A 57,671-nucleotide genomic window follows, 5' to 3' on the forward strand; every position below is an offset into this window, starting at 1 on the left:
GTTCAAGTCAAACCTAATGACGAAAAACCAATGTTTATTGGTAATAAAGTCAGTAACACTAGCTTTGATTTAAAAGGCATTCGTCAATATCAAATTGACGCCGACCACCTTGAACATTTCAACGTCAGTGGTATCACGACGTTTACCAAACCCGTATTGTGGGTGTTTAAACAAGGCCAAAATGCAGAATGGCGAGTAAGCGCTAACACCGCCAAGCTAGAACAAGATAAAATCTTACATTTACAAGGTAATGTACGTATTTTTAACTTATTACCGGATTCTGATATTCAGGTTATCAAAACCGATAATCTACGCTTAAATTTAGTCAATAAAGACTTTGATACCAAAGATCATGTCACTATCAACGGCCCTGTTTTTCAAAATGAAGGCGATGGTATGAAAGGTAATATGAATCGTAATGTGGCTACTCTTCTAAAAAATGTAAAAGGTAGATATGAACCGACTAAAAATTAGTACTCTACTATGCTTGTTGTGTATCAGTGCACCAACATGGGCGATGAAAAGTGATACTAAGCAACCCATTTATATTGATTCAGACAGTCAACAAGTTGATATGCCGAACAATATTGTCACTTTTATCGGTAATGTTAAGTTACGCCAAGGTACGATTGATATTCGCGCTAATAAAGTCGTTGTCACGCGACCAAACGCGAAATCACAGCAACAAACCATTATGGCCTATGGAAAACCAGCCACATTCCATCAAATAATGGAAGACGGTAAACCACTTGACGGTGAAGCGCTTAAAATGCGTTATGAAACCTCGACTGAACGCCTAAAAATGACCGGTAAAGCTGAACTTAATCAAGATGGTAGCAATATTAAAGGTAATATTATTACTTACAATATTCGTGACCAACGTTTGGTAGCAGAAAGCGGTAACCAAGAGCGAGTCACCACCGTGATCTTACCAAGTCAATTAAACAATAATAAGAAATAAACACTATTTATGGCTATTCTAAAAGCTGAACACCTTGCAAAAAGTTACAACGGACGCAAAGTCGTTTCCGATGTCAGCCTTGAGGTAGAATCAGGGAAAATTGTTGGTTTACTTGGTCCAAATGGTGCTGGTAAAACCACGTCGTTTTATATGATCGTTGGCTTAGTCAGCCGTGATGAAGGCACAATCACCATTGATGATGAAGATATTAGCCTCCAGCCGATGCATAACCGTTCACGCATGGGTATTGGTTATCTACCTCAAGAGGCTTCAATTTTTCGTCGTTTAACCGTCTATGATAATTTAATGGCGGTATTAGAAACACGCAAAGAACTCACTAAAGAAGGCCGCCAAGACAAAGCGGAAGAATTATTAGATGAGTTTAATATTCAACACATTCGCGATAGTTTAGGGCAAGCACTATCAGGTGGTGAGCGCCGTCGAGTTGAAATTGCGCGCGCACTAGCGGCTAATCCTAAGTTTATTTTACTGGATGAACCGTTTGCAGGTGTTGACCCTATATCAGTGATTGATATCAAGAAAATCATTAAGCATTTGCGAGATCGTGGATTAGGAGTATTAATTACCGACCACAACGTTCGTGAAACACTGGATGTCTGTGAACATGCTTATATTGTAAGCCAAGGGCACCTTATTGCTAATGGTACACCAGATCATGTTCTTAACCATGAGCATGTAAAACGGGTTTATCTTGGTGATCAGTTCCGTCTCTAGCATTCACCATTGGCTATTGATTACAGATAATAACTACAATAACAATAAGGTGTATCAACGTTAATGAAAACTTCGCTCCAACTTAAGCTCGGTCAACAGTTAGCAATGACGCCTCAGCTACAACAAGCTATTCGCTTGTTGCAGTTATCTACGTTGGAACTTAAACAAGAAATCCAAGAAGCGCTTGATGGTAACCCTCTTCTAGAGCTCGATGAAACAGTTGATGCAGATGAAGTAAGTACTAACAATGAAACCTCAACTGTAGAACTCACTACTAACGACACCAGCGAAAATCTTGATGACATTGAGAGCTTTGATACCGCAGAAGCACTCGAAACCCGTGAACTGCCAACAGAGCTTCCTGTCGATAGCACCTGGGATGACGTTTACAGTGCAGGCACAGGCAGCGCTGGCATTGCCCTTGATGACGACATACCGGTTTATCAAGGGGAAACCACCGAGTCATTACAAGACTACTTAATGTGGCAAGTTCACCTCACTCCATTTAGTGAAACTGATTTAGCCATTGCGACCGCTATCATTGACGCAGTGAATGAAAAAGGTTATCTCAGCTGTAGCACCACTGAAATTTTAGAAAATTTCGAGAATGAAGATCTAGAAGTTGAACTTGATGAAGTCGAAGCCGTTCTAAAACGCGTACAGCAATTTGATCCTCTCGGAGTAGCATCTCGCAATTTACAAGAATGTTTATTGCTACAACTTGCCACTTATCCTGAGCAGACTCAATGGCTTGCTGAAGCTAAGCTGCTATTGCGCGACCACATTAATTTATTAGGTAATCGTGATTACCGTCAGCTAATGCGAGAAACTAAACTTAAAGAGCCTGAGCTTAAAGCAGTAATGGAACTGATTCATAGCTTAGATCCTCGCCCAGGTAACCGCGTCGTTTCAACTGAAACTGAATACGTTATTCCTGACGTATCAGTCTTTAAAGAGCACGGTAAATGGGTCGTTAGTATTAACCCTGATAGTATTCCACGCATCAAAGTTAATCAGCAATATGCTGCATTAAGTAATAACACTCGCAATAGTGCTGATGGCCAGTTTATTCGTACTCACCTCCAAGATGCCAAATGGCTAATTAAAAGTCTTGAAAGTCGTAATGAAACCTTATTGAAGGTTGCTCGTTGTATTGTTGAACAACAACAAGACTTTTTTGAGTTTGGTGAAGAAGCCATGAAGCCAATGGTGCTTAACGATATTGCTCTTGCGGTTGAAATGCACGAATCCACCATATCCCGAGTCACAACCCAAAAATATATGCATACGCCTCGGGGTATTTTTGAATTGAAATACTTCTTCTCAAGTCATGTCAGTACGGATAACGGCGGTGAATGTTCATCGACGGCTATTCGCGCACTGGTGAAGAAACTTGTTGCTGCTGAAAATCAGGCTAAACCCCTGAGTGACAGCAAAATTGCGACTTTATTGGCAGAACAAGGGATCATGGTAGCAAGGCGAACTATCGCTAAATACCGTGAATCGCTTGGAATTCCGCCATCAAATCAGCGAAAATGTCTGATCTAACTCAGATCAGCGCCAACAAAAGGAAGACGTCTATGCAAATCAATATTACCGGACACCATGTTGATGTAACCGATTCTTTGCGCGAATATGTCAGTACCAAGTTTGAAAAGTTAGAGCGTTTTTTCGACAAAATCAATAACGTTCAAGTGATCTTAAATGTCGAAAAAATGCAACAAATTGCAGAAGCAACATTACATATAAATTCAGGAGAAATCCACGCTAAGGCCGATTCTGAAAATATGTATGCCGCGATTGACGAATTGACTGATAAACTGGTCCGTCAATTAAACAAACACAAAGATAAACTCAATAGTCACTAATCATGCAACTGAGTAACGTATTGAGCTTGGACTGTACTAAAAGTGCAGTCCCTTGCTCCAGTAAAAAACGCGCGCTAGAGCTCATCAGTGAGATCGCGGCAACACATCTTGATCAAAATCCACAACCATTATTTGAATGTATGCTCAATCGTGAAAAATTGGGTACCACAGGTATTGGTAATGGCATTGCGATCCCTCATGGTCGAATCAGTAACAGCGATCACGCGATTGCGGTACTTATTCAATGCCAAGAACCCATAGACTTTGATGCCATTGATGGTCAACCAATTGATCTGTTATTTGCCCTTTTAGTTCCTGAAGAGCAATGTAAAGAACACTTATCGACCCTTGCAAGCATGGCTGAAAAATTGGGTAATAAGAAAATTTGCAAGCAATTACGCAATGCAACAACCGATCAAGAATTATATGACATACTGATTGATGAACAATAAATCAGCCCCTACAAACCCAAAGAAGGTAGCTAAACCATGCGGTTAATGGTTGTTAGTGGCCGTTCAGGTTCGGGAAAATCGGTCGCGCTACGCGTACTAGAAGATTTAGGATATTACTGTGTTGATAACCTTCCCGTACACCTACTGCCACAATTTGTAAATGATATTGCCAATAACGAACAAGACATTGCGGTTAGTATCGATATTCGTAATATGCCACCCCATCAAGGTGAGCTTGAAGCCATTTTTAAAAATTTAGCCAGTGATGTAGATATCAACGTTATTTTTCTTGATGCTGATGATAAAGAACTGGTCAAACGCTACAGTGAAACACGCCGCTTACATCCCCTATCTCGTCATAATATGAGCTTAGAACAAGCGATCCAATCTGAAAGCGTGTTACTGAGCGATCTTAAAGAACATGCCGATCTGGTTATTGATACCACCAACCGTTCGATTCACGATTTAAGTGAAACAGTCCGCGCACGAGTGCTTGGCCGTGAAGCGCGTGAATTGATTTTAGTTTTTGAATCTTTCGGCTTTAAACATGGTCTTCCTTCAGATGCTGACTACGTATTTGATGTCCGTTTCTTACCAAACCCACATTGGGTGCCTGAGCTCAAACCACAAACAGGGCTTGATCAAGGCGTAAAAGATTTCTTAGCCGCTCACGCTGAAGTCAATAAACTTAATTACCAATTGCGTAATTTCATTGAAACTTGGTTACCGATGCTAGAAAAGAATAACCGTAGTTATGTTACGGTTGCTATCGGCTGCACCGGTGGACAACATCGTTCAGTTTATATCGCCCAGCAACTTGCTGAGTATTTTACCCAGCAAGGCCAACAAGTGCAGGTACGTCATCGCACGCTGGAAAATTATAAATGACCATCAGTCGTGAATTATTTATACGCAATCGGCTCGGGCTTCATGCTCGAGCTGCAATTAAGTTAGTTGAGTTAGCCCAAAGCTTTGAAGCAGTTATTACTATCACCAATGGTGCTAACAGTGCCACTGCCGATAGTGTAATGGGACTATTGATGCTTGATTCTGCTCAAGGCCAAAAAATCATGGTTAGTGCTGAAGGTCAAGATGCTCAATCAGCCCTGATTGCGGTTGCAAACCTCATTGAAGCTGGATTTGACGAAGATAATTAATAGCCTATCTCACTAACAATCAATCATTGATGATAAATTGTGGTTTGTTTTTTAAGTTAATGACTTTTTTTTGCGTGTGGTACATTATCGTCAAATACGCCTTTTAGTGCGTTATTGGTAGAGAAAAAGCATGAAAAGTAGCTATCTCGCCATGATTATCATACGTATGAGCTATACTTTGCCATTTTATGGCGAATTAAATATCAATCAGCACAAGACAAAAGCTAACTGATTACGTTAAAATTCAGCTTATTGCGCCATCAAATATAAGTGGGCCTAATACCTATGGCGGATGTATTAGAACAAGATCAAACCCATCACACACTCCAAGAAGTCAACAAAGCGCTTGAAAATGGTATGTTTGTCCATGTTCGACGGTTACTCCAAGATATGGAGCCGGAGGATATTGCTCATCTGTTAGAAGCCTCACCACCGAAAGAACGTCAAGTCTTATGGCAATTGACGGATCCGGAAGAGCAAGGTGAAATTCTTGATGAACTTTCTGAAGATGTAAAAGATGGTATCGTCTCGCAAATGGAGCCAGAAAAGCTGGCTGCCGTTACCGAGGGGATGGAAAGCGATGATGTCGCATACGTACTTCGTAGCCTCTCTGATGAGCGTTACCAAGAAGTATTGGCACAAATGGATGCCACCGATCGTCATCGTATTGAAGCAGCACTCGCCTATCCGGAAGATACAGCCGGTGGCATGATGAGTACTGACTTTATCACGATTCGTGGTGATGTAACTGCCGATGTGGTATTACGTTACTTACGTATGCGTGGTGAACTTCCAGAAGCAACTGATTCACTATATGTTGTTGATGAAAAAGAAATTTTAATTGGTCACTTGTCACTATCAACCTTGATCACGACTCAACCTGACATCGAAATTAAAAATGTGATGGAAGATGCTGATGAAGCGATTGCAGTTGATATGGCAGACAGTGAAATCGCCAATATCTTTGAGCGTCGAAATTGGATATCAGCGCCTGTTGTTGATGCCAATAATCACCTTGTCGGTCGTATTACTATCGATGACGTGGTTGACTTGATCCGTGAAGAAGCAGAACACTCGATGATGTCCATGGCTGGTATGGATGACGACGAAGATACCTTTGCACCAGTATTAAAATCGGCTAAAAGTCGTAGTATTTGGTTAGGCGTGAATGTACTCACAGCCTTAGCAGCAGCCTCTGTTTCCAATATGTTTGAAAACACTTTACAACAGATGGCGACTGTAGCGGTATTGATGACAATCGTACCATCAATGGGTGGTGTGGCCGGTAACCAAACCGTAGCACTGGTTATTCGTGGCCTTGCTGTTGGTCATATCGGTGATACCAACACCCGCTGGCTACTAAGTAAAGAAGCACGCGTAGGATTAATTAATGGTTTTGTATGGGCATTAATTATCGGATTCGTGGTTTTTGTTTGGAAAGGCAGCTTGATACTGGGTGCGATCATGGCTGGAGCAATGCTAGCAAACTTATTTGTTGCTGGTGTGGCAGGGGTATTAATTCCTATTGGGCTTAAAAAACTCAAAATTGACCCCGCTCTTGCAGGCGGTATGGCACTGACAACTTGTACTGATATTGTTGGTTTAATGGTGTTTTTAGGTTTAGCAACCGTCTTTATTACGCCTTAATCCGTGATCATTCATGAATAAAAAAAAGTCCAAATCAAGTGCTTGATTTGGACTTTTTTATTGGCTATAAATCACGTCATTTACAACGATTATTCACCAGCAATTTTCATTGAGTCTAATAACATTGATCCGGTCAGGATCTGGCTGCGCATTTCAGTATCACTGCCAATAGCAACAATATTTTGCATCATGTCTTTAAGATTACCAGCAATGGTAATTTCAGAAACCGGATATTGAATCTGACCATTCTCAACCCAGAAGCCAGCAGCACCACGCGAGTAATCGCCAGTGATAATGTTAACCCCTTGGCCCATCAATTCTGTCACCAACAAACCACGATCCATCTTCTTTAGCATTTGCTCAAAGCTTTCACCAGTTGATGATACTAACCAGTTATGGATACCACCCGCATGGCCTGTTGGCTGCATCTTCATTTTACGCGCCGCATAGCTGGTCAATAAATATGTCTGCAGTGCACCATCGGTGATGATTTCACGATCATAAGTTGCCAAGCCTTCACTATCAAACGGGGTACTTGCCATGCCACGTAGAATATGAGGACGCTCACTGATATTTAACCACTCAGGGAAAATCTGCTCGCCAAGTTTATCAAGTAAAAATGATGATTTACGGTATAAATTCGCGCCGCTAATCCCCATCACTAAATGACCAAATAATCCTGTCGCAATATCAGCGGCAAACATCACTGGTGCTTCACGGGTGGTCAGTTTTTGTGGATCAATTCGGCTTACAGTGCGCTCTGCTGCATGACGACCAACACGTTCAGGCGTCCACATATCAGAAGCTAAACGTGAGGTGGTGTAACTGTAATCACGTTCCATATTGCCGTTTTTACCTTCACCGATCACACAGCAACTAATGCTATGACGACTCGAAGCATAACTGGCTAGCATGCCGTGGCTATTGCCGTAAACACGCACACCATAGTGACTGTCATAGCTTGCACCATCACTTTGTTTTACGCGTGGATCAAATGCCAATGCCGCTTCTTCGGCAGCAATTGCAACCGCGGCGGCATGATCAGGTTCAGGCTCGTCAGGGTGAAACAAGTCTAAATCAGGAATATTACGCGCCATTAATTCCGCAGGGCCAGGGCCTGCAAATGGATCTTCAGAAGTATAATTTGCAATATCTAATGCAGCCGCTACAGTTTGAGCAATAGCCGCTTCACTTAAATCAGATGTTGAGGCGCTGCCTTTACGGTTACCGCGATAAACGGTAATGCCTAGCGCACCATCGCTATTAAATTCAACATTTTCAACTTCACACATGCGAGTTGAAACACTGATACCTGTTGTTTTGTTAATGGCTACTTCGGCTGCATCAGCCTGTTTACCAGCAACTTCAAGCGCTTTTGCTACCGCAGCTTCAAGTTCAACACGCTGATGAGCAACCTGTTCTCTTACGTCCATACAATCACTTAAGGTTAGGGTTTAGCTTATTAGTTATAGAATAATGTAATTTACGCCCAAAATCGTTATTAAACTGATAAAATAGAACTATTGATACAATGAGTGAGCCCATTTATGAGCCGTAAAAACAAAAAAGCCCCTTGGGATGAAGAAGAAGAAATCATCTGGGTAAGTAAGTCTGAGATGAAACGCGACATGGAAGAGTTGCAAAAAATTGGTGAAGCATTAGTTGAGCTAACACCTAACGCGTTAGCAAAAGTGCCATTAGATGACGAAATGATGGCCGCAATTAAAGATGCCCAACGCTTTAGTAAAGAAGCGCGTCGTCGTCAATTGCAATTTATTGGTAAGCAGATGCGCCACATGGATCTCGAACCAATTCAAGCTGCACTTGATAAACTAAACAATAAACACTCACAACACACTGTTGCCCTTAAAAAGCTTGAAATCAAACGTGATAAGTTGGTTGAGAATGGTGACAGCATGTTGAATGCGATTATGGTTGATCATCCCGATGCTGATCGCCAACACCTACGCCAATTGATGCGTCAAGCAGCCAAAGAAAAGGCACAGGAAAAACCTGGCAAAGCATATCGTGAGATATTTCAATGCCTAAAAGCACTTTACCTTGCTGACTAATTAGCACGATTAGCAGTAATGAATAACAAAAATGCCAGCATTACTGTTGGCATTTTTATTAACACAATATTGTTGTTGCGACGATCAAATCACCGCAAGCCGTTATTCAGTGCCACCGACTGTCATTGAGTCAATCTTCAAGGTTGGCTGACCAACCCCCACAGGCACGCTCTGGCCAGCTTTACCACACACACCGACACCACGGTCAATATCAAGATCGTTACCGACCATAGACACCTGCTGCATCGCCTCAATACCACTACCAATTAAGGTCGCACCTTTAATTGGACGAGTAACCTTACCGTTTTCAATTAAGTAAGCTTCTGATGCCGAGAAGACAAATTTACCCGAAGTAATATCTACCTGACCACCACCAAAGTTGGGTGCGTAGATGCCATGTTTTACACTGGCAATGATTTCTTCTGGTGTATGTTCGCCAGGTAACATGTAAGTATTGGTCATGCGTGGCATTGGTAAATGGGCATAGGATTCACGACGACCATTACCAGTAGGTGCAACCCCCATTAAACGCGCGTTTAACTTATCTTGCATATAGCCTTTAAGTTTACCGCCTTCGATCAGTACATTATGTTGGGCAGGTGTACCTTCATCATCAATATTGATTGAGCCACGACGATCGACTAACGTACCATCATCGACAATCGTACATAATGGCGAAGTCACTTGCTGCCCCATTTGACCGGCAAACATTGACGAACCTTTACGGTTAAAATCACCTTCTAAACCGTGTCCAACCGCTTCATGTAATAACACCCCCGGCCAACCTGCACCAAGTACAATCGGCATGGTTCCAGCAGGCGCAGCATCAGCCTCAAGGTTAACCAATGCTTGACGAATTGCCTCATCAGCAAAAAAGATCGCTTGGCTTTTACCACTCGCATCTTCTGTTAAAAATGTCTCATAGCCATAACGACCACCACCACCAGCGCTACCACGTTCACGCTTATCGCCTTTTTCAACCAGAACACTGATCGATAACCGCACTAATGGACGAATGTCTGCTGCATAAGTGCCATCTAATGCTGCCACCAGCACTTCTTCATAAACACCGTTAATACTGGCAGAGACTTCAGTCACTAGCGGCTCTTTAGTACGAATATAACGATCAATTTCTTCAAGCAAGGCAATCTTTTGGTATTTATCAAAGCTACCTAGTGGATTAATCGGTGAGTAAATGCCCGACGATGCCATTGGTGCAAATGTCTGAACTTTACCATTACCACCTTGGCGTACAATACCACGCGCAGCTTTAGCACTTTGCGTTAAGGCTAATAAGTTAATTTGATCTGAGTAAGCAAAACCGGTTTTCTCACCCGCAACAGCACGTACACCAACACCACGATCAATGTTAAACGAGCCGTCTTTAATAATACTGTCTTCTAAAACTAACGATTCATGCCAGCATGACTGAAAATAAATATCAGCATAATCAACATCACGAGTAGCAATTAAGCCAAGAATGTTATGCAATTCATCACGACCAAGACCTGACTGGTCAAGCATGGTAGTTTCTACTGTGTTAAGGGTCATTAATTTGCTCTTAATTATTGAATATGACTGAACACCAAGCGAGCATGATCAGCCACTGGCATATTGGTACGGATCTTATTTGCTAATTGTAAATCAACATTTGCTGTCAGGACACCCGTTCCTTGTTGTTGACAAGCAACCACTTGTCCCCATGGATCAACAATCATTGAATGACCCCACGTTTCTCGAGTTTCATTGTGCTCACCCCACTGCGCTGCGGCAACCACCCAACACTGCGTTTCAATCGCTCGCGCTCGTACTAACACTTCCCAATGAGCACGCCCGGTTAACTTGGTAAATGCCGCTGGAATAACAATAATATCAGCACCTTGCTGACGTAATTCACTATAAAGTTGCGGAAAACGAATGTCATAACAAATCGATAGTCCCAGCTTACCAAACGGAGTATCGATAACTTTTATATCATCGCCGGCTTTAAAGGTATCAGATTCTCGATAACTCTGATGTTTATCAGCAACATTAACATCAAACATATGCATTTTATTATAATGCGCCTGAATTTTACCTTGATCATCAAACAGCACCGCGGTGGTGGTGATGCTACCATCAGGCTGTAAAATTGGCATTGAACCGATCAATAACCAAATTCCTAACTGATGCGCAAACTGAGATAATTGCTGTTGCAGCGGGCCATCACCAAGGGGTTCAGCCCAACGCTGATAATCTGCTTTGCTGCCAAAAACGACGGTATTTTCAGGGGTAACAACTAACTTAGCCCCTTGTAGTTGTAACCCTTGCATAAATTTCTTTAATTGGCTCAGGTTACCTTCAGGATCAGTGCCTGAGTTCATTTGTACTACACCAATCTTTGTCATGGCTATCTCCCTGAACGATAAATAAAATCAATCATATTCATTGCTACCATAGCCAAAGTAACAGCTTAAAACTTACTGTTCTCTGGTATTTTATATTCGCCTTCTAAGCGTGAGCGCTCAACCACTTTCGGCGCAGCTATCGGCCCGGTAACTTGGTAATTCACTTGCGTAATAACATCTAACACCGGTGATAATACGGTTGAGATCGCAAACACATATAATGCCACTTGGGGTGCGACAGCAAAGGCAGTCATTACCGGTAATCCTGAGGTGAAATCAGGAATAAATTTAACGTTAGCATTTACCTTTTCATCAATTAAGTTCACTTTACCATTGATATACATATCACCGGCTAACGCTTGCATCTTGATATTATTACTATCAAAAATACCATCTTTGATGGTGCCATTACCGCGAATATAGTTAAATGCTAAGCCGTTATCAAATACCCCTGAAAAATCGAGTTTCATTTTTCGAATAATTGAATCTAGACTAAATAACCCCAATAATCGCCCGGCACCACCGACACCGCTAACAATACCTTTACCAATATCAGTACTCACTTTGCCATTTAATGTACGTCGATCAATGCTCCACGGTGTACCTTGCCAGTTAACCATGACATGAGTATTAAATGGCGCATTCTGCACGCTGCCTGAAATACCAAACCTATCTAATAAGTCCGTACTATTACTGCCACTGATGACCACATCAAGTTTAGTGTGATTATGTTGCCTCGCAATACTCCAATCACCACTAGCCTTTAAACTCACATTACCGGATTTAATTTTAAGCTGTTGTAATTGCAACTGGTTATGCCGCTTAGTTAACGTCGCCGTCACCGCACCTAAGCGATAGCCTTGTAACCACGCATCAGCAATCGATAAGTCTATTTTTGGTATTGCTGCCATAATGCTACGGTCATTGGCTGTCACTACAGTTGAAGGTTGCTTAGTCGCTAATAGTGGCGTTAACAAGCCCGCTGGCGGCTGCTGATTTAATTGTGGCAAATTAAGATGTAACGATTTCAAAATCACGTTTAACGGCTGATTGTGAACCCACGAGATATAACCATCAGCTTCTCGTGACGCCAACTTTATCGACCACCCTTGACCACGTGTTGCTACGCTATTAACTTGATGCCAATCCAATCCGCCTAAGGTTAATTTAGCCACTTTTGCTGTTATTCGCGTTGGCAAAGGTAATGAAAATTCATTGCTGTGACTGATTGCTGAAGATTGAACCTTATTCGCGGGCGTGGTTTTTATTAAACTCAGCCATTGATCTGCATTAAATTGACGACTATTAAGCTGCACTAATTGCCCCTGCAATGGCTGGGTTAATAGGCTTCTTTTACCGACCGTTAGATTACTGGCAGTGATGTGAGGCACTGGGGTTAATAACGACATTTGAGCTTGATACGCCACATCGGGCAATAAGGCTTGCGCGTACAAATGAGATGCATCGCCATTAACGTGTACCGTCAGTGCTGCTGTAGCTTGAGGTTGCTGTAACGGATACGGTAATTGACTACGCACCTGCTTTAAAGGCAGGGTAGCCGCAACATTATAGCTAACATGTTTAGCGTTAATATTAACCCCAACTTGCGCTTGCCAATCACTACTACCTGTCACATTATCGGTCACAATTGACGGTAAATAGTCTTTTAATTTAGCAAGTTGCCATTGACCACCGACACTAACATTAACCTTATACTCAGGCGTATTGTTTACATGATCACCATGAAAACCAAACTGAATTGGTTGGTGATATAGCATTCCCGTCAGCCCTTGGGCTTTAATCGCGCTATTCTTAAAGCTCAAACTGCCATTGACATCGTCTATCGCTAAATGAGGCGTCGTTAGTGTGATTGGGTTATTTTTAAAATACACCTTACCGCTAGCATCTACGTCGGTACTATTAAACGGTATATTTAAATTCAATTTAGCGGTCACAGGCCCTGCAACCTCAATGGTTGTTAACGCACTCCCCACCGAGTCTGCTAACGGACTTTTGAGCATATATTGCTGAACTTGCGGTCCTGTTGCAGCCAGATCTATGGCTAACTTCAGCGCACCGTTTGGAGTGAGATCAGCCTCACCTACAACCTTAGGACTATAAGCAGCCAATGTTTTGACCTGATGAGAGTCAATGTACATTTTGTCATTTTCAAATAACAAATTAAGCTGCATATCGCGCAACAATGGCCATTGTGGATCAAAACTAAATTTGGCCTGCGTTAATGGTACAAATGCTTGAAACACACCATCATGATGCTGGTAAGGGAAATCATTCAAAGCGCCATACCACAGAATACGGGCTGATTTCACTTGTCCGCCTTTAATTGCCTTTGATAAATAATCAGTAAGATCATTACCAAGCGCGGGGCGTGGTAAATAACGCCACGTTTGACCCGCATCGACCACATTAGCCTCGCCATATAACGACAACCAGGTTGGCGCATTGGCAGGCATATCAACACGAACTTGACCTGCAAAGGTTAAATCAGGCGTCGCTATAGCCAGATGATCACTCCAAAAAGTGGTTACTTGCGCACTTCGATGCCAATAAGCTTCAATTTGCGCTTGATTGACTTTGAGTGGTTTGGCAAACACGCGCTCATAAGCAAAACTATCTGCGGTAGTATTGATGATCACTTTACCTTGCTGGCCATCGCCAGCAATAGTGGCATTTAAGTGATTAATACCAGGGATCCATTGCCACGGTTTAACACTTAATTGCTGCACCTTAAATGAGAATCGCGGCACGTTATTAGCTTGCCCTGCCACACGAATTTGGGTTAATAATCCACTCGGTTGCAGTTGCTGCAGCGTCTTAACCATCGAATTAGTCGAAGGCAGAAAATTGATTAAAGGTAATAATCGCTGTAAGGCAATATTACTTAACGCCAACTTCCACTGCTGGAGTTGGTTTTGATCACCAAACCGTAGTTGGCCTGCAATATCAAACGTTGGCCATGCAACATCATCGGTATAAATAGCAAATTTTTCAGTATCAATTCGCCAACTTCTTGAGCCATCAGCTAAGCGAATCGGCCTTAATGCTACCAACCCGCGCTTAATATTAATTTGATGTTGTTGGTCACCCGCTTGCCAATCAATAGTACTGTTATTGATCTTGGCTTGGCTGCTTTCAATCTGGCCGTCCTTTAACGCTAACCACGCCTCAACCCCAATTTCACTGTGAGTAATATTTGCCACTCCAGCTAACTGTTTATTAAGCCATGGCGTCACCGAAACATGCTCACCTTTGATATATAAACGGCCAGATAAGCTATTCAGCCCCCCCTGTTCTGAGAGGTTGGCTTTAATCGCTAACTGACCAAGATTGGTATTAGTAAAATTAATACTGCCTTGCGCTAAATGACGTCCACCAACATTAGCCCAATCAAGCTGCTTAATATTAAGTTGCTGCGAAGCGCCAGAAGGTGCCACAAATGATACTGATGAATCGAGCAGTTGAAACTCACCTAAGCGGGTAAAAAACAGTTGCTCTACCCGTTGCGCTAAACTGGTGCTAGCAACGCTAGGTGCAGCTGAAGACGGCTTTATTTTAGTTAGATCAACATTCACCTGACTGATGGTGACTTGTTTAAAAATAGGTCGTAAATGCAGGGCTGAATGCCAAATATCGAAATAAAACCCAACCTTGCCAATGGTTGCTAACGGCTGGGTATCATTTGGCGAAGATATCGAAATACCACTTACCGTTAAAGCTGGGCCAGCAGTTTGCCAGCGGCCTTTGATATGAGTTAATTTTAACGAAATATCCGCCTGCTGAGATACCCATTGGGCGATCGGCTGGCGGTAATCATTGAGGTGAGGAAGCAGTAACCTTAAACCGGTGATGAACGACGCTAATAGTAATGATGTGATCACTATTAACCATAAACCACCCCGTACAAGGCGTACGAGAATCTTGGGCACTGTTACTTCCTCATTGAGTACATTACATCATCACAACATCAAACTGCTCTTGAGTATAAAGAGGCTCTGGTTTGATTTTTACTTGCTTACCGATAAACACTTCTAACTCTGCTAGCGCATGATATTCATCACCCGCTAATGCATCACCGACGGCTGAGGATACATAAACCACAAATCGATCGGCATCATAAGCACGGTTTACGCGAGTAATTTCTCGTAAAAGTTCATAACACACGCTTTCAACCGTTTTAACCGTACCGCGACCTTCGCAAGACGGACAAGTATTACACAACACATGCTCAATACTTTCACGCGTACGTTTACGGGTCATTTCAACCAAACCTAGCTGAGTAAAACCATTGATATTGGTTTTTACGCGATCAAACGATAAGGCTTGCTCTAATGCCTGTAATACTCGCCGTTGATGCTCTTCCAATGCCATATCAATAAAGTCGATAATAATAATACCGCCAAGGTTACGTAAGCGTAATTGACGAGCAATAGCTTTAGTGGCTTCAATATTAGTATTAAAAATAGTTTCATCGAGATTACGACGGCCAACAAAGGCACCAGTATTAATATCAATGGTGGTCATGGCTTCGGTTTGATCAATAATTAAATAGCCACCAGATTTCATCTCTACTTTACGATCAAGCGAGCGTTGAATTTCAGCTTCAGTATCATAAAGATCAAAAATAGGCTGATCACCAGAATAATATTCAATATTTTCGGTAACTTCAGGCACGAATTCATCAGTAAACTCTTTAAGCTTATCAAACGCAACTCGTGAATCGACCTGAATGTGGTTAATTTCAGTACCGACAAAATCACGTAAAATACGCTGTGCCAATCCTAGCTCACCATAAAGCATTGAGCGCGGTTTGTATTTTGCACGACGCTCGATGACCTTACGCCATAAATGCTTTAAAAATGCTGCATCTTGAGCAACTTCATCAGGATCGGCGCCTTCAGCAGCAGTACGAATAATAAAACCACCAAGATGATCACAATGCTGCGCCACCGCTTTTTTCAAACGATCGCGTTCTTTTTCACAAGCAATTCGCTGGGAAACACCAACATGACTTGCACCTGGCATAAACACTAAATAGCGTGATGGCAATGTAATGTCGGTAGTTAAACGTGCGCCTTTAGTGCCAAGAGGATCTTTAACCACTTGCACCACAATGTCTTGTCCCTGACGAACGAGCTCTGAAATATCACGAACTTTAAATTGTTTTTTTTCGTTTTCAGCCACACATTCAGTGTGTGGAACGATATCTGACGCATGTAAAAATGCGGCTTTATCTAAGCCAATATCCACAAATGCAGCCTGCATTCCGGGTAACACGCGGCTTACACGTCCTTTGTAAATATTGCCGACGATGCCTCGCTTTGATTCACGTTCAATGTGAATCTCTTGCAAAACACCCCCCTCTATCATTGCGACACGCGTTTCACTCGGCGTCACATTTATTAGCAGCTCAGTGCCCATGGTTGCCTCTATTTATAACTTTAAAAAATCTTGCACCATGATGTCGGTTTCCACTAAGGGTAACCCCATCACAGCATAAAAACTGCCGTCAATACGGGTAATAAATTTGCCACCAATGCCTTGAATACCATAACTTCCGGCTTTATCTTGCGGTTCACCACTTTGCCAGTATTTTTTAATATCGTTATCGGACAAAGTTTTAAACCACACTTGAGTGGTCACTAAACAGGTTTGACTGTGTGATGATGTTGCTAAAGTGACGGCGGTCATCACTTGGTGCTGCCGTCCTGATAATAACTTCAGCATACGCGCTGAATCGTCAAAATCGACAGGTTTTTCTAGAATTTGTTGATCTACTACAACAATAGTATCAGCACCAAGGACTGGAATGTCGTTAACTGCTGCTTTTACGCCCGCAAATGCTTTATCGCGTGATAAGCGTTGCACATATTGTGCAGCAGTTTCTTGAGCTTGATGACACTCTTCAACATCAACCACTATGCGCTCAAAGTGATAACCAAGTTGCGTCAAAAGCTCCATTCGACGCGGCGAACCAGAGGCCAGGTAAAGTTGAATAGCTGCCATAATTATCCTGTGTTAAATAATAGGTAATTTAAAAATAGTTTATAAAATGATGTGGCAATAATTGCGCTAAAAGAACAAGGGGGAACACCGACTGGCTTCCCCCTATAATATTCATCGTCACTAGCGAATCGCTAATTTACGTCGAATGCGGCGTAATAACAAAAATAGCCATGGCCATAATATAAAGTTTAATAATGCAGCCCACAGCTGTTGCGGATAAAAACTAATATTTGAAACTAAATATTCAGCCCAAAATTCAATTAATTTAGCAGCCACTGATAATAATGCTATCACGATAGCTTGTTGCCAGAGTGATAAATTACGTAATACTCTAAAATTGAGCGCAATAATATACGCAATCACTGACAACATTAAGCCACGCACACCCAATGTTGAGCCTAAGGTTAAATCCCACAATAAGCCCACAACCAGCGCAGTACCAACATTGACTCGATGCGGCAATGCTAACACCCAATAACAAGTCACTAATACGACCCATGATGGTCGAAAAGGTTCAAGCTCTCCTGGCCACGGTACGGCTTGCAGCACTAACGCAAATAAAAATGATAACCAAATCCAGATTCGACCATGTGCTTTATTGGTTGGCATGATTTACCTTTTCTGGTACTGGCGGCACCACAGGAGCCGCTGTAGTTACTGCTGCTGGCACGACAGCTTCAATAGCCGCTGCTGGAACAGTCTTGTTAACCGTTGGCTGAGCATTGGTTTTAACGCGATCTGTTGGCCACACTAATAATAGATACCGCAAACGATCAAATTGCACCGTTGCTTTGGCAGTAATTTTTGCAAATGGACGTTTATTATCAAATGAGAACGAGGTTACTCGTGCTACTGGATAACCTTCCGGATAACGACCACCTAAGCCTGAACTGACCAGTAAATCGCCTTTCTTTATATCGGTGCTGCTTGGTACATGTTCTAACAATATTTGCTGATCACGTCCGCCACCTGTCGCAATAACACGAATATCATTACGAACAACCTGCACTGGAATAGCATTAGTAGGATCGATTAATAATAATACGCGACTATTATGTGCTCCGACATAAGAAACCTGTCCGACAATACCTTTATCATTAATGACTGGCTGACCTTCATAAACGCCATCAATACGGCCTTTATTAATCATCACTTGATAACGATAAGGATCAGAATCAACCGCCATTACTTCTGCTACCATTTTACGCTCGTCGCGAACAAATGGAGAACCGAGTAAACTTCTTAAACGCTGATTTTCTTGCTGTAATTGATCAAGTAATAACACATTACTTTTCATGACTAATAAATCACGTTTTAATGCTTTATTCTCTGTCAATAATCGTTGGTGAGAACTGAATTGCCCCCGCAGGACATCTAACATTTCACGCGGTAAATTAGCAGCATATTGCAGTGGCGCAACCGCCGAATTCAATAAATAACGAATATTGGCAAAAGCACCAAGACGACTATCGGCTAGCATTAAGCTAGCCGATAATAATATCGCAAGAAACAGGCGTAATTGCAGAGATGGACCTCTGCCAAATATAGGTTTCATATAACGCTATAACCTGTTTAGTTGAACACCTATGATAGTATTATTCTTCGCTGAAGAGATCGCCACCATGCATATCAATCATTTCAAGCGCTTTACCGCCGCCACGTGCCACACACGTTAGTGGATCTTCAGCCACAACAACAGGAATACCCGTTTCTTCAGTCAGCAAACGATCAAGATCACGCAACAATGCGCCACCACCAGTTAACACCATACCGCGTTCTGAAATATCAGAGGCGAGTTCAGGTGGACACTGCTCAAGTGCAACCATTACTGCAGACACGATCCCAGTTAACGGCTCTTGTAATGCTTCTAAAATCTCATTTGAGTTTAGCGTAAAGCTGCGTGGAACACCTTCTGCAAGGTTACGACCGCGAACTTCAATTTCACGCACTTCATCACCCGGATATGCCGAGCCAATTTCGTGCTTAATACGTTCAGCGGTTGCTTCACCAATCAAACTACCGTAATTACGGCGTACATAGTTAATAATCGCTTCATCAAAGCGATCACCACCGATACGTACTGATGATGAGTACACCACACCATTTAATGAAATAACCGCAACTTCAGTTGTACCACCACCGATATCGATCACCATTGAGCCTGTCGCTTCTGATACTGGCATTCCAGCACCGATTGCAGCCGCCATTGGCTCATCAATCAAATACACTTCACGCGCACCAGCACCTTGTGCTGATTCACGAATAGCACGGCGCTCAACTTGAGTCGAACCACAAGGTACTGCCACTAATACACGTGGGCTTGGGCGTAAAAAGCTATTGTCATGCACTTGTTTAATAAAGTGCTGGAGCATTTTTTCAGTTACGTAAAAATCGGCAATAACGCCATCTTTCATTGGACGAATGGCGGCAATGTTACCTGGCGTACGGCCAAGCATTAATTTGGCATCATGGCCTACTGCAGCAACACTTTTAGTTGCCCCCGCGCGATCTTGACGAATAGCCACAACAGAGGGTTCATCAAGAACAATTCCTTGTCCTTTGACATAAATAAGGGTGTTGGCTGTGCCCAAGTCAATAGACAAGTCATTGGAAAACATGCCACGAAGCTTCTTAAACATAGTCTTCAGCTATTCCTGCAAGCGTTAAAAAATCGTAAATTGCGCTCAATGTATCAAGTGCAACCAAGTGAAACAAGATATGGATCGCGAAACCGCGTCTAGACACGCAATTTATTTGTGCTATGGGTTGATTACGGCCGTTTCCGAGCGATAAATGATACGATCATTACCTCGATAACTGCCAAAGGTGACCAGCCCTGATGGGTCCTCATCACCAACCCCACGCCAATTAAATGTCAGCCATGGTTGATATTGTTTATTGTTTTCAGAACAACCAATATCAGCAGGTGCTTTATCGGCAATACGCATCCAAAATCGCCATTGCTGCTTTAGATATTCATTATTAATTAAATTTGGTAATGCTTGTAAGGCATTGTTTTTACCTTTAAGAACATTATCATTCAATGGCTTTAATTCAGCAAAACTTGTTGGTGGTATTAAAGGGTAAATAATTTGCTTACATGAATACTGACTATCAAAGTAGGAGCGACTGTCATCGGCATTAATTATAAACTGATCACCATTCCAATATTCAACCTTTAATGGCATCGTCAGCGGTTGATCAAACACACCATTGACATCATCGAGCACCATGCGTCCATAACGACTATCCACTTCACCATTTAGAGGCGCAGTTAACATTAGGGGCTGATTATAGCGCTGTAATGGCTGGGTCTTGTTGGCAAAATCTGTACAACCTAACGCTGAGCAGTCAATTCGCGGTATCACAGACAAACCTAAGCCAGTCTTAAATGGACCATCAGCGGTGGTTGTCGTTGTGGCTAATTTATTATTTGGTTGTAGTCGTCGTGTAAATGCCAGTTCGCCATCCTTGATAGTAAGCTGCGCTTGCTGCCATTGATGCTGCCATCCAGTGCTTAAATTAGATTGATCGAGCCGCATACTGATATCATTTAATTGTCTATTTTGATTAAGATCGACCGCAGTCAATTGCAAATTTTCTTTCAATGTCGAACCAAATGCGCCGTAATTACGTGTCGGATCACCAGCCGCATTTTGCGCTTCTACGGTAAAATCAACCTCAAAAGACTGATCCATATAAGTAAATGGTGTTGATTCCGTATGGGCATTGATGATGGCACTGTTTTTAATCACAAACTGCTTTGGATAAAAACGCCCAATCGCGCGCTGGCTAGGATTTATCGTCATACCAAGATAACTATCAGCTGTCATTGCTAACTTGACACTACCAACCTCACTCCAACGCAAATCATTAAAAATTATGGCAGAGTTATCATGTAACTCTGTATTTGATTGAGCCACTTTTCCAGTTAACTTACCTTGGTGACCTTTTGGAGGTGTATCAATACTCACAATAGAGGCCGTTACTGTTGCAACTGGCGCTGTTTGAGCAAAGAAGTTAGGCGTAATCGGTCGCTGACAATATTTATCATTACTAACATCAATAGCCTTATTTACCTTATCGCCTGGCTGCCATTGCAGCGGCTTAGCCCGCATAACAAAAGCATCACCAGCAGCAACTAAACCATTGCCACTGCTTGCCGTGCCAATAAAGCTGTCGCCTGCTTGAGGGCAAATCGCAAAAGTCCACGGACGCGAGTGCACACTCGCTTCGCCCACTAATCCTTGCGGAAGATCGGTAACTTTAAGTTGATTGGCTTTGGTCGTTATCAGCTCACAATAGTCACTGCTACAGGTTTTATCTTTAACGACTAAATTGACACTACCAGCGTCACGATAGCGCATTGATATCGACTCTGAAACACCATCAATAAAGTTAACTTTCACTGACGATAACTCATTGTCATCCCTCACCGCACCAACATGATATTGACCTTGAGATGGCGCTAGATAACGAGTATCAAACTCAAGTTGTTTAACACCACTATATTGAGTAATAACAGCATCATTAAGATTGGGTTGATTAGCACAAGCCACCGCTTTAACCGTTACCGAAAATGGCTGACCAGCAATAATATTATTGGTGTTCGGTGTAACGCTAAATCCACCCGGAATGAAACTATATATCCCTACCGGCTTATCACCCGCCATATCAGCAATCGATGCCGTAACAGTCACCGTTTCAGCGCCATTGGGTTGTAACCAAATAGCACTTCTTGAGTCACTATTTGTCAGTACAAAATCTGAAGAACCAACACCAAATGTTTGGGGATTATTAAGCTCGACATTACGCGCCCATTTACCGCCCGTCGCAGAGCTAATACTAAATGAGATATCACCTTTAAAATCAGAGTTACTAGCGCCAACTTTTGAGACTAAAAACTCTATTTTCTGAGGTTCACACAAAGTTGAGGTTGCAACGCTAGGAGTCATTGCTAATTGATATTCAGGTTGGGCTTCAAAGCACGTACTTTGACCAATAATTTCAGTCCGTAATTTATTTCTATTGCCCGTCATTAAAATCGCGGGCGCAGTCACTGCACCTGTAATAATTGTTACTTCGTGCTCCTCAACGCCATTCGACATTGATATATGGCGCTCAGAATAAATTAAAGCATATAACCGACTCCCCTTAGTTAAAGTAATAGAAGGTCGATTTATTGGCCCCTTTTCTCCATGAATAAAAATTTTTAAATCATCTGCAATCATTGAATTAGCGGCTAATATAACACTTGCATTCAAATCAAGATCTTGAAGATGTAATGTAGTGCCAACTGGAAATTTAACGGTCATATTGTTATATAAATAAAACTTTTTAAACCAGTATTCTTTTTGATCAGGTTTTATTTTCTCTACCGAAAAATCACCATCATCCATTGATGGCCATGTCGGTAATAGTTTTTTTTGTGCATAAAGCTTAGAGTACCCATCGGCGGGAAAACATTGCTTACCGTCACAATAATCATTAGGGTTATCATTACTGGTTACAGCGCTAAAACCTAATCGATGATGACCATCAACAAACGCAGCCCCTTTAATATTTACTTTATGAGAGCCAATAAAAATACCAGCTGAATCTTGCCAAGTTTGTGCTGGCCCCGGAAAAACGTCACACACTTCTTCAGCAACACGGCGCTGAAAGGCCATAAAGCCCACTTCTTCATTAGCATGTTTACGCTCAGGATAGTTATTTTCATTAAGATCTTCATCATTAACAAAACTGACTTTCAACCGCTGAGCTACCGCATCCGTTTCTACCTGACACAAACGCACCCAACCGCCATTGGAGCCAAAACGCGAATTTTTAGACGCCATAAATAAAATTGGATTCTGACTCTGATCAGAAAAATCGAAATTGGTATTATTTAGCGTAGTAAATCCCTTACATTGTTCTAATACAGGCTGAGTAACTAGCGCATTGCCACTATAATCATCTTTTAATGTATTTGGTGTCGCCGCCGTACCTAAAGCAAATTGTAATCCGCGATGAAAACCACTGCCCTCAACCAACAGATAACCAACAGTTAATGTTTTATTTAATACTGCACCAGTTTCTGAACTATCAACCCCTAAATAAAAATCGCCAAAATTATTATTGTTACTATCGTTATTACGTAGCATTAATGGTGTAAACCAATTTTTTTCAATATGACTGTTATCATCATGAACAGAAGAAGACGGTTGAACCTCAACAATCGCTCCTGGATTATTAAATTTATCAGGCACCGGGATCGAAATAAGTTTGCCATTTTTCACTAACTGATCGGCACTGCCTTTTTTTAGTGTTTGATTTTTATAAAGACTTTTAATACTGCCATCAAGGTTATGACGGATCTCTTTTTTAGCAGCTAAAATACGACCTGCATTACCTAATGCTATTTCGCCTTCTTCCATTGCGAAATAAGCGATTTTCATCATTGGTATTTTATATAGTTCAAGCTCTTCATTTAACTCAACATCTTTATTGGGTTCAAATTCATCACCATCTTCCAGCTCTATTTTATCGCTAATCAGCGGATACACCTGCCGCACTTTAAAGGCATATTTACCCGTTTGTTTTTTATATATTGCAGTTACTTTTAGTGTTGATGGCGCATCTAAACCATTGTTAGTAATCGTTGGCATTAAATAAACCAACGGTTTACTGGTAAAGTTTTTTTCTAAAACGATTTCACAATCGTTTTCAATACAACCACTTTCTTTAGTTACCTGATACTGACCAAAATCAAATACAGGCTCAGCAATAGCACTAAAACTCACTAACAATAAAAACAGATAGCTACCTATAATAGTTACAAATTTCATTGCGCCAATCCCTTAACCCACACTTGTTGCTGGCGAGCCACTTGATATTGACCACTACCACAACGTCCTGTACTACGCAGTTGAATTCTTCGTTCTGCACCAACCTCAGCATTGTCGTTAGCTGCAAACTCATCACATTTCACGCTAACCACACAGCCATCAAAATCCACCAGCGGGATCTGCTTAGAAATCACAGCACAAGTTAACATTTGCTTAGGATCACCAATCGGAAATAATTTATTGAGACTAATTTCAATCCCGCTGTGAGCGGCAAACCACGCTCGAGTGCCCAGTATTTCTTGGGTGGTGGTTACAGCTTGTGAGGCATTAATTTTGATCATCGCAGCGGCCATCATCGCCATCACGGTAATAATAAAAATAACCACCACTAAAGCGCTGCCAGTTTGTTTGATTGCTAATGGAGAACAATTACGGCGCATTCATCACCTGTACGGTATGGTTATAACGGCTTGATTCACCATTACGAGTAAAAGTAAATTGCCACGCGACTAATGCACTACGTGCAAGGGCGGCATTATCAATGCTAAACATCGACAAACGGCTATCGAGATATTGAGCAACTAATACCGGTTGTGATTGCGTGCCCGCATTATCGATTGTGGTACGGGTCAGGCTATTATCCTCAATGCAAAACTTAACACTGTGGGTATAGGTGTAAAAACGCTGTGCCAATGAACCACTATCAAAGCTATGCTGGCCATCAAGCTCAAACTGCCATTGATTAGCGGCTGCTCCTTTATTTATGGCTGTGACTGTCGCAACTTGATCACTAGCAACATAAAAATCTTGAGGTTTATGAGGGTTGATCACTAACTGCATCTGAGGTTGAAAAACAGGTACGGTAGCCTGCGTCACATAGCCGATGATCGCCGTAATATCCGTTAAGCTTTGATTACTATAATCGCCACTGAACTGAATCGGCTTAAACGATAAACATTGACCATTATTAATAATTTCAAGGCTATTGGGCACTGCATTTCGTAGCTCACGCGCGACCCGTTCAACCGCAAATCGCGCTTGAGATTGTAGTTGTTCGCGATCGCGAGTTTGTAAATAGCCCTCAGTTCCCAAACTAACAAAACGACCAATACCAATAGTAATAATCGCCATCACTACCATCACCATGATCAATTCGATCAAGGTAAATCCTTGCGCGCGCCGTAACTGCATTAATAGTTACCTCGGTATGCACTGAACGAGTAACGACCATAGCGGCCACTATCAACCACCATATTAATCCGCTTATAGTTATGTGGGGTTACAGCTATAGTCGAGTTAGGATTATTGGTGAGATTGTTATCGTAAAAAATAGCCACAGTTACCGTAAAATGGCTGTAGTCAGCAGCAATTGAATTTCCCAGCGCATTACTTAAAGGGCGACCATTGCCATCTTGACAACTCGCACTCTTGCCCTGCCAACAGCCAATATAATCATCAACCGTAGTAAGTTGCTGCTGCTCGGTATTGGCAACGAGAGTTATTGCACAAGGATTATCAATTTCAACACCTTGCAAATCTTGAGTGTCATCACAGCGAATTTGCTCACCATTATCATCACTGTTAGCATCAAATTTACGCGCCAAAATTTCATTCATCATCGCATTGGCTAACGCCGCGGCACGAGCTTGATAATGCGGCTCAGCTGATAGCGTAATTTGTGGAAATAAAAATCGGCTTAACACCACCATTGCCATCGCAAAAATAACCAAGCTAATGATCATTTCAATCAGCGTAAATCCTGCTTGCGTTGGATAACTTCGGCGGTTCATAAACAAACTCCGCTATGAATATAACCTTGCTGATTAATGCACATTTGCACCTGGTTATTATTAGTGGCAGTAAAGCTGATCTCGCACCCGGTCATACACTGGCGCTCACCTTGGGCATTGAGGGGCTGCCCAAGTAAATTAAAAGCAATAAAATAGTGGGGGGTGATCGTGACCAGATCGTTGGTGGTTATAAGATAATTGGCAGCAGTTTGCTGAGTAGCGCAACCAAATAACGATTCAGTGATGGTCAAAGAGGCACAGGCTAACTGTTGCTGTTGCATGGCACTAATTTGAATTTGACGAGCGATTGAGATCGCTTGATCGCGAATTAGCTCAGCGCTAAAACTTGATTGAGACGCATAACGACTGGCAGCCGTAACGGAAATAATGGCTAATACAATGATCACCATCACCAGTTCAATTAAGGTGAACCCTTGTTGTCGCGCCACAGCGTTAGCCTTTGCTAAATAGTATTTAATGATGCTATTTCAAATAAAAATAACATCATTAAATAGCGCTCCGCAGAGCGCTAAATATTAGTTAGTTGCTGCTGTTGAAGGCGTACAACCATCTCCAGGAACAACAACCGTTGTCGCAGCTTGAGATACACTCTTTGCTTGAGTGTAAGTTACCAAACATTCAGTCACGCTATCATTACTGTTATAAGTGTATTTAATTTCACTATCAGTTGGTATACCAACTACTTTCCAATCTTGCTCAAGACCGGTCACAGCGGCATTTAATGCTGCAGATGTAGCTGCAGGGTAACCATAAACAACAGCAATACCATCAACTTCTGTATCCTCAGAAGCTTCTTTGCCCTGAATCGCAGCCTTACCATAAGTGATCCCTGCTGCACCATCAATTGCACCTTTTAGGCCTTGCAGTGATGACGCACGCGCATCGTCTTGTAAGTTCAAAAACTTTGGTGCGGCAGTAACGGCTAAAATGCCCAGAATCACAATCACCACTACCAATTCAATTAATGTAAAACCGTTTTGACGTTTCATAACTAGTCCTTTGTTTGATGTAAATTTACTTCAACTCGACCTTGAGTCGGTATGTAAGTAAATGAATGCCCGGCAATAACATTGATTGCATCGAAGCGATAATTGCTAGCGGTTGCTAACTGATAATAACGACACCGTTGATCGCCATATTGGCGTTCAACGGTGGCGAAAAAAGTATATTTCCCCATTGCCGCATCAGCACTAATCGCTGTTGCTAACGGTGCGGGCTGTAATAAATGGCTGATTAAATCAACACAATCTTGAGCTGTTATGTGATTGACGTTAACAGTGTTACTGGTTAACAATGCAAACGGATAACCAATCAATGCTGACTGCTTGGCTGTCATTGGCGTTAATTTAAAAACGCTACCATCATAATTTACAATATTATTATCCTTAGCCATTTGAGGACGACCATCTGTTTCCCACTGCATTCGCGCAGAAAGAACCGCCGTCGAAAAATTACCACTAATAGTTACAATAGCGGCTTGTTTAGCTTGCTGAATAATATTAATTAGTCGTGGTAACGCGAAGGCGATTAATAAACTAATCATGGCCATCACAATAATTAATTCAATAAATGACCAGCTTTTATGTTGGGTTGACAATAGTTATTCCTAATAACATAAACTGTCAAAAATCTATTCGAATATTTTCTCACCTTGTCAAAATATTGCCAGCAATTTTTTGTAACTATTTAATTTAAATAGAAAATCAACAGGAAAAAATACCTATTAATGTTATTGGTATTCCATTTTAGAATGACAGGGGTGTTATATTTAACATTAACCATCAATTAAATAGTTAATATAATTATTAGTAGTAAATTAATATTTTAATCAATTACAAAAAATAACATTAGCGCACTACATTTTATAAATATCAGCCACTATTAGCGACGTCCAGCATTCCCCACATCGGTAAGAAAATACCCAGCGCCAGTAATAACACCATTGCCGATACCACTAATAATAATAGTGGCTCAATACGCGCAGTGAGCGTGGTGAGATCATAATCAACTTCGCGCTCGTAAAAATCAGCCGCTTCTAATAACAAATCATCAATTTGACCCGTTTCTTCACCGACGGCGATCATCTGTAACACTAACGGTGTAAAAATTTCAGTCTTTGCCGCAGTGGTGGCAATACTTGAACCACTTTCAATCCCCAATTTCATGTCCAATAACCGCTGCTCTAAAAAACGATTATCTAATGCTTCAGCGGCCATTTTTAAGGCTTGATTGAGTGGTAATCCCGCTCGTACCATTAATGCAAAGGTACGTGAAAAACGTGCCATCAAGGCGCGATTAACAATACTACCAACAATCGGTATTCGTAGTCGCCACAGATCCCACCGCTGTTGACCTGTAACTGTATTGCGCCACAAACGAAGACCTCCCCATGTTACGCCCCCAAAAATAATCATTAGCGGCCAATAATTAACAAATACATTGGAGGTGGCAATCAACACTTTGGTTGGCCACGGTAAATCGACCCCAAAACGCGCAAACATTCCAGCAAACTGCGGAATGACTTGCGTATTTAACACCACCAGCGCCAATCCAATCGCCACCATCACAAACATTGGATAGCGCATGGCTGATTTTATTTGACGCCGAGTATCCATTTCTTGCTGATAATAATTCGCTAGCTGCAATAGGGTCTGATCTAAACGACCTGTATTTTCACCAACATGGATCATCGATACAAACAAATCAGAAAACACCCGTGGATGTTGCTTCATAGCGGTCGATAACGAATGACCATTGGTTAATTCTGTTGCAACCTCGGCCAAAGTTGAGCGTAACAATGGATGACTGGCACTTTGTTCTAAGCCTTTAAAAGCCCGTAACAGCGGTACACCAGCCTTAGTTAAACTGTATAACTGCCGACAAAAGATCACCAACATTTCAAGCGGTAGTTGGCGCTGCCATAAATCACTGATGGCAAACGAAGAGTGATGATTGGGCGCCGGTTTGATCTCTAGCGGAATAATGCCTTGGCGTAGCAACTGATCCGCCGCCACCGATTGGGTAACAGCATCGAGTTGACCTCGAAAAATCTTACCTTGCGCATTACGACCACGATAACTAAATCGTTTCATCTACAGACTACCCAATTCGATAATCATCAAAATCACCTTCAGCTAACAACATCACTTCATCTAAGCTGGTTACTCCCGCTAATGCCAGTGCTAATGCCGACTCAACCAGTGGCTTGTAACCATCACTTTCACGGGCTATTTGGCTAAACAGTACCGCATTATTATTGCGCAAGGCATCCATCATCAGTTGATCTATTTCTAATAATTCAAACACTCCAATTCGACCTTTATAGCCAGTAAAGTTACAACTTTGACAACCTTGCCCAAGCTTAAATACATGCTGTTCATTGTCGAGTTGACGTGCTTGTAACCAGATCTTTTGCTCAGTTTCTAAGGCTGCGGTTTGCGCACAGTCTTGGCATACTCGGCGCACTAATCGCTGTGCTAATACCGCTCTAACTGCACTAGCAACCAAATAGCCAGGTGCCTGCATATCGATCATACGTAAGGCGCTATCTATCGCATTATTGGTATGTAATGTTGAGAGTACTAAATGGCCAGTCAATGCCGCCCGCAATCCAATTTCAACCGTTTCTTGATCACGCATTTCACCGACTAAAATCACATCAGGATCTTGCCGTAAAAAAGTCCGTAAAATCGATGAAAACGTCAGCCCGATTTTATTATTTACCTGCACCTGATTCACTCGCGGTAAGCGGTATTCCACCGGATCTTCTGCAGTAATTAATTTTTTACCCGCTATATTCAGTTCGTTAAGCGCGCCATATAAGGTAGTGGTTTTACCCGAGCCTGTAGGTCCGGTAACTAAAATCATGCCATGAGGGCGCTTTAATTGACGTCGAATACGTACTAAAAGATCGGCTGGCATACCAACATGATCGAGATCGAGAATTCCGGCCGATTGATCCAAGAGTCGCATCACCACCGATTCACCATATTGGACAGGCATCGTCGATAATCGAATATCAACTGAATGATCGCGCACCTTGACATTAAAACGCCCATCTTGAGGTAAACGTTTTTCTGAAATATCAAGCCCACTCATAAGTTTAAGCCGTAGAACCAAGGCCGATGCAACACTGCTTTCATTCAATAAGGTTTCATGTAAAACACCATCAATACGCTGCCGTATACGCAGCAAATTTTCATCAGGTTCAATATGAATATCTGAGGCACCGACTTGCAACGCATCTTCAAACAATGAATTGATCAGCTTTACCACTGTCATTTCATCATTATCTTGTTCATCAAATCCAAACCCGTAATGCTGTTGGGTTTGATGCTCTGCGTTAAGTTGTTCAGCAAACGAAGCAATTTCTTTGGTGCGACGATAGTAACGATCAAAAGCGGTGATCAACTGCCGTTCTGGTGCGATCACAAATTCTACTTGATAGTTATGTAATTGGTTAAGCAGCGCTTCTTGCATCGCCAGATCGGCGGGATCACTCATCGCAACCCGTACAACCTCACCGCGGCGACTGATCACTAAAGCACGTAACCGCCGTGCATGAACCTCTGACAGCAAGTTCACCACCTCGCTAGCCACCACTATTCGAGTCAGATCGACCAACGGAATATCTAATTGCTGGGCTAAAAATTGCAGCAGTTGTTGTTCACTCAGAAATCCCATTCCAATTAAGGTATCACCGAGCTTACGCCCAGTGATTTGTTGTTGATTCAGAGCTTGATCCAGTTGCTGCTGCGCAATAATGTGCTCATCCACCAACAGATCACCTAAACGCTTACGTAATCGAATTTGCATCTGTTAGCTCCTTTTGGTCTGTAGCGCCATTATGCGTTGCTGAATAAATTGTTGTGACGCTGACGACAGCCCACCATGGGTTAATCCGTTACGATAAGCAGCCAATGCTAACGCTGGTTGCTGATTGCGCTCTTGAGCGATGGCTAATCCCAACCACCAACGACCGTCCGTTGGATCATGACGTAACAATTGTTGATAACTCGCAAGGGCGACCTCGGTATGATTTAATTGCTGTGCCAATCCTGCTCGCATTGCTAAAAAAGCCACTGAATCAACATTCTTTGGTTGCTGTAAGACCACAAGTGCAGCTTGCTGTTGTTGTTCATTAACCAGTAATTTAGCCAATGTTAACCGTAACTCGGTATTGTTAGGTTGCAGCTGTAATCCTTGCTGTAATATCGTCACCGCTTGGCGATCATTCCCACGGCCATAATATAATGCTGCCAGTTTTTGCCTTGCCGTCACCCATTGCGGACGATACTTTAATACCGCTTCAAGATGGATGATCCCTTGGCGGCTATTTGCCTGACGCAACGCTTTTTGTGCTTTACGGTATTCAACATCTGCCAATTGTGATGCTGTTAACGCTACCGTTTGAATTGATAATCGACTCGGTAATGGTTTTGGCTCTGGCTTCACCGCTGGCGGCGACGCAACAGCGATATTTTGCTGTTGCTCTGCTAATGCATGTTGATAACCACTGTCGTAACCTTGCTCATATGAACTGGCAAGCTCTTGTTCAATCTCTACTGTTTCAACCGCCGGCTCAGCCACGGGCAACTCAGCTAAAGATGATTTCACATCCACTACGGCGACATTGGGTGTCACAGATGTAATTGCTGCCGCCACAACGGCTGGTTGTACCGACCTTGTTGCTGGTATTGGTGCGACCTCCGGCTGTGATATAACCGCTATTTTTTTAGTCGTCACTGGCGTAGATTGATACCAACTTTTACTAAGCACGATAATTATCGCGATCACTAACAATCCGATAATGATCGCCACAATAGTGCGATGACGATGAGTCGGTATTGGTTTTATCGTTGCTGGCTCTAATGCTATATCTGCAGCATGGGACTGTTGTTGTGCTAAAGCACTCAGGCGACGATTTAGCTCACTCATAAATATTTCCATCTCAGCCATTGCCACCACAGCCGACTTGATTGTCGAGCAGCCACAGTATCAGCAATCGCAATATTAATATCTTGTCGACAAATAGATTGCCGTTGGTGGCTATAAGCCGCTAATAGGGCTTTATGTGCCAATTGGTTAATCAACCTTGGAATACCGCCACTGGCAAACCAAATCGCTCGCGATTGAGCGATGGAAAATAACGGAGAATGGCAACCCGCAACCGATAATCGATGTGCAATATAAGCCACAACTTCAGCCTCATTTAAGGCTAATAACGTCGCTCGAAAAGTGATCCGTTGTTGCAATTGACGTAACTGATGCGCTGCTAAGCGTTGATCGAGTTCAGGCTGTCCAATTAACACGATATGAAGTAATTTTTCTGATTCCGTTTCAAGATTACCCAATAAACGGATCATTTCGAGCGCATCATCAGTCAATGCTTGTGCTTCATCGATCACCACTACCACCGCGCGACCTTTGGCTTTGCGATGCAATAATTGGTCATGAATATCAACCGTTAGTCGATGCTGTTTGGTGTCGATATTAATCCCTAATTCATCGGCTAATGCCACCTGCAAACTGAGTCCACACTGAGCTGGTGTCGGTAAATAAACCAGATCATACTGAGGAGGTAAGCGATTGATCAACATACGACAAACGAGAGTTTTTCCGGTTCCCACCTCACCAGATAACTGCATAATTCCTTCGCCCATCGCCAACCCAGCTAGCACAGTCTCGATAGCGGTTAAATGGGTTGGCAAAGCATGAAATAAAGCGGTATTAGGAGTTAATGAAAACGGTGCTTGTTTAAATTCAAAATGCGATAAATACATCAGTTATTTAGGTTCCGGAAACCATTCATTAACCAATGTTCGCGAACGCTCGATCTGTTGTTGCCAGGTTTGATCACTGATCACGGTTGGCTTTAATAAAATCACCAATTCGGTTTTTTGCTTCACTTTATTAATATTTCGAAATAGGTTACCCACTACAGGGATATCACCCAGTAAAGGGACTTTTGCGACTTGAACTGTCATCGCGGTTTTCATCAAACCACCAATGACCACCACATCACCACTGCGAGCGTGAATGATAGAGTCAGATTCTCGAATGGTACTTTTGGCTAATGGCAATTGATAAACACCAAACTTTTCCCCTAAATCAACCGCTTTGATTTCATTTTTAATATCAACCACTGCAGGATGCACATGCAATAGCACTCCACCTTGATCATCAATTTGCGGAGTCACATCCAGTGAAATACCAGAGAAAAAGGGGGTTAATTCAATATCTGGCGCAGCAGTACTGTTATCACCAGAAACATTACTGCTTGAAACATTGGTGACAAAATATTCATCACCACCGACTTTGATCACCGCTTTTTGATTATTAGCCGCCGTCACCCGTGGGCTTGATAACACATTAAGATCACCTTGAGTTTCAAGAAAACTCAGTACCGAGGTGAAATTACCGTCACTAATGGTGATATTTGTTTGACCGCCTAATAGATTTGAAATCGCGTTACCACCAGGCAATGCAGCAATGGCACTGGCATCCACAATCGGCGTTGTTCCCACCACAATATCGGTGCCACCAATACTACGAGTGATATTTTGCCAATTAATCCCCTGCTGATAGCTATCATTGAGCGTCACTTCCATGATCTTGGCTTCTAATACCACCTGACGTACTAGCCGCTGCTGTGAAATTCCCAGAAATTGTTTTACTTCACGTAATTCATTTGGAAATGCACGCACCGAAATTAAGCCAGCTTGCGGTGATACCATCACATTGCGGCCATCACCATGTCCAATCATGCCACGAACGACTTTTTCTAATTGTTGCCAAAAATCACTCTCAGAACTGGTCTTAATGGTGGTGCCACCGGTAGTGGTACTCACGCCTTCTATCGCAGTATCACCACTATCATCTGAGTTTGAGTTTGAGTTTTCAGTGCTACTATTAGCGATAGAACCGGTAGTAATCGAGGTTAACGACACCCCTTGACGTTGCAACTGCAAATAATCGACAGTAATAATCTCGGTCCGTAATGTTGCAGGAAACACCTGAATAATATTACCTTTACGTGCAATGCTATAACCATAAACATCATCGACAACATCCAATACCTCATCAAGAGTGACATCGGTTAATTGCAGACTGATCAGACCGCTTACACCTGGATGAATCACAATATTAAACGGCGTGCCTTGGACCAAACTTGAAAAAAATGCATTGGCATCAACGTTACGTGCATTAACACGAAAGCGTTTTTCAAGCGCTTGCTGTGATTGCAAGTCATGGCTATCTAATGCTGGCATCAGATCACTATTAACCGCTGCGGGCAACTCAAACGCAGGTTGACTAACCGCATCATTAGCTGCTTGATTAAGTGCTTGTTTAATCGCAACTGGCGACTGATGTCCCATTTGAGTTGAACACCCGACTAAGGAAGCGATAACTGCACCAAGTATGATACGTTGCATTGTTTTATGGCCCTTCACTGCTTAATGTTTGTGCTAAACAATGACAATTGCCACTGCTTTTGATTGCGGGTTAATACCACTGAACTGTCACTGATACGACTGACGCTGTAGCCTCTAATAACACTGCCAACGGTGACAGTTTTACCGCTTAACGTGGCTCGACAAGCTTGAGGGTCACAAATAACACTCTGTAATTGTGGCAATGAGGGAGTAGACACGGTGACTGATGATGATTTTTTTTGCCACCCTAATGGCGCTGTGGGATCTTGCTGAGCGTGTATATTTGCCGCAAACAATAACCCACTAACGCCAACACCAGTAACGATATATTTAACCACCAATAAAGTCCTTAGTTTCGCCTAATGTATACAGTTCCAGCTCTATATTCGCCCATGGATACTGAGTCACTTGGTAGTTTAAATTGCGCCAATAATACTGCACTGGTAACGCTTCAAGTTGAGTTAAATAGCCAACAACATCAAAGTACTTACCTTTAAATGTCATTCGTAATGGATGAATATAATATCCCTGATCATCACCATCCATTAACTGAGCGGCAGGTAATGACACCATAGTTTGTAACTGCAAGTCTTGGCTATGACCCAAGACTTGCTCAAGTACATTGGTCATTTCAGTTGCAGAAACCAAGCGCCCAACTTTATGTTGTAGCTCTGCCACCAATGCCCTATTTTTCTGTTCCAATTGCGCGATTTGAGCTTCAACCTTTTGATTAGGATTCTGAGCTAATTGCCGTTGTAATTGGGTAATTTTATTACGAGTTGCGATCACATTATTGGCAGTCGTCTGAACACTATTGGTTTGGCTTTTTAACTGTAACCATTGCGGCTCGAGCACCGTAAAAACACCAATAAAGCCAATCGCTACCCAGCCTGATATCGCAATCAGCCATTGCTCTCGTAATGATAAATTATTGAATTTTTGCTGGTATTCACTCCACGTCAGCGTCATTAATTTGTCCCTTGTAGGCGTTGAGCTTGCAAACTAAATCGCACCTGATTGCTCTCATCTCGGTTAATAGTCAATAACTGGAATCGGCGTTCAGCCAAGGTTGAATAACGATTAAATGTGCTTAACCAACGAGGGACGGCATCAGCGACACGAGCGCTGCCATTGATATTCATGCCAGCAGCTGAAATTGAAATAGCTTCAATCGCGATATCAGTTGATGCCGCAGCAGCGAGTTGGGTTAACACTTCACCATAGCCAACCAATAAACTGGCATCGTGATTGGCAACAGCTTTCAATGTTGCTTGCTTAGCGTTAATTTCTTGCTCTAATACACTAACGCGCTGCTGCTTTATTGGACTGACAATATGCAGTAATAGTTGCTTTTGAGTTTGGGCTAATTCAGCTTGTACTGTGGTTAACTGAGCATTATTGGCCACAATTTTAGGTGCTAATTGATGCGTTTTGAAACTATAAAAACCACTGACCGTGGCGATTAACACCACCAAAGCTAACCAATTTAGTAGCATATTATTAAGTGTTAACCATTGCCGTTGAGGTTGCAGATGTTGAGCGTAAAGATTAATTGAACTGTCAAAGCCTTGCTTAAGACCAGCCCAAGTTACACGTGCCGCAGTTGAGGTTAATGATGGTTGAGGTGGATCCAGAGCTTTAACCGTGACATTTAAACGGTCATTTAATGCGAGAGCTAATTGATGGTTATCATCATTATCACAACTGATTAATAGCTGACTGATTGGATTGTCACGTAGCTGAGCGCTAACAAAGTCCAACGAACGTTGCAGCTCTAACGCCAAACTATCAAGTTGTAAAGATTGATTATCACTGTTCGGTGTCGCCACCAGCGAGACGTCAAAGCCTCGCAATTGGCGTTGAAAAAATAATTTATGCTGGCTAAATGCGGTTAATTGCAGGTTACCATTACCATAACGATGTACCACTAATTGGCTGCGATTGTCTGCCGTGAACTCACTCCAAACCACACTTTCAACCGTTACGCAGCTGACATTACATCCAGCTGATTTACAGGCTGTAATAATTTTATTCAGTTGTTGGCGAGTACTAACAAACACCTGTAGCCGATCGTTTTGTAGGCAGCTAAAACCATCAGCGACGATATCTTCAGGCGCTTCATTGACTAAATCTTTAACCAAATAAGGCAGCGCTAATGCTAGCTCATCACTGTTCAACTCAGGTTTATCTATCAATAAGCTCTGGTATAAACCTTGGCCTAAAATAATCGCAACTTGAGCCCCAGTTAATTGATGCTTGGCGATCAATATTTCAATTGCAGTTGGCCACTCAGTGGTCGAGGCAATTGAGACTGAATCAACAACAATATCGGCTTCGCTACCAACAACTATAACAACGGCATCAGAAAATAGAGTAATTGCGGCATTTAGTGAGGGCTTTTTATGGGTAAGAAACGAAGCAAATAAGCGTTGAATCATGATTAAAACAAGCCAAAAATGAGAGCCAAATAACAGCTCTGCACTTTAGGTAAAGAGTCTTTACTTCACAATATTTATGTATCAAATGTCAGATCTACATCACTTTAAATGATAACTATCATGTTAACATGTTCAGCATCATCCCTTTTAGGCATTGGGCTCACGCGCCATTGGTTGCTCAGCGGCAAATAATCGACCTTGAGCTGCGACAATACCTAACTGTTGTAACACTCGCCATTCCTTCTTAGACTCAACCCCAACCGCAATAACTTGAGCATCACTGTTGGCGCATGCACCAAGCATACTTCTAACAAATAATTGATTTTCTTGGCGCTGATGAATATCACGCACTAGGCCTCGATGTAATTTAATATAATCAGCTTTAATATCTTTAATATAGTACGTGCTAACAATCGTTCGACCCGCTTTTGAAACCACTAGCTTACAACCAAGGCCTGTTAACATCCGTAATACTGGCCGTATTGCATCTAGATGTTTCACTAACATATTTTCTGAGACTTCCAGTAATAATCGATTCAATACTGGGCGCGGTAATTGCAATAGCTCATCCCGTAGCCATTTAACAAATTTTTTGTCACGTAAACTAATGGTAGTCACATTAACCGCGTAACTATTAGTCGCTGATTGCAGCTTAAGTAACTGCAAGGTTTGGCTGATCACCGCGCGATCAAAACGCACCGAATAACCAACTTGTTCTACCGCTGTCATAAAATTCGATGCTTTAATAATATCGCCATTATCATCTTGTATTCGCGCAAGTAAGGCGTAACTCATGACTTGATCATTAGCCGCCATAATAATTGGCTGTTGATATAATAATGGTCCACCTTGAAGCAGCGTTTTATCAATCAGAGTACGCCAACGAACATTGCCACGCGACTTATCCCATTGATGATCTTTAGTGAAACTATTCCAATTATTTGCCCCTTGTAACTGCGAGCTACGTAAAGCCATATCAACTTCATCCATGATTCGACCGCGACGATCACCACTATGAAAATAAGTGACTCCAATATGGCACCAGTTATCTTTTTCCATCGGTGCAGGAGGCGATAACCGCTCGACCGCATTCAATAGTTGATTGGTAAAAAGTTTAATTTCTTTGGCTGGTTGTTGAGGAATAAGAATCGCAAATTCAGCATCAAAATAGCGGGCTAATACCGTATCAGGAAAACGCTGAATAAAATTAGATAAAATAACACTGATATCCTGTAATAACTCTTCAGCAACAGTTCTTCCTTGCTGAGAACACAGTTCATCCCAATCACTTAAGCGTAATAAGATCACCGCACCGTGATTATCTTGATCTTGTACCATCGATTGCAAACGACTATCAAACAACACTCGATTAGCTGTACCGGTTAATTGATCTAAAAAGGTATGGGTACGAATAAAAGTATCAAATCGACTCCGCTCTTGACGGGCATCTTTTAGCTCACAAATTAATTGATCCAGTGCCAAACTAGCCGTTGCTGGCCATTCATAATCATTGCCTTCAGCATATTGTTCAACTCTACCAGCCAAAATCATTCGCCCACGCTCTTCTAATAATTCAGAGCCATATAGCTGAGTTCGAAGCCAATGTACTCCTCGCATCAAACCAAGAATAACAATTAACATCGCTAAAGAAATCGAAGACATTGCTCCAAGTGAATAGGTAAATTCACTGTAAAGCGGAATCGCGGTAATGGTGACTTGATAGTCAGGATGTGAAGGCAGTTTATATTGATGGCGATAAAGGACATTAGGATCAGGAATGACATGATCACTTTTAAAATCAAAAACGGGGTGATTGTTATCAGTAACGGTTAATGTCACCACATTACTTGCGTTAAGCAATGTTGGTAGCCAGCGAGACAACGCTTGTGGTCCTTGAGGCTCAAAGATCTCTTGTTCGATAACACTCACGACACCATCCAGGTAGTGCACTAATGCGTTTTGGCCGAGCTTACGAAAACTCAATGCACCACCGATAAAAATAACTAAAATCGCGCAAATCACGATCATGGTAACAAAGGCAACTAAGCGATTTGTTAATTTCATCCTTGAGGCTTTTCTCATAGCATCCTTATTCACATATGCCATTAGTATCAATATGTAAGAGATCTAAACGATCTTAATCATTTTCTCATCGCTAAGCATACGCTACATTAGACCCGTAAATCGATTAATAATATTGTAATAAGGAAATAACACGTTTATGGATTGGATCACCTGTGCCAATAGTTTTATTACCGTCGTAGAGCATGGCTCATTAGCGCAAGCTGCAAATAAACTCAACACCTCAAGTTCTGCATTATCAAAACGCTTATCTTGGTTAGAAAAACAACTTGGGGTTCAACTTTTAAAACGCACTACTCGCCACTTAACCGTGACCGATGCTGGCCAACTTTTTTACCAACGCAGTGCTTTATTGGTTAATGATTGGCAACAAATGCTCGCAGAAACAACGGCAACCTATGGTGAAGTTGGCGGTATATTACGTCTTGGTGCACCACTCGCTACCGGTAGCCGTTTAATCGTTAATTACTTAACGGAATTCAGCCAATGTTACCCAAAAATAAAAATTGAGCTCCATACTGTCACAGCAGGCCAACTTCCCGATCTTAACCTCGATGTATTTATCAGCCGTGAAATCACGGAATTTAATTCTTGTAGTTATATCGCGACCAAATTACTGAGTTACCAAAATGGCTTTTACGCCGCACCAGCTTACCTTGAGAATAATCTCCCCATCACCACGCCAGAACAATTATGCCAACATAATTACCTGTTATTTGGTGAGCAAAACCACCAGCAAGATCATACCTTTGAAAATAATCAACGGTTACGATTACAAGGCAATTTTATTACCACTAATCCGGAAGTACTGGTTGCAGGTGCTGTCGCTGGTATGGGGCTCATTTTAACCAGTAGCCAAACTATCAAGCGTGAATTGGATAATGGCTTACTGGTACCAGTATTGCCAACCTTAAAGCAACCAACAAATGCCATTTACGCCTATTATCCAAAATTAAATTACCACCATGTAAAAACAAAATTATTTATTGATTTTATTAAACAAAAATCATCACAACGCCTAGCAGCAATAACTACATTTGGTACTTAAGACTAATCTCAGATAATGGCCATTAATGGTGTTTAATAATTTCATCAGGATCATTTTTTAAGTGACTAAAGGGCACCATTTGATTACCACTTAATACTTGCAGACTCTTCTCTTGAGGCGCTTGATAAATACTAAACGCAGGTAGTTGCGCTGTTTTAACGCCAATCCAATGTGAGAAAATAGACATAAAATCAAATGCACTGATTTGTTTATTTACTTTAATATGCTGCTTGATATCACTGGCTATTTCAATCAGTGGCACTTCGTAATTTTGCTTATATAAATCACCATGCACTAATTGAGTCTGCCCTTTGACGGTACTGACATTATTCAAACCATGATCAGAAAAATAGAATAATGAATAGCTTTCTTGAGTGGCTTTTAAATCATTAACTATGGTTTTTATAATGCTATCTGTTTGATTATAAGTAGATAAATAACAAGATAGATCTTTATCTTTTAATCCATAAATGTCTTTTTTAATTCGATCGCAAAAATTCTCATGTGATCCCATAATATGGACCACAATTAATTTTGAGCCCTTATAAGGCTGCGCTAATGCCTGCTTAAATAACGGTAATAAGGCATAATCACTGGTATTATTGCTAAGAAAATTACCTTTTTTTAAAAATTGTTTTTCGGTTGCATGCACTGCAATTGCTGACACTGCAGTATCATACTTACCAATAAACCCTTGATTTGATAACCATATTGTTTTCATCTTGGCAGCATTAGCCAAAGTAATAATATTATTAACTGGGTGTAAATCTAACCCATGGCTGATAGCAAGTGTTCGTGGTAATGACACCGCAGTATGAGAAGCTGTCGACAAATAACCATCAACTAAAATTGCAGGTGTTTGAGCTAAAAATGGCGTGGTATTAATTGGGTAGCCGTAAGCAGACATATAATCTTTACGCATGCTTTCACCAACAATTAATACATAATTTTTATACTTTGGTTTAGCGCTTAATATCGTCCAATTAGCACTCTGGTGAATACTTTTTTGAATTGCCTTCATTTGAACAATGTAGTGCACACTACTAATATAAATATGATCAATAAACACACTTAAAGATGAAAAATAAAAACACCCAATACCTAATAAAATAGCTGACTTCTGCCATGGAAAAGCAAACTTGACCTGTGCTAAATAGTAAATAAACAACAACAATAAAATGGCATTAAGTCCCCATACCTTTGCTGGTACGGCTAATAAAAACTCAATACTTTCACGTTTATTCGTTTCAACTAATGATGCAATGATTCCTATATTAGGGTGACCATAAATATAACCCGATTGGAAGTATAATGTCGCCAGCAAACCAATGGGAAATATAATTCCCCATTTAAGCCAACGTTTAGATGACAATAATATTAATGCTAAAAATAAACAACTAGTTACTACAAGTATTTGATTACCACTATAACCAACCCCCTTAGTAAGTAATAAAGATAATAAAAAAGTAATAACGATATCTAAACGTTTCATAAATATAACAAGATAAACCATGAGGATAATATTAATAGTTTAGCTTAGCCCTACTATTTTTTACACAAAAAACCCAGCACTCGTGCTGGGTTAGTATTAATATTTAAAAGTAATTATTATACTTTTAATCTATATAAGTCCTAGAATGGAATATCGTCGTCAAAATCCATTGGTGGCTCATTATATTGCTGCTGCGGTTGCTGTGGAGCAGACTGCTGCGGTGCTGGCTGATGTTGCTGTTGTGGTGCATAATTTTGCTGTGGTGCAGCAGCCGGTTGTTGAGGCTGACCCCAGTTACCTTGATTCTGCTGTTGTTGTTGACCACCCATCGGTGCGCCACCATTACGACCACCTAACATCTGCATAACGCCATTAAAGCCTTGAACAACGACTTCAGTCGTGTATTGATCTTGGCCTTGTTGGTTTTGCCATTTACGTGTTTGTAATTGGCCTTCAATGTAGACTTGTGAACCTTTACGTAAGTATTCACCAGCAACTTCTGCTAATTTGCCAAACAATGCTACACGGTGCCACTCTGTTTTTTCACGTTGCTCACCGGTAGATTTATCACGCCAAGACTCAGAGGTTGCAATAGTAATGTTAGCTACTGCACCACCGCTAGGCATGTAACGAATTTCAGGATCATTTCCTAAGTTACCGATTAGAATAACTTTATTTACGCCACGACTGGCCATAGTTCACTCCAAAGCTGATAGCGACGGTATTGGGTGTTAATAGCCGCTTAGTCAAAGTTTATACTCAATCACGCAGTTTATCATGTCAGCAAGGTCAAGGCATAGCGCCAAAGTAGGTTATAGGGCGCAATTATCCATACAAAATACAACTAAATAACCATAACGATATAACCAAGGTTTATATAAGACCGCAATGACAATAGTAGCAGCATCAAAACTGTCATTTTTATGACACTTCAATGCTTTTAATATATATAATATGTAAGGTATAACTATATTATCAATGTGAAATGCTTAATTTAATCGAAGAATTATTGATAAAAATATTGAAGATAATAGTAACTATATTAAAAATAAATAACACCTAATATAAAGTAAATAGTATGGTTGTTATAATATAAACCATACTTTAAGCATGAATATAAGGATTGTCATTAGGGTTAATAATTAAAGATTATACATATTTGATTTATTGTTATATTTTGCGATAACAACGATGATATTAAGTTGATTTATTGTTTAAAATCTCTAACATTACGATGCGATTAGGAATTAACAAAACAATAATAACTATTGTTTTGTTAATTCTCACTAACGAAATTAGCGGTAAGATTTCAATCTACGCTCATAATTAATTACATAAAATCTAGGAAACACTATGATCAAGAAATGTCTATTTCCAGCAGCGGGCTACGGTACACGATTTCTTCCAGCAACGAAGTCAATGCCAAAAGAGATGATGCCAATCGTAAACAAGCCTTTGATTGAGTACGGTGTTGAGGAAGCGATTGAAGCTGGCATGAACGGTATGTGTATCGTTACTGGTCGTGGTAAAAACACCTTAATGGATCACTTTGATAAAAATTACGAGCTAGAGCACCAAATCAGCGGTACGAATAAAGAAGAACTATTATTTGATATCCGTCGCGTAATTGATTCAGCTCACTTCACTTACATTCGTCAAGGTGAAATGAAAGGTTTAGGTCATGCAATCCTTATGGGTCGTGAGCTAGTAGGTAACGAACCTTTCGCTGTAGTACTTGCCGATGACCTTTGTGTAAACGAAGAGCAAGGCGTATTGGCTCAAATGGCTGCACTTTACAAGCAATTCCGTTGTTCTATCGTTGCTGTTGAAGAAGTACCAGAAGAAGATACCCATAAATACGGTGTGATCGCAGGCCAAATGATCCGTGATGATCTATTCCGTGTTGATAACATGGTAGAGAAGCCAGAACCAGGTACAGCGCCAAGCAACCTAGCTATTATCGGTCGTTACATTCTAACTCCTGATATTTTTGATATCATCGAAGAAACAGAACCAGGTAAAGGCGGCGAAATCCAAATTACTGACGCCCTACTAAAACAAGCACAATCTGGTTGTGTACTTGCATTTAAATTTAAAGGTAAGCGTTTTGACTGTGGTAGCGTTGATGGTTACATTGAAGCGACAAACTACTGCTACGAAAACATTTATAAGAAAGACGAATCTTCAAAGCTAGCCAAACAACAAACTAGCAAGAAGTAAGTAAACCAAACATATAAACAATCCCGCTTTTTAGAGCGGGATTTTTTTTATCAGCGCCACTGTGTTTTTATTCAGTATCTTTTGCTCATTAAAAGCGGCTATGAAATACTAGTCACTTACAATCTAGCAAAAGAATAGTGATTGGTATGGATTACATCGAAGTACAGGGTGCGCGCACTCATAATCTTAAAAACATCAATATTTCCATTCCTCGCGACAAGCTCGTTGTTATCACGGGCTTATCAGGTTCGGGAAAGTCATCATTAGCATTTGATACTTTATATGCTGAAGGTCAACGCCGCTATGTCGAATCACTATCGGCTTATGCTCGCCAATTTCTATCGTTAATGGAAAAGCCTGATGTTGATCATATTGAAGGCTTATCACCTGCAATTTCTATTGAGCAAAAATCAACTTCGCATAACCCGCGCTCAACCGTTGGCACCATTACTGAAATTTATGACTATTTACGCTTGCTCTATGCGCGCGTAGGTGAACCTCGCTGCCCCATTCATAACGCCCCTCTGGCTGCCCAAACTGTCAGTCAAATGGTTGATCAAGTTATAGCTATGGATGAAGGTAGCAAGCTTATGCTGCTGGCTCCGATCGTCAAAGATCGCAAAGGCGAGCATCTAAAAACCCTCGCTAATCTTGCTGCTCAAGGCTATATTCGTGCCCGTATCGATGGTGAAGTGTGTGATCTTTCTGATCCACCAACATTAGAACTTCATAAAAAACACACCATTGAAGTAGTGGTCGATCGGTTTAAAGTCCGTGACGATCTACAATTACGTTTAGCTGAATCATTTGAAACCGCACTTGAGCTTTCAGGTGGCACAGTTATCATTGCACCAATGACTGTCGGTGACGCAACTGAGCAAGTTTTTTCAGCTAACTTTGCTTGCCCACATTGTGGTTATAGTATGCAAGAGCTAGAGCCGCGATTGTTCTCATTCAATAACCCAGCTGGCGCATGCGGCACTTGTGATGGCTTAGGAGTACAACAATACTTTGATCCTGAGCGAGTGGTACAAAATGGAGAACTTAGTTTAGCTGGCGGCGCTATTCGCGGCTGGGATAAGCGAAATTTTTACTATTTCCAAATGCTCAAATCATTAGCTGAACATTTTAAATTTGATGTTGAAGCACCTTTCGATACTCTGCCAAAAAAAATAAAAACCTTGATCCTTTCAGGCTCTGGCACGACAGATATTGAATTTAAATACATTAATGATCGCGGTGACATTACCGTTCGTCGTCACCCTTTTGAAGGTATTTTAAATAATATGGAACGCCGTTATCACGAAACAGAATCTAATTCTGTCCGTGAAGAACTGGCTAAATTTGTTTCGACCAAACCTTGCGCTAGCTGCCATGGCTCACGCTTACGCCAAGAAGCACGCCACGTATTTATTGGTGAAACTAACCTGCCCCACATCTGTGAAATGAGTATCAACGATGCCTTTAGTTTCTTTGAACAATTGGCACTAACCGGTCAACGAGCGCAAATTGCCGCTAAAATTTTAAAAGAAATTAATGAACGTTTAAGTTTCTTGATCAATGTTGGACTTAATTACCTCAGCCTATCACGCAGTGCTGACACCCTTTCAGGTGGCGAAGCACAGCGGATCCGTTTAGCAAGCCAAATTGGTGCCGGTTTAATGGGGGTGATGTATGTGCTTGATGAGCCATCAATTGGCCTCCACCAGCGAGATAATGAACGTCTACTCAAAACCCTGATCCACCTACGTGATCTTGGTAATACAGTGATCGTGGTAGAACATGATGAAGATGCTATTCGCGCTGCCGACTATGTGATTGATATTGGTCCTGGGGCTGGTGTTCATGGCGGAGAAATTATTGCTGAAGGTACACTTAAAGATATTCTAAAATCAAAAAAATCACTAACAGGCCAATACCTTAGCGGTAAAAAATCGATTGCTATTCCTGAGCAGCGAGTGCCATTTGACGCCACAAAAACCGTCAAGCTTATTGGTGCCAGTGGCAACAACCTTAAAGATGTTAACCTCGAAATCCCTGTCGGATTACTGACTTGCGTCACCGGGGTTTCTGGATCAGGTAAATCGACCTTGATCAATGACACCTTCTTTAAGATTGCTCACCAACGACTTAATGGTGCGACTACCGGCACGCCTGCGCCTTATCAAGACATTCAGAATTTAGAACATTTTGATAAAGTGATCGATATTGATCAAAGCCCAATCGGGCGCACGCCACGCTCTAATCCTGCTACCTACACGGGTATTTTCACCCCTATTCGTGAATTATTTGCAGGGACTCAAGAGTCTCGTTCACGCGGTTATAAAGCGGGCCGATTTAGCTTCAATGTCCGTGGCGGTCGTTGTGAAGCCTGCCAAGGTGATGGCGTTATCAAAGTAGAAATGCACTTTTTACCTGATGTCTATGTGCCTTGTGATGCTTGTAAAGGCAAACGCTATAACCGTGAAACGCTGGAAGTGCGTTACAAAGGCAAGAGTATTGATGAAGTATTACAACTGACAGTTGAAGATGCCCATCAATTTTTTGAACCTGTTCCAGCAATTGCACGAAAATTAAAGACATTAATCGATGTCGGCTTATCGTATATTCGTCTTGGCCAAGCAGCGACAACCTTATCCGGTGGTGAAGCACAACGGGTTAAACTGGCTAAAGAGTTATCTAAGCGCGATACCGGAAAAACGTTATATATTTTAGATGAGCCTACCACTGGCTTGCATTTCCACGATATTCAACAATTACTTACCGTATTACATCAGCTACGTGATCGTGGTAATACCATTGTAGTTATCGAGCATAATCTGGATGTAGTAAAAACCGCGGATTGGGTCATCGATCTTGGACCAGAAGGTGGTAATGGTGGCGGTGAAATTATCGCGACAGGTACTCCAGAGCAAGTGGCGCTGGTAACAGGTTCTCATACAGCAAGGTTTCTTAAGCCATTACTTAATTGCTAATTGTAAAACGTAATTAGGCCCTATAAGCAGGTTGACTTTGGTCAGCCTGTTTGCTTTTTCACTCAGGACTCACCATGACAGTGTTACAACTTCAAGGTACGAAATTAGAACAGAAACGGATTTCTAAGCCATTACCTTTAGTACGTTTTTTCTTAGCCAGTATTGGCTTATTGTTTATTATTGCGATGCATTACTTTCAGCATAATCCTGGTGGCTCCGGACTTGAGTTATCGTTTAATGCTGCTGCCTGGATCCCATTTAGCTTTGCCATTAGCTGCGGCTTATTAGAGATCTGTCGTCAAAAAGTTTGGCGCTATTCTCGTATGACGCTAATTTTATTTAGTTGTTGCGTATTACTGTCATTACCGGTGTTTTACGCTAACGCTGATGGCTTTGCTGTATTAAACCGTTTACTCGCTCTTTGGAGCGGATTTTTATTTTTTATCAGCCTTCAGCAATTTGTTTTTACTCATAGTCAGCGTCAACGCTTACTGTGGTTTATTACTATTGCGGTGCTAATTGAAGCAGCATTTGGCTGGTACCAATTTTTATGGCTGGATGCCAATAATAGCTTTGGTTATGACATCATCGCTAATCGACCTTATGGTATTTTTCAACAACCCAATGTAATGGCGAGTTTCTTGGCCACTGGGTTGGTTATCGCAGCCTATTTATTGGCACGTTTACCGCGTTATCGTGGCAAATGGGCTTGGCAACATCTGATTTTATTAGCAGTACCGGTATTAACTATTCCACTGTTAGTGGTGCTTAACTCACGTACAGGCTGGTTAGGTGCGATTATCGGTTCATTATTGATGTTGCCTTATTTACACCGTTTTGCCGCAAGATATCAACAACGCATGTGGGGCTTAGTGCTGCTATTATCGCTCGCATTGGCATGGCAAATAAGTAGCACAACAGACAGCTCTTTTTCGCAACAGGCACGCGTCACATTAGAAAGCCAACGTTCGATAATGATGCCCCAAGCTTATGAAATGTTTACCACTAAACCGTTAACAGGTTATGGCTATGGTAAGTTTGAAGCCACATACATTACTCAAACTGCATTATGGCATCAACGTGATCCGTCACAGCAACACGCAGGGGTTCCAAGTTTAGATCACCCTCATAATGAATTACTTTATTGGGCAGCAGAAGGCGGTATCATACCGTTACTGGGGCTCATTGTAGCGGCAGTTGCTGTACTTATTAGCATTAAAAAAGCCCCTAATGGTACCCAATTAGCGTTAGTCGGGTTATTTTTTCCCATCGTATTGCACACGCAATTAGAATATCCGTTTTATCATTCTCTTGCCCATTGGATCATTTTTATTATTTTGATCTTTTGGATTGATAACCTCACTACCAAATACCATCGCTATCAAACTCAATACATACTGGCACTGAAAGTGAGCGCCATCGCATTACCAATTATGATCACTAGCTTTATGATCACTACCTTATATTCAGGTTGGCTGCTGACAAAGTTTGAAACAACCCGTCCAGTTGATATCAACTATTTAGTCAAAGTGAATAACCCATGGGCATGGCAACATCGGTTTGAATGGGATTTACACCTCACCCAATTACAATTAGGGATCGCAACAGATAAACCCCAACTGGTTGCCGATTATGTGCGATGGGCAACCCAAAAAGCTCAAACATGGCCACGGCCGGCTTTATATCAGAACCTCGTGCTAGCCTATTATAATCAGGGCCAAACAGCGCAAGCTGAGCAAGTGACGACTGAGGCACAACAATTATTTCCAGGACTCACACTGCCTAGCGCTGCCACAGCCACAGTTCCATCAAAAAAATAATCTAGCGGCCATCAATGGTAACCCAAATTACCATTGATGGTTCATTTGCTGCGTTATTTCAAAGTGCTTTCAAGTGCTTTAAGACACAAGGCGACATTCTCGCTGCGTGCGGTGTAGCCCATCAATCCAATCCGCCATGCCTTACCGGCTAATGTGCCTAACCCGGCACCGATTTCAAGATTATAACGCTCCAATAAGGTTGATCTAACCGCGCCATCATCAACCCCTTCAGGAATATAAACCGCATTAAGCTGTGGCAATCGATATGCCTCTTCAACCACAAATCGAATCCCTAAGGCTTGCAATCCCGTCTTTAACTCAATATGGGCTCGTTGATGACGCTGCCACGCTTGCTCTAAACCTTCATTGTGTAACAGCACTAGCGCTTCATGTAGTGCATATAAACTGTTCACTGGCGCGGTATGGTGATAACTACGCTTACCTTCACCACTCCAATAACCCAAGACTAAACTTTGATCCAAAAACCAACTTTGCACTGCTGTTTTGCGCTGTTGTATTTTAGCGATCGCTTTTTCAGAAAAGGTTAATGGCGATAGCCCCGGCACACATGATAAACATTTTTGACTGCCTGAATAAACCGCATCAAGTTGCCACTCATCCACCAGCAAAGGTACACCACCTAATGATGTCACCGCATCAACAATGGTTAAGCACTGATGTTTACGAGCAATTTCTGCGATTGTTTTGGCATCACTCAACGCACCGGTTGAGGTTTCGGCATGTACAAAAGCAACGACTTTAATCTCAGGATCAGCCTGTAATGCTTGCTCAACTAAGGCAGGAGATACCGGCTCACCCCAAGCATTATCAACCATGATCGCGACACCGCCACAGCGTTCAACGTTCTCCCGCATACGATCGCCAAACACGCCATTGCGACAAACTAATACCTTATCACCAGCTTCAACCAAATTAACAAAACACGCTTCCATACCCGCACTACCTGGGGCTGAGACGGCAATGGTAAAGCTATTGTTAGTTTGAAAGGCGTATTGTAATAACTGCTTAAGCTCATCCATCATTTTAATAAATAACGGATCGAGGTGACCAATTGTCGGTCGGCTCAATGCTTGTAAAACTTGCGGATAAATATCGGAAGGTCCCGGCCCCATAAGAATTCGTTGTGGGGGCATAAAACTGGTGATAGACATAGATTCAACTCCATTAAATCATGATTATTATCAATAAGGTGATGGCTCGATTGTGGTTATTACAGAGTATTAGAGCAATACCAAAGCCGCAAGTAACAACCCAAAATCCTGTTAGCTACGCATACTTTTTGTTAACCATCGAGAAATCATCATTTAACAATTGACAACTACGACGCATTTCCTATTCAATAACAACAGTGTTTATTCACTACAGAAGAGGTGCGTTACCCAGGTATTAATAGTGTAGGGCCCAACCCTAATACATTATTAAGAGGGGGAGTAACGCCGAGATACAAGGTGTTTGGGGCGCAATGTATCGGCTATGAAAGTTGAATCTTTCAGGCTGTCATCTAAGTCAGGTTGACTATGATGGGGAGCTTCTGGGTAGCCGCAACCCGCGTTACTGCCTATTACCTCCTCGACAATGGACGTCGGGAATTCTTCCGAAGTAAAGAACCTATCTTGCAGCATTTACGATCAAGGGAGAACACCGTAATGAGCATTACTCCAGCACCAACTACAGATCCACTCATTGTGGCTAAGTTTGGTGGCACCAGTGTCGCCGATTATGCCGCAATGTGCCGTAGCGCCAATATCGTTATCGCCAATCCAAACACTAAAATTGTCTTAATTAGTGCTTGCTCTGGCGTGACTAATTTACTGGTTGAATTAGCCACTGGCATCAGTGATAGCGTCTTACGCCAACAGCATTTGCAACAACTGGCTACTATTCATCAGCAAATCATTAATCAGTTACAGCAGCCACAGACAGTTAGCGCTGCCATTGATACGTTATTAGATGATGTTGCTTCTGCTGCTGCACAAGCGGCGATTAAACCGTCATCACAACTTACCGATCAATTAGTTAGTCATGGTGAGCTATTATCAACCCACTTATTTAATCAAATATTAATTGAACTGGGTGCTACTGCGGTTCGGTTTGATATTCGCAATGTAATGCGTACTGATGCTCAATTTGGCAAAGCGGTTCCACAGCCTGAATGTATTCGTCAATTAGCTCAACAGCATCTGTTACCACTGTTAGCAACTCAAGTGGTGGTTTCACAAGGTTTTATAGGCAGTGATGACCAAGGTAATACCACCACTCTTGGTCGAGGAGGCAGTGATTACAGCGCCGCCTTAATCGCAGAAGCCGTTGATGCTAGCACTCTAGAAATCTGGACCGATGTACCAGGCATGTATACCACCGATCCACGCATTACTGCTGCAGCCAAGCCGATTAAAGAAATCAGCTTTAGTGAAGCCTCTGAAATGGCTAACTTTGGCGCCAAAATTCTCCACCCATCGACACTAGTTCCTGCAGTAAGACAGCAGATCCCGGTTTTTGTCGGCTCATCAAAAGCCCCTCAGCAAGGGGGAACATGGATTCGAAAAACCGTCGATCAAGCACCGCTCTTTCGCGCATTAGCACTGCGGGGTAATCAAACCATGGTGACGTTAACCAGTCTTAATATGTTTCATGCTTACGGCTTTCTCGCTGAAGTGTTTCGTATTTTGGCTGAGCATAAAATCTCGGTCGATTTAATTACCACTTCCGAAGTTAGCGTTTCATTAACGCTCGATCAAACAGATACAGGCGGCGGAGCACCGACATTACCAATAGCTGTCGTTGAACAACTCAACCAATTGTGTCGAGTAGAGATTGAACAAGGGTTATCGTTAGTGGCCTTAATTGGTAATCGTATGAGTGACAGCAAAGGCTCAGCTAAACACATTTTTGGCGCGCTTGATGCTTATAACTTACGCCTCATTTGTTATGGTGCCAGCCCGCATAATCTGTGTTTCTTAGTTAATGAAATCGATGCAAAATCTGTGGTGAACACGCTTCATCAGCAATTGTTAGAATAATCACTTCAACGCACACAACAAAAAGGCGCAATGGTTGCGCCTTTTCTTATTTTAGCCTAGTGATTATGTTACAGGTTCGGCCCTAACCACTTTTCAGCTTCAATCAAATCCCAGCCTTTACGATCGGCATAACTTGCCAACTGATCGTGTTGGATCTGCGCAACCGCAAAATAGCGCGCATCAGGGTGAGAGAAATACCACCCCGATACCGCAGCCCCTGGCCACATCGCATAACTTTCAGTCAGCACCATACCGGTATTAGCCTCAGCATCCAATAACTGCCAAATAGCGCCTTTTTCAGTATGTTCAGGACAAGCAGCATAGCCCGGTGCCGGACGAATTCCCTGATACTTCTCACGGATCAAATCATCATTATTAAGATCTTCATCAGCAGCATAACCCCAGATCTGTTTACGCACCATTTGATGCATACATTCAGCAAAGGCTTCTGCTAATCGATCTGCCACCGCTTGTATCATGATCGCATTGTAATCATCTCCCTGCGCCTTAAACTGATCGGCAATATCATATTCACCAATCCCACCAGTCACAGCAAACGCACCAATCCAATCGGCTTTACCGCTTCCTTTAGGCGCAATGTAATCGGATAAACAATAATTAGGTCCTTTGGGCTTTTTGGTCTGTTGACGTAAGCCATGCAATACCGTTAATACTTCTGTGCGAGTTTCATCAGTGTAAACCTCAATATCATCACCAATATTATTCGCTGGGAATAAGCCACAGACGCCATTAGCTTTGATCATCCCTGTCCGTTCAATATCATCAAGGATCTTATTGGCATCTTCAAATAGCTTGGTTGCTTCAACCCCCACCACTTCATGGCGTAAAATGGTTGGATATTTACCGCTTAATGACCATGTCATAAAAAAGGGCGTCCAATCAATATACTGACGTAATTTAGCCACCGGAAAATCGGTAAAGGTGTGTATACCCGCTTGTTTTGGTGCTGGCGGCGTATAATTACCCCAATCAAGATCGACAGCATTTGCTCGAGCCTGATCAAGAGTGACAGGTGGCGTACGAGGCTTTTTACGCGCATGTTGTTCACGCACCACATCATATTCCGCGGCTAAGCGCTCAACAAAGGCTGGCTTTTGTTGTTCAGATAATAATGCCGAACATACACCAACGGCACGTGAGGCATTCGATACATACACCACTGGTTGTTGATAGTTTTGTTCAATTTTAACCGCAGTATGTGCTTTTGAGGTGGTGGCACCACCAATCAATAACGGCACCTCAAAACCACGGCGCTGCATTTCTTTAGCGACATGGACCATTTCATCCAATGATGGCGTGATCAAACCACTTAAACCGATAATATCAACGTTTTGTTCTTGCGCGACCTGCAAAATTTTATCGCATGATACCATTACACCTAAATCAATGATCTCATAGTTATTACACTGTAATACGACCCCCACAATATTCTTACCAATATCGTGGACATCGCCTTTTACCGTGGCTAATAAAATTTTACCATTGGTATATCCCGCTTGTTTTTCCGCATTGATATAAGGTTCTAAATACGCCACAGCTTGTTTCATAACCCGCGCTGATTTAACCACTTGGGGTAAGAACATCTTACCTTCACCAAATAAATCTCCGACCACATTCATGCCCGCCATTAATGGACCTTCAATCACTTCTAATGGCTTGGTTGCATTGGCTCGAGCAAGTTCAGTGTCTTCAACAATAAACTCAGTAATGCCTTTAACCAGTGCATGTTCTAAGCGTTTTTCAACCGGCCAACTACGCCATTCTTGCTGAGTACGATCTTCTTCAACTGCGCCGCTATCACGGTAATTAGCAGCAATATCAAGCAACCTATCGGTACTATCATCACGTCGATTAAGCACTACATCTTCAACGGCATCACGCAATTCATCAGACAGATCATCATAAATTGCTAATTGACCCGCATTAACAATCCCCATATCCATGCCATTTTTAAAACAGTAATATAAAAACACCGCATGGATCGCTTCTCGAACTGGATTATTACCACGAAATGAAAACGACACATTTGACACCCCACCCGAAACCATCGCATGAGGTAACGTACGTTTGATATCAGCAACTGCCTCAATAAAATCGACCGCATAGTTATTATGTTCTTCAATACCTGTCGCGACGGCAAAGATATTAGGATCGAAAATAATATCTTCAGGCGGAAAACCGACCTCATCAACCAGGATATGATAAGCATTAGTACAAATTTCAATTTTACGCTCACGTGTATCAGCCTGACCCACTTCGTCAAATGCCATCACAATCACCGCGGCACCATAACGGCGCAGCAACTTAGCTTGAGCGATAAAATTATCTTTACCTTCTTTGAGTGAAATAGAGTTAACGATCGGTTTACCCTGCACACATTTCAGTCCAGCCTCAATAATATCCCACTTTGAAGAATCGACCATGATCGGCACTTTAGCGATCTCAGGCTCTGTGGCACACAAATTAAGAAAGCGTACCATTGCCGCTTTTGCATCCAACATGCCTTCATCCATGTTGATATCAATAATTTGCGCACCGGCTTCAACTTGCTGCCGAGCAACCTCTAATGCTTCATCATAAAGCTCATCTTTAATTAAGCGCTTAAAGCGAGCCGAGCCGGTGACATTAGTACGTTCACCTACGTTAACAAATAAACTTTCAGCTTCAATGGTGAGTGGCTCTAAGCCTGATAGACGACACGCAATATTAATCTCAGGCAACACTCTGGGCTGAATATTTTTGGTTACTTGATACATCTGTCGAATATGTTCCGGCGTTGTACCACAACAGCCGCCGACTAAATTTAAAAAGCCTTGTTGCGCCCACTCTTTAATATGTTCGGCCATTTCATCAGCTTCAAGATCATACTCACCAAATGCATTAGGTAAGCCGGCATTGGGATGAGCAGAGACAGCACATTCAGATATACGTGATAGTTCCGCCACATATTGACGTAACTCATCAGGACCAAGCGCACAATTTAAACCAAAAGAAATCGGCTTAACGTGACGTAAAGAATTATAAAAAGCTTCGGTAGTTTGACCAGAAAGGGTACGTCCAGATGCATCAGTGATAGTGCCTGAAATCATGATTGGTAATTCATAACCAAGTTCTTCAAAAACACCCGTTACCGCAAAAGCACATGCCTTAGCATTCAAAGTATCAAAAATGGTTTCGATCAAAATAATATCGACCCCACCTCTAATTAAGGCATGGGTCGATTCACTATATGCCGTCACTAACTGATCAAAAGTAACATTACGAAAACCAGGATCGTTAACATCAGGAGAGATAGAACAAGTACGGTTTGTTGGTCCGAGAACACCAGCAACGAAGCGCGGTTTTTCTGGTGTTTTAGCGGTCCATTCATCGGCAGCAATGCGAGCGAGACGCGCCGCTTCATAATTAATTTCCGCACTCAACGATTCCATGTCGTAATCTGCCATAGCGATCGTTGTAGCATTAAAAGTGTTGGTTTCTAAAATATCCGCACCAGCTTCTAGGTATTCAAGGTGGATATCTTTAATTAATTGCGGCTGAGTTAAAACTAATAGATCGTTATTACCTTTAAGATCAGCATGCCAATCACTAAAACGTTGGCCTCGATAATCTTGTTCATCAAGTTTATAGCCCTGAATCATGGTGCCCATGCCACCATCAATGATCAAAATTTGTTGTTCGAGTCGTTTATGCAGTACATCCTTGTTTTTTAACACTACATTATATCCTTATAATCCATTACAGCCTGATAACATCCTATCACAATTCAAATAGGAATCTAGACGTCTAAACAGATAGCATGGCAAAATAAGTTAATTAACGGTAGCCATTACTAACTGATGGTTTTACTATCACAACCAATTAAATCTAATCAATAATTTAATCTAGAGGTTTCGCATGTCGGTTTACAACACCCTCTGCTTCCTAGCTGCAGCAGCAATGCTTATAGCTTTTATTAACAGTAAGATAGGTAAGATGCAAACCACCATTGCTATTACAGCTGGTTCATTGATCCTATCACTACTGATTATTTTTGCTGGTCATAACGGCTGGTTCCATCTCGAAGATATTGCTTCAACCCAAATGGGCAAAATCAACTTTGAAGACTTTTTGTTAAAAGGGATTTTAGGATTTTTGCTCTTTGCAGGTGGCTTAGGTATTAAATTACCGCACCTCAAAGAGCAAAAATGGGAAATCACAACACTGGCATTAGGCTCAACTCTGTTTTCAACCTTTTTCATTGGCTTTAGCTTATGGGGTATTTGTCAATTACTGGGGATCCAACTCGATCTTATTTACTGCTTACTGTTTGGTTCTTTGATCTCACCAACCGATCCAATTGCTGTACTTGCTATCGTTAAAAAAATGAATGCTCCTCGTCGAATCTCAACCCAAATCGAAGGTGAATCGTTATTTAATGATGGTTTTGGTTTAGTTATCTTTGTAACGTTATTTACCATTGCTTTTGGTAATCAAAGCCCGACAGTCATGAGTGTTAGCCAACTCTTTTTACAAGAAGCCATCGGCGGTATTGTCTATGGCTTCATTCTTGGCCTAATTTTTCATTACCTCATTAGTTCAACCAATGATCACTCAATGGAATTACTACTGACCATTGGTATTCCAACTGCAGGTTATGCTTTTGCTGAAATTATTCATGTTTCAGGTCCATTAGCCATGGTTGTTTCAGGGATCATGATTGGTAACTGGACCCGTTATATTGGCTTCTCAAAAGAAAGTGAAGAACACCTAGACCACTTCTGGGAACTTGTAGATGAATTCCTTAACGGCCTACTGTTCTTGCTAATTGGTATGACGATGCTGGAATTTAGTTTTCACCAAGAAGATTGGATTCTAATGGCAATCGCTATTCCATTAGTATTATTAAGCCGCTACCTAAGCATCAAATTGCCTTACCTTGGTTTTAGCCGCTACCGTCAATATAATCCAATGTCAGTTAAAATTCTTACTTGGGGTGGTTTACGTGGTGGCCTAGCGCTAGCGATGGCGATGGCTGTACCTGCTGGAGTCATGGTTATTCCAGAAAAAGACATTGATGTGAGAGAAATAATTCTCGTAATGACTTATTCAGTGGTGGTGTTTTCAATCTTGATTCAAGGCTCTACAATCACCTCATTAATTGAAAAAGCCAAATTATGGGAAAATCAGAATAAACATTAATTTCTAAATCAACCGATAAATAATAACAAGGCCTGCTTACAAGCAGGCCTTTTTATTAATCGTCTTTAGTAAAACTGGCTTCTGAGAAATGAGCCAAATCATAAGGTGTCTGTTGATAAACACAGTAATTAAGCCAATTACTAAATAATAAATGACCATGACTACGCCAACTGGCAACAGGATCCCGATGAATATCATCATTAGGATAATAATTAACAGGTATTGTTGGCTCCATACCTTGTTCACGATCACGCATAAACTCATTATGTAATGTATCGACATCATACTCAGGATGACCGGTGACAAACACATTACGTTTATCTTTTGTCGCCGCTAAATAAACCCCAGCCTTGTCAGAGGTAGCCAAAATATCCAAGTCAGTATGCTTGCTAAGATAGTCAGCAGAGAAGTCAGCATAACGCGAATGCGGTGCAAAGAAAGTATCGTCAAAGCCTCGTAAAACAGGGTGATGGCAATCATGAATACGATGATAGTAAACCCCAGAAAGCTTTTCTTTACGAGTACGCTTTGGTAAATCATATAACAACTTTAATCCCGCTTGTGCCGCCCAGCAGACAAACAGTGTTGAAGTTACATGATCTTTCGCCCAATTCATGATTAACTGAATTTCTTCCCAATACAGTACATCTTCAAATTGCACCAATCCCAGTGGCGCTCCAGTCACAATCAAACCATCAAAATTACGATCTTTAACCATTTCAAATTGACGATAAAAAGTATCTAAATGTTCTTGAGGCGTATTTTTTGTCGGCCGATTATCAATCCGTAATAACTCGACATCAACTTGTAATGGGCTATTTGATAACAACCGTAAAAATTGCGTTTCAGTTTCAATTTTCTTTGGCATTAAATTGAGTAATAACACTTTAAGTGGTCGAATTCCCTGACTGGCAGCACGTGCCTCTGTCATTACGAAGATATTCTCACTTCTTAAAATATCTGTAGCAGGTAAACGA

Annotated in this window: 46 protein-coding genes and 1 riboswitch (2 of these 47 running past the window's edge); of the genes, 16 read left to right on the top strand and 30 right to left on the bottom strand. The window is 41.7% G+C overall.

Translation table 11 applies throughout. The features are described from left to right. The 9 genes from lptC to mgtE form a co-directional block, all read left to right on the top strand. Positions 1 to 474, top strand: the 3' portion of a protein-coding gene (gene lptC, locus G6R09_RS15110; protein ID WP_065167044.1) for an LPS export ABC transporter periplasmic protein LptC. The gene continues 90 nt to the left of window position 1, outside the view; only the last 474 of its 564 coding nucleotides appear in the window; its start codon lies off the left edge, out of view; its stop codon occupies positions 472 to 474. Beyond that, positions 455 to 961, top strand: a complete 507-nt coding sequence (gene lptA / locus G6R09_RS15115) for a lipopolysaccharide transport periplasmic protein LptA (protein WP_065167045.1) — start codon at positions 455 to 457, stop codon at positions 959 to 961. The genes lptC and lptA overlap by 20 nt, the downstream gene beginning before the upstream one ends. A 9-nt stretch (positions 962 to 970) precedes the next feature. Next, complete coding sequence (lptB, locus tag G6R09_RS15120; RefSeq protein ID WP_065167046.1) at positions 971 to 1,696, top strand: LPS export ABC transporter ATP-binding protein; 726 nt, start codon at positions 971 to 973, stop codon at positions 1,694 to 1,696. Between the two features lie 105 nt (positions 1,697 to 1,801). Then, on the top strand, positions 1,802 to 3,244 hold the full coding sequence (locus G6R09_RS15125) for an RNA polymerase factor sigma-54 (protein WP_373423719.1): 1,443 nt from the start codon (positions 1,802 to 1,804) through the stop codon (positions 3,242 to 3,244). 32 nt (positions 3,245 to 3,276) lie between these two features. Continuing rightward, positions 3,277 to 3,564 carry a ribosome hibernation promoting factor gene (hpf, locus tag G6R09_RS15130; RefSeq protein WP_065167048.1) on the top strand — a complete coding sequence of 96 codons (288 nt, stop codon included), beginning with the start codon at positions 3,277 to 3,279 and terminating at the stop codon, positions 3,562 to 3,564. A 2-nt stretch (positions 3,565 to 3,566) separates the two neighbouring features. Further along, positions 3,567 to 4,016 carry a PTS IIA-like nitrogen regulatory protein PtsN gene (ptsN, locus tag G6R09_RS15135; protein WP_065167049.1) on the top strand — a complete coding sequence of 150 codons (450 nt, stop codon included), beginning with the start codon at positions 3,567 to 3,569 and terminating at the stop codon, positions 4,014 to 4,016. 36 nt (positions 4,017 to 4,052) lie between these two features. Beyond that, positions 4,053 to 4,904, top strand: a complete 852-nt coding sequence (rapZ, locus tag G6R09_RS15140; protein ID WP_065167050.1) for an RNase adapter RapZ — start codon at positions 4,053 to 4,055, stop codon at positions 4,902 to 4,904. Next, on the top strand, positions 4,901 to 5,173 hold the full coding sequence (locus tag G6R09_RS15145) for an HPr family phosphocarrier protein (RefSeq protein ID WP_065167051.1): 273 nt from the start codon (positions 4,901 to 4,903) through the stop codon (positions 5,171 to 5,173). The genes rapZ and G6R09_RS15145 overlap by 4 nt, the downstream gene beginning before the upstream one ends. A gap of 285 nt (positions 5,174 to 5,458) precedes the next feature. Further along, on the top strand, positions 5,459 to 6,820 hold the full coding sequence (gene mgtE, locus G6R09_RS15150) for a magnesium transporter (protein ID WP_065167052.1): 1,362 nt from the start codon (positions 5,459 to 5,461) through the stop codon (positions 6,818 to 6,820). 89 nt (positions 6,821 to 6,909) lie between these two features. Here the strand turns inward: mgtE and pmbA are convergent, their stop codons facing one another. After that, on the bottom strand, positions 6,910 to 8,253 hold the full coding sequence (gene pmbA / locus G6R09_RS15155) for a metalloprotease PmbA (RefSeq protein WP_065167053.1): 1,344 nt from the start codon (positions 8,251 to 8,253) through the stop codon (positions 6,910 to 6,912). Positions 8,254 to 8,367: 114 nt separating this feature from the next. Between pmbA and yjgA the strand changes: the two genes are divergently transcribed. Continuing rightward, positions 8,368 to 8,892: a ribosome biogenesis factor YjgA gene (gene yjgA, locus G6R09_RS15160; protein WP_065167054.1), complete on the top strand. Its 525-nt coding sequence runs from the start codon at positions 8,368 to 8,370 to the stop codon at positions 8,890 to 8,892. Between the two features lie 102 nt (positions 8,893 to 8,994). On the opposite strand, the gene tldD is transcribed toward yjgA, so the two are convergent. The 24 genes from tldD to csrD all read right to left on the bottom strand — a co-directional run bounded on the left by tldD (position 8,995) and on the right by csrD (position 38,896). Beyond that, on the bottom strand, positions 8,995 to 10,443 hold the full coding sequence (gene tldD, locus G6R09_RS15165) for a metalloprotease TldD (RefSeq protein WP_163923306.1): 1,449 nt from the start codon (positions 10,441 to 10,443) through the stop codon (positions 8,995 to 8,997). A 14-nt stretch (positions 10,444 to 10,457) separates the two neighbouring features. Further along, on the bottom strand, positions 10,458 to 11,279 hold the full coding sequence (locus tag G6R09_RS15170) for a carbon-nitrogen hydrolase family protein (protein WP_065167056.1): 822 nt from the start codon (positions 11,277 to 11,279) through the stop codon (positions 10,458 to 10,460). A gap of 65 nt (positions 11,280 to 11,344) precedes the next feature. Beyond that, complete coding sequence (locus tag G6R09_RS15175; RefSeq protein WP_163923309.1) at positions 11,345 to 15,226, bottom strand: YhdP family protein; 3,882 nt, start codon at positions 15,224 to 15,226, stop codon at positions 11,345 to 11,347. Positions 15,227 to 15,248: 22 nt separating this feature from the next. Continuing rightward, on the bottom strand, positions 15,249 to 16,718 hold the full coding sequence (gene rng, locus G6R09_RS15180; RefSeq protein ID WP_065167058.1) for a ribonuclease G: 1,470 nt from the start codon (positions 16,716 to 16,718) through the stop codon (positions 15,249 to 15,251). 12 nt (positions 16,719 to 16,730) lie between these two features. Beyond that, positions 16,731 to 17,303: a nucleoside triphosphate pyrophosphatase gene (locus G6R09_RS15185; RefSeq protein WP_065167059.1), complete on the bottom strand. Its 573-nt coding sequence runs from the start codon at positions 17,301 to 17,303 to the stop codon at positions 16,731 to 16,733. 120 nt (positions 17,304 to 17,423) lie between these two features. Beyond that, a complete protein-coding gene (gene mreD / locus G6R09_RS15190; RefSeq protein ID WP_060998335.1) occupies positions 17,424 to 17,912 on the bottom strand; it encodes a rod shape-determining protein MreD in 489 nt (162 codons plus the stop codon). Next, on the bottom strand, positions 17,899 to 18,858 hold the full coding sequence (gene mreC, locus G6R09_RS15195) for a rod shape-determining protein MreC (protein WP_082955662.1): 960 nt from the start codon (positions 18,856 to 18,858) through the stop codon (positions 17,899 to 17,901). The genes mreD and mreC overlap by 14 nt, the downstream gene beginning before the upstream one ends. A gap of 40 nt (positions 18,859 to 18,898) precedes the next feature. Then, positions 18,899 to 19,942 carry a rod shape-determining protein MreB gene (mreB, locus tag G6R09_RS15200; RefSeq protein WP_036793121.1) on the bottom strand — a complete coding sequence of 348 codons (1,044 nt, stop codon included), beginning with the start codon at positions 19,940 to 19,942 and terminating at the stop codon, positions 18,899 to 18,901. Positions 19,943 to 20,062: 120 nt separating this feature from the next. Further along, positions 20,063 to 24,130 (bottom strand): DUF6701 domain-containing protein, encoded by a 4,068-nt coding sequence (locus G6R09_RS15205; RefSeq protein WP_163923312.1) that lies wholly within the window; start codon positions 24,128 to 24,130, stop codon positions 20,063 to 20,065. Then, a complete protein-coding gene (locus tag G6R09_RS15210; RefSeq protein ID WP_163923316.1) occupies positions 24,127 to 24,570 on the bottom strand; it encodes an MSHA biogenesis protein MshP in 444 nt (147 codons plus the stop codon). The genes G6R09_RS15205 and G6R09_RS15210 overlap by 4 nt, the downstream gene beginning before the upstream one ends. Further along, positions 24,560 to 25,321, bottom strand: a complete 762-nt coding sequence (locus G6R09_RS15215) for a PilW family protein (protein WP_163923318.1) — start codon at positions 25,319 to 25,321, stop codon at positions 24,560 to 24,562. Before G6R09_RS15215 ends, G6R09_RS15210 begins: the two co-directional genes overlap by 11 nt. Next, positions 25,321 to 25,920, bottom strand: coding sequence for a prepilin-type N-terminal cleavage/methylation domain-containing protein (locus G6R09_RS15220; RefSeq protein WP_163923322.1), 600 nt, complete (start codon positions 25,918 to 25,920; stop codon positions 25,321 to 25,323). The genes G6R09_RS15215 and G6R09_RS15220 overlap by 1 nt, the downstream gene beginning before the upstream one ends. Further along, a complete protein-coding gene (locus G6R09_RS15225; RefSeq protein ID WP_163923325.1) occupies positions 25,917 to 26,369 on the bottom strand; it encodes a type II secretion system protein in 453 nt (150 codons plus the stop codon). The genes G6R09_RS15220 and G6R09_RS15225 overlap by 4 nt, the downstream gene beginning before the upstream one ends. Positions 26,370 to 26,456: 87 nt before the next feature. Further along, positions 26,457 to 26,930 carry a type II secretion system protein gene (locus G6R09_RS15230; protein WP_163923328.1) on the bottom strand — a complete coding sequence of 158 codons (474 nt, stop codon included), beginning with the start codon at positions 26,928 to 26,930 and terminating at the stop codon, positions 26,457 to 26,459. Between the two features lie 2 nt (positions 26,931 to 26,932). Further along, positions 26,933 to 27,538, bottom strand: a complete 606-nt coding sequence (locus G6R09_RS15235) for a type II secretion system protein (RefSeq protein ID WP_240345771.1) — start codon at positions 27,536 to 27,538, stop codon at positions 26,933 to 26,935. Between the two features lie 274 nt (positions 27,539 to 27,812). Further along, the gene (locus tag G6R09_RS15240; RefSeq protein ID WP_163923331.1) at positions 27,813 to 29,033 is read right to left on the bottom strand and encodes a type II secretion system F family protein; all 1,221 of its coding nucleotides are present in this window, start codon (positions 29,031 to 29,033) and stop codon (positions 27,813 to 27,815) included. Between the two features lie 7 nt (positions 29,034 to 29,040). Further along, positions 29,041 to 30,756: a GspE/PulE family protein gene (locus G6R09_RS15245; protein WP_163923334.1), complete on the bottom strand. Its 1,716-nt coding sequence runs from the start codon at positions 30,754 to 30,756 to the stop codon at positions 29,041 to 29,043. A gap of 3 nt (positions 30,757 to 30,759) precedes the next feature. Next, positions 30,760 to 31,878: a tetratricopeptide repeat protein gene (locus G6R09_RS15250; protein WP_163923337.1), complete on the bottom strand. Its 1,119-nt coding sequence runs from the start codon at positions 31,876 to 31,878 to the stop codon at positions 30,760 to 30,762. Then, positions 31,875 to 32,723: an ExeA family protein gene (locus tag G6R09_RS15255; protein WP_163923340.1), complete on the bottom strand. Its 849-nt coding sequence runs from the start codon at positions 32,721 to 32,723 to the stop codon at positions 31,875 to 31,877. Before G6R09_RS15255 ends, G6R09_RS15250 begins: the two co-directional genes overlap by 4 nt. Before the next feature lie 3 nt (positions 32,724 to 32,726). After that, positions 32,727 to 34,376: a pilus (MSHA type) biogenesis protein MshL gene (gene mshL / locus G6R09_RS15260; protein WP_163923343.1), complete on the bottom strand. Its 1,650-nt coding sequence runs from the start codon at positions 34,374 to 34,376 to the stop codon at positions 32,727 to 32,729. A gap of 14 nt (positions 34,377 to 34,390) precedes the next feature. Further along, complete coding sequence (locus G6R09_RS15265; RefSeq protein ID WP_240345772.1) at positions 34,391 to 34,714, bottom strand: MSHA biogenesis protein MshK; 324 nt, start codon at positions 34,712 to 34,714, stop codon at positions 34,391 to 34,393. Beyond that, positions 34,707 to 35,345, bottom strand: a complete 639-nt coding sequence (locus tag G6R09_RS15270) for an MSHA biogenesis protein MshJ (RefSeq protein WP_163923345.1) — start codon at positions 35,343 to 35,345, stop codon at positions 34,707 to 34,709. Before G6R09_RS15270 ends, G6R09_RS15265 begins: the two co-directional genes overlap by 8 nt. Further along, positions 35,345 to 36,814 (bottom strand): MSHA biogenesis protein MshI, encoded by a 1,470-nt coding sequence (locus G6R09_RS15275; RefSeq protein WP_163923348.1) that lies wholly within the window; start codon positions 36,812 to 36,814, stop codon positions 35,345 to 35,347. Before G6R09_RS15275 ends, G6R09_RS15270 begins: the two co-directional genes overlap by 1 nt. Positions 36,815 to 36,961: 147 nt before the next feature. Next, positions 36,962 to 38,896 carry an RNase E specificity factor CsrD gene (csrD, locus tag G6R09_RS15280; RefSeq protein WP_163923351.1) on the bottom strand — a complete coding sequence of 645 codons (1,935 nt, stop codon included), beginning with the start codon at positions 38,894 to 38,896 and terminating at the stop codon, positions 36,962 to 36,964. 139 nt (positions 38,897 to 39,035) lie between these two features. Between csrD and G6R09_RS15285 the strand changes: the two genes are divergently transcribed. Next, positions 39,036 to 39,944, top strand: coding sequence for a LysR family transcriptional regulator (locus G6R09_RS15285; RefSeq protein WP_163923353.1), 909 nt, complete (start codon positions 39,036 to 39,038; stop codon positions 39,942 to 39,944). A gap of 22 nt (positions 39,945 to 39,966) precedes the next feature. Here the strand turns inward: G6R09_RS15285 and G6R09_RS15290 are convergent, their stop codons facing one another. Together G6R09_RS15290 and G6R09_RS15295 are read right to left on the bottom strand one after the other, a co-directional pair. Continuing rightward, positions 39,967 to 41,436, bottom strand: a complete 1,470-nt coding sequence (locus G6R09_RS15290; RefSeq protein WP_159458397.1) for a phosphoethanolamine transferase — start codon at positions 41,434 to 41,436, stop codon at positions 39,967 to 39,969. A 140-nt stretch (positions 41,437 to 41,576) separates the two neighbouring features. Then, the gene (locus G6R09_RS15295; RefSeq protein WP_087845607.1) at positions 41,577 to 42,131 is read right to left on the bottom strand and encodes a single-stranded DNA-binding protein; all 555 of its coding nucleotides are present in this window, start codon (positions 42,129 to 42,131) and stop codon (positions 41,577 to 41,579) included. 658 nt (positions 42,132 to 42,789) lie between these two features. On the opposite strand from G6R09_RS15295, the gene galU reads away from it, so the two are divergent. From galU to G6R09_RS15310, 3 genes are all read left to right on the top strand, one after another. Next, a complete protein-coding gene (gene galU / locus G6R09_RS15300) occupies positions 42,790 to 43,656 on the top strand; it encodes a UTP--glucose-1-phosphate uridylyltransferase GalU (protein WP_065167076.1) in 867 nt (288 codons plus the stop codon). A 146-nt stretch (positions 43,657 to 43,802) separates the two neighbouring features. Beyond that, positions 43,803 to 46,631 carry an excinuclease ABC subunit UvrA gene (uvrA, locus tag G6R09_RS15305; protein ID WP_163923356.1) on the top strand — a complete coding sequence of 943 codons (2,829 nt, stop codon included), beginning with the start codon at positions 43,803 to 43,805 and terminating at the stop codon, positions 46,629 to 46,631. Positions 46,632 to 46,705: 74 nt separating this feature from the next. After that, positions 46,706 to 48,451, top strand: coding sequence for a PglL family O-oligosaccharyltransferase (locus G6R09_RS15310; protein ID WP_065167078.1), 1,746 nt, complete (start codon positions 46,706 to 46,708; stop codon positions 48,449 to 48,451). A gap of 53 nt (positions 48,452 to 48,504) precedes the next feature. Here the strand turns inward: G6R09_RS15310 and G6R09_RS15315 are convergent, their stop codons facing one another. Next, on the bottom strand, positions 48,505 to 49,623 hold the full coding sequence (locus G6R09_RS15315) for an alanine--glyoxylate aminotransferase family protein (protein ID WP_065167079.1): 1,119 nt from the start codon (positions 49,621 to 49,623) through the stop codon (positions 48,505 to 48,507). A 206-nt stretch (positions 49,624 to 49,829) separates the two neighbouring features. Then, positions 49,830 to 50,011: riboswitch (Lysine riboswitch) on the top strand. 107 nt (positions 50,012 to 50,118) lie between these two features. Here G6R09_RS15315 and lysC point away from each other — a divergent pair. Next, positions 50,119 to 51,492: a lysine-sensitive aspartokinase 3 gene (lysC, locus tag G6R09_RS15320; protein WP_163923359.1), complete on the top strand. Its 1,374-nt coding sequence runs from the start codon at positions 50,119 to 50,121 to the stop codon at positions 51,490 to 51,492. A gap of 68 nt (positions 51,493 to 51,560) precedes the next feature. Here the strand turns inward: lysC and metH are convergent, their stop codons facing one another. Next, entirely contained in the window at positions 51,561 to 55,229 is a 3,669-nt protein-coding gene (gene metH / locus G6R09_RS15325) for a methionine synthase (protein WP_163923362.1), read from the bottom strand. A 181-nt stretch (positions 55,230 to 55,410) separates the two neighbouring features. Here metH and G6R09_RS15330 point away from each other — a divergent pair, with 181 nt between their 5' ends. Continuing rightward, positions 55,411 to 56,694 (top strand): sodium:proton antiporter, encoded by a 1,284-nt coding sequence (locus G6R09_RS15330; RefSeq protein ID WP_163923365.1) that lies wholly within the window; start codon positions 55,411 to 55,413, stop codon positions 56,692 to 56,694. Positions 56,695 to 56,749: 55 nt separating this feature from the next. Here the strand turns inward: G6R09_RS15330 and metA are convergent, their stop codons facing one another. Next, positions 56,750 to 57,671, bottom strand: the 3' portion of a protein-coding gene (gene metA / locus G6R09_RS15335; protein ID WP_065167082.1) for a homoserine O-succinyltransferase. Its footprint extends 20 nt past the window's final position; only the last 922 of its 942 coding nucleotides appear in the window; its start codon lies off the right edge, out of view; it ends in the stop codon at positions 56,750 to 56,752.

It is taken from the genome of Photobacterium sp. Alg240-V54, from assembly GCF_900537155.1.
In the GTDB taxonomy this organism is placed as follows: domain Bacteria; phylum Pseudomonadota; class Gammaproteobacteria; order Enterobacterales; family Vibrionaceae; genus Photobacterium.

Coding starts and splice junctions, on each gene's coding strand:
- lptA (WP_065167045.1), top strand. CDS start 455: ATGAACCGACTAAAAATTAGTACTCTACTATGCTTGTTGTGTATCAGT.
- lptB (WP_065167046.1), top strand. CDS start 971: ATGGCTATTCTAAAAGCTGAACACCTTGCAAAAAGTTACAACGGACGC.
- G6R09_RS15125 (WP_373423719.1), top strand. CDS start 1,802: ATGACGCCTCAGCTACAACAAGCTATTCGCTTGTTGCAGTTATCTACG.
- hpf (WP_065167048.1), top strand. CDS start 3,277: ATGCAAATCAATATTACCGGACACCATGTTGATGTAACCGATTCTTTG.
- ptsN (WP_065167049.1), top strand. CDS start 3,567: ATGCAACTGAGTAACGTATTGAGCTTGGACTGTACTAAAAGTGCAGTC.
- rapZ (WP_065167050.1), top strand. CDS start 4,053: ATGCGGTTAATGGTTGTTAGTGGCCGTTCAGGTTCGGGAAAATCGGTC.
- G6R09_RS15145 (WP_065167051.1), top strand. CDS start 4,901: ATGACCATCAGTCGTGAATTATTTATACGCAATCGGCTCGGGCTTCAT.
- mgtE (WP_065167052.1), top strand. CDS start 5,459: ATGGCGGATGTATTAGAACAAGATCAAACCCATCACACACTCCAAGAA.
- pmbA (WP_065167053.1), bottom strand. CDS start 8,253: ATGGACGTAAGAGAACAGGTTGCTCATCAGCGTGTTGAACTTGAAGCT.
- yjgA (WP_065167054.1), top strand. CDS start 8,368: ATGAGCCGTAAAAACAAAAAAGCCCCTTGGGATGAAGAAGAAGAAATC.
- tldD (WP_163923306.1), bottom strand. CDS start 10,443: ATGACCCTTAACACAGTAGAAACTACCATGCTTGACCAGTCAGGTCTT.
- G6R09_RS15170 (WP_065167056.1), bottom strand. CDS start 11,279: ATGACAAAGATTGGTGTAGTACAAATGAACTCAGGCACTGATCCTGAA.
- rng (WP_065167058.1), bottom strand. CDS start 16,718: ATGGGCACTGAGCTGCTAATAAATGTGACGCCGAGTGAAACGCGTGTC.
- G6R09_RS15185 (WP_065167059.1), bottom strand. CDS start 17,303: ATGGCAGCTATTCAACTTTACCTGGCCTCTGGTTCGCCGCGTCGAATG.
- mreD (WP_060998335.1), bottom strand. CDS start 17,912: ATGCCAACCAATAAAGCACATGGTCGAATCTGGATTTGGTTATCATTT.
- mreC (WP_082955662.1), bottom strand. CDS start 18,858: ATGAAACCTATATTTGGCAGAGGTCCATCTCTGCAATTACGCCTGTTT.
- mreB (WP_036793121.1), bottom strand. CDS start 19,942: ATGTTTAAGAAGCTTCGTGGCATGTTTTCCAATGACTTGTCTATTGAC.
- G6R09_RS15205 (WP_163923312.1), bottom strand. CDS start 24,130: ATGAAATTTGTAACTATTATAGGTAGCTATCTGTTTTTATTGTTAGTG.
- G6R09_RS15210 (WP_163923316.1), bottom strand. CDS start 24,570: ATGCGCCGTAATTGTTCTCCATTAGCAATCAAACAAACTGGCAGCGCT.
- G6R09_RS15215 (WP_163923318.1), bottom strand. CDS start 25,321: ATGCAGTTACGGCGCGCGCAAGGATTTACCTTGATCGAATTGATCATG.
- G6R09_RS15220 (WP_163923322.1), bottom strand. CDS start 25,920: ATGAACCGCCGAAGTTATCCAACGCAAGCAGGATTTACGCTGATTGAA.
- G6R09_RS15230 (WP_163923328.1), bottom strand. CDS start 26,930: ATGAAACGTCAAAACGGTTTTACATTAATTGAATTGGTAGTGGTGATT.
- G6R09_RS15240 (WP_163923331.1), bottom strand. CDS start 29,033: ATGAAACGATTTAGTTATCGTGGTCGTAATGCGCAAGGTAAGATTTTT.
- G6R09_RS15245 (WP_163923334.1), bottom strand. CDS start 30,756: ATGCAAATTCGATTACGTAAGCGTTTAGGTGATCTGTTGGTGGATGAG.
- G6R09_RS15250 (WP_163923337.1), bottom strand. CDS start 31,878: ATGAGTGAGCTAAATCGTCGCCTGAGTGCTTTAGCACAACAACAGTCC.
- G6R09_RS15255 (WP_163923340.1), bottom strand. CDS start 32,723: ATGTATTTATCGCATTTTGAATTTAAACAAGCACCGTTTTCATTAACT.
- mshL (WP_163923343.1), bottom strand. CDS start 34,376: ATGCAACGTATCATACTTGGTGCAGTTATCGCTTCCTTAGTCGGGTGT.
- G6R09_RS15270 (WP_163923345.1), bottom strand. CDS start 35,345: ATGACGCTGACGTGGAGTGAATACCAGCAAAAATTCAATAATTTATCA.
- G6R09_RS15275 (WP_163923348.1), bottom strand. CDS start 36,814: ATGATTCAACGCTTATTTGCTTCGTTTCTTACCCATAAAAAGCCCTCA.
- csrD (WP_163923351.1), bottom strand. CDS start 38,896: ATGAGAAAAGCCTCAAGGATGAAATTAACAAATCGCTTAGTTGCCTTT.
- G6R09_RS15285 (WP_163923353.1), top strand. CDS start 39,036: ATGGATTGGATCACCTGTGCCAATAGTTTTATTACCGTCGTAGAGCAT.
- G6R09_RS15290 (WP_159458397.1), bottom strand. CDS start 41,436: ATGAAACGTTTAGATATCGTTATTACTTTTTTATTATCTTTATTACTT.
- G6R09_RS15295 (WP_087845607.1), bottom strand. CDS start 42,131: ATGGCCAGTCGTGGCGTAAATAAAGTTATTCTAATCGGTAACTTAGGA.
- galU (WP_065167076.1), top strand. CDS start 42,790: ATGATCAAGAAATGTCTATTTCCAGCAGCGGGCTACGGTACACGATTT.
- uvrA (WP_163923356.1), top strand. CDS start 43,803: ATGGATTACATCGAAGTACAGGGTGCGCGCACTCATAATCTTAAAAAC.
- G6R09_RS15310 (WP_065167078.1), top strand. CDS start 46,706: ATGACAGTGTTACAACTTCAAGGTACGAAATTAGAACAGAAACGGATT.
- G6R09_RS15315 (WP_065167079.1), bottom strand. CDS start 49,623: ATGTCTATCACCAGTTTTATGCCCCCACAACGAATTCTTATGGGGCCG.
- lysC (WP_163923359.1), top strand. CDS start 50,119: ATGAGCATTACTCCAGCACCAACTACAGATCCACTCATTGTGGCTAAG.
- G6R09_RS15330 (WP_163923365.1), top strand. CDS start 55,411: ATGTCGGTTTACAACACCCTCTGCTTCCTAGCTGCAGCAGCAATGCTT.